Annotated in this window: 57 protein-coding genes (1 of these 57 only partly in view); 31 read left to right on the forward strand and 26 right to left on the reverse strand. The window is 70.6% G+C overall.

Annotated features, from left to right (window positions below):
- Nucleotides 1-256 precede the first annotated feature (256 nt).
- The 5 genes from PZ894_RS10850 to PZ894_RS10870 all read left to right on the forward strand — a co-directional run bounded on the left by PZ894_RS10850 (nucleotide 257) and on the right by PZ894_RS10870 (nucleotide 8,629).
- A complete protein-coding gene (locus PZ894_RS10850; RefSeq protein WP_275744665.1) occupies nucleotides 257-1,813 on the forward strand; it encodes a TIGR02677 family protein in 1,557 nt (518 codons plus the stop codon).
- A gap of 5 nt (nucleotides 1,814-1,818) precedes the next feature.
- Nucleotides 1,819-3,024, forward strand: coding sequence for a TIGR02678 family protein (locus PZ894_RS10855; RefSeq protein ID WP_275744667.1), 1,206 nt, complete (start codon nucleotides 1,819-1,821; stop codon nucleotides 3,022-3,024).
- Entirely contained in the window at nucleotides 3,021-7,097 is a 4,077-nt protein-coding gene (locus tag PZ894_RS10860) for a TIGR02680 family protein (protein WP_275744669.1), read from the forward strand. Before PZ894_RS10855 ends, PZ894_RS10860 begins: the two co-directional genes overlap by 4 nt.
- Nucleotides 7,094-8,314: a TIGR02679 family protein gene (locus tag PZ894_RS10865; RefSeq protein WP_275744671.1), complete on the forward strand. Its 1,221-nt coding sequence runs from the start codon at nucleotides 7,094-7,096 to the stop codon at nucleotides 8,312-8,314. Before PZ894_RS10860 ends, PZ894_RS10865 begins: the two co-directional genes overlap by 4 nt.
- 150 nt (nucleotides 8,315-8,464) lie before the next feature.
- On the forward strand, nucleotides 8,465-8,629 hold the full coding sequence (locus PZ894_RS10870) for a hypothetical protein (protein WP_275744673.1): 165 nt from the start codon (nucleotides 8,465-8,467) through the stop codon (nucleotides 8,627-8,629).
- A 395-nt stretch (nucleotides 8,630-9,024) separates the two neighbouring features.
- Here the strand turns inward: PZ894_RS10870 and PZ894_RS10875 are convergent, their stop codons facing one another.
- The 7 genes from PZ894_RS10875 to PZ894_RS23495 form a co-directional block, all read right to left on the reverse strand.
- On the reverse strand, nucleotides 9,025-9,912 hold the full coding sequence (locus PZ894_RS10875) for a GNAT family N-acetyltransferase (RefSeq protein ID WP_275744675.1): 888 nt from the start codon (nucleotides 9,910-9,912) through the stop codon (nucleotides 9,025-9,027).
- Between the two features lie 46 nt (nucleotides 9,913-9,958).
- Nucleotides 9,959-10,876 (reverse strand): NADP-dependent oxidoreductase, encoded by a 918-nt coding sequence (locus PZ894_RS10880; RefSeq protein ID WP_275744677.1) that lies wholly within the window; start codon nucleotides 10,874-10,876, stop codon nucleotides 9,959-9,961.
- Nucleotides 10,877-10,952: 76 nt separating this feature from the next.
- Nucleotides 10,953-12,302, reverse strand: a complete 1,350-nt coding sequence (locus PZ894_RS10885; protein WP_275744679.1) for an MFS transporter — start codon at nucleotides 12,300-12,302, stop codon at nucleotides 10,953-10,955.
- A 149-nt stretch (nucleotides 12,303-12,451) separates the two neighbouring features.
- A complete protein-coding gene (locus PZ894_RS10890) occupies nucleotides 12,452-12,775 on the reverse strand; it encodes a uracil-DNA glycosylase family protein (RefSeq protein ID WP_275744680.1) in 324 nt (107 codons plus the stop codon).
- A gap of 116 nt (nucleotides 12,776-12,891) precedes the next feature.
- Entirely contained in the window at nucleotides 12,892-13,686 is a 795-nt protein-coding gene (gene istB / locus PZ894_RS10895) for an IS21-like element helper ATPase IstB (RefSeq protein WP_275744682.1), read from the reverse strand.
- Nucleotides 13,686-14,942, reverse strand: a complete 1,257-nt coding sequence (gene istA / locus PZ894_RS10900) for an IS21 family transposase (protein WP_275744684.1) — start codon at nucleotides 14,940-14,942, stop codon at nucleotides 13,686-13,688. Before istA ends, istB begins: the two co-directional genes overlap by 1 nt.
- A gap of 39 nt (nucleotides 14,943-14,981) precedes the next feature.
- Nucleotides 14,982-15,164, reverse strand: a complete 183-nt coding sequence (locus PZ894_RS23495) for a uracil-DNA glycosylase family protein (protein ID WP_345799149.1) — start codon at nucleotides 15,162-15,164, stop codon at nucleotides 14,982-14,984.
- A 264-nt stretch (nucleotides 15,165-15,428) separates the two neighbouring features.
- Here PZ894_RS23495 and PZ894_RS10905 point away from each other — a divergent pair, with 264 nt between their 5' ends.
- The 8 genes from PZ894_RS10905 to PZ894_RS10940 all read left to right on the forward strand — a co-directional run bounded on the left by PZ894_RS10905 (nucleotide 15,429) and on the right by PZ894_RS10940 (nucleotide 21,817).
- The gene (locus tag PZ894_RS10905; protein WP_275744685.1) at nucleotides 15,429-16,025 is read left to right on the forward strand and encodes a molybdopterin-dependent oxidoreductase; all 597 of its coding nucleotides are present in this window, start codon (nucleotides 15,429-15,431) and stop codon (nucleotides 16,023-16,025) included.
- A 1-nt stretch (nucleotide 16,026) separates the two neighbouring features.
- Nucleotides 16,027-16,851 (forward strand): FAD-binding oxidoreductase, encoded by an 825-nt coding sequence (locus PZ894_RS10910; protein WP_275744809.1) that lies wholly within the window; start codon nucleotides 16,027-16,029, stop codon nucleotides 16,849-16,851.
- A gap of 1,207 nt (nucleotides 16,852-18,058) precedes the next feature.
- Nucleotides 18,059-18,334: a DUF6510 family protein gene (locus PZ894_RS10915; protein WP_275744686.1), complete on the forward strand. Its 276-nt coding sequence runs from the start codon at nucleotides 18,059-18,061 to the stop codon at nucleotides 18,332-18,334.
- A 195-nt stretch (nucleotides 18,335-18,529) separates the two neighbouring features.
- Entirely contained in the window at nucleotides 18,530-19,297 is a 768-nt protein-coding gene (locus tag PZ894_RS10920) for an SDR family oxidoreductase (protein ID WP_275744688.1), read from the forward strand.
- Between the two features lie 52 nt (nucleotides 19,298-19,349).
- Entirely contained in the window at nucleotides 19,350-19,847 is a 498-nt protein-coding gene (msrB, locus tag PZ894_RS10925; protein ID WP_275744690.1) for a peptide-methionine (R)-S-oxide reductase MsrB, read from the forward strand.
- Nucleotides 19,844-20,383, forward strand: coding sequence for a peptide-methionine (S)-S-oxide reductase MsrA (gene msrA, locus PZ894_RS10930; RefSeq protein WP_275744692.1), 540 nt, complete (start codon nucleotides 19,844-19,846; stop codon nucleotides 20,381-20,383). Before msrB ends, msrA begins: the two co-directional genes overlap by 4 nt.
- 307 nt (nucleotides 20,384-20,690) lie before the next feature.
- Nucleotides 20,691-20,966: a hypothetical protein gene (locus PZ894_RS10935; RefSeq protein ID WP_275744694.1), complete on the forward strand. Its 276-nt coding sequence runs from the start codon at nucleotides 20,691-20,693 to the stop codon at nucleotides 20,964-20,966.
- A 116-nt stretch (nucleotides 20,967-21,082) separates the two neighbouring features.
- Nucleotides 21,083-21,817, forward strand: a complete 735-nt coding sequence (locus PZ894_RS10940) for a sigma-70 family RNA polymerase sigma factor (protein WP_275744695.1) — start codon at nucleotides 21,083-21,085, stop codon at nucleotides 21,815-21,817.
- Here the strand turns inward: PZ894_RS10940 and PZ894_RS10945 are convergent.
- The 3 genes from PZ894_RS10945 to PZ894_RS10955 all read right to left on the reverse strand — a co-directional run bounded on the left by PZ894_RS10945 (nucleotide 21,781) and on the right by PZ894_RS10955 (nucleotide 24,573).
- Nucleotides 21,781-23,733, reverse strand: coding sequence for a Na+/H+ antiporter NhaA (locus tag PZ894_RS10945; RefSeq protein WP_275744697.1), 1,953 nt, complete (start codon nucleotides 23,731-23,733; stop codon nucleotides 21,781-21,783). The two genes, PZ894_RS10940 and PZ894_RS10945, sit on opposite strands and share 37 nt — an antisense overlap.
- On the reverse strand, nucleotides 23,720-24,097 hold the full coding sequence (locus PZ894_RS10950) for a GNAT family N-acetyltransferase (protein WP_275744699.1): 378 nt from the start codon (nucleotides 24,095-24,097) through the stop codon (nucleotides 23,720-23,722). The genes PZ894_RS10945 and PZ894_RS10950 overlap by 14 nt, the downstream gene beginning before the upstream one ends.
- A gap of 188 nt (nucleotides 24,098-24,285) precedes the next feature.
- Nucleotides 24,286-24,573, reverse strand: a complete 288-nt coding sequence (locus PZ894_RS10955; RefSeq protein WP_275744700.1) for a hypothetical protein — start codon at nucleotides 24,571-24,573, stop codon at nucleotides 24,286-24,288.
- Nucleotides 24,574-24,625: 52 nt separating this feature from the next.
- Here PZ894_RS10955 and PZ894_RS10960 point away from each other — a divergent pair, with 52 nt between their 5' ends.
- Both PZ894_RS10960 and PZ894_RS10965 read left to right on the forward strand, forming a co-directional pair.
- A complete protein-coding gene (locus PZ894_RS10960) occupies nucleotides 24,626-24,889 on the forward strand; it encodes a hypothetical protein (RefSeq protein ID WP_275744701.1) in 264 nt (87 codons plus the stop codon).
- Nucleotides 24,890-25,098: 209 nt separating this feature from the next.
- Nucleotides 25,099-25,242, forward strand: coding sequence for a hypothetical protein (locus PZ894_RS10965; RefSeq protein WP_275744703.1), 144 nt, complete (start codon nucleotides 25,099-25,101; stop codon nucleotides 25,240-25,242).
- 55 nt (nucleotides 25,243-25,297) lie between these two features.
- On the opposite strand, the gene PZ894_RS10970 is transcribed toward PZ894_RS10965, so the two are convergent.
- The 3 genes from PZ894_RS10970 to PZ894_RS10980 all read right to left on the reverse strand — a co-directional run bounded on the left by PZ894_RS10970 (nucleotide 25,298) and on the right by PZ894_RS10980 (nucleotide 27,097).
- Complete coding sequence (locus PZ894_RS10970; RefSeq protein ID WP_275744704.1) at nucleotides 25,298-25,924, reverse strand: TetR/AcrR family transcriptional regulator; 627 nt, start codon at nucleotides 25,922-25,924, stop codon at nucleotides 25,298-25,300.
- The gene (locus PZ894_RS10975; RefSeq protein ID WP_275744706.1) at nucleotides 25,921-26,394 is read right to left on the reverse strand and encodes a hypothetical protein; all 474 of its coding nucleotides are present in this window, start codon (nucleotides 26,392-26,394) and stop codon (nucleotides 25,921-25,923) included. The genes PZ894_RS10970 and PZ894_RS10975 overlap by 4 nt, the downstream gene beginning before the upstream one ends.
- 115 nt (nucleotides 26,395-26,509) lie before the next feature.
- On the reverse strand, nucleotides 26,510-27,097 hold the full coding sequence (locus PZ894_RS10980; RefSeq protein WP_275744708.1) for a GNAT family N-acetyltransferase: 588 nt from the start codon (nucleotides 27,095-27,097) through the stop codon (nucleotides 26,510-26,512).
- A 251-nt stretch (nucleotides 27,098-27,348) separates the two neighbouring features.
- On the opposite strand from PZ894_RS10980, the gene PZ894_RS10985 reads away from it, so the two are divergent.
- The gene (locus PZ894_RS10985) at nucleotides 27,349-27,801 is read left to right on the forward strand and encodes a VOC family protein (protein WP_275744710.1); all 453 of its coding nucleotides are present in this window, start codon (nucleotides 27,349-27,351) and stop codon (nucleotides 27,799-27,801) included.
- A complete protein-coding gene (locus PZ894_RS10990; RefSeq protein ID WP_275744712.1) occupies nucleotides 27,786-28,115 on the forward strand; it encodes a hypothetical protein in 330 nt (109 codons plus the stop codon). Before PZ894_RS10985 ends, PZ894_RS10990 begins: the two co-directional genes overlap by 16 nt.
- A 59-nt stretch (nucleotides 28,116-28,174) precedes the next feature.
- Here PZ894_RS10990 and PZ894_RS10995 read toward each other — a convergent pair whose 3' ends face one another.
- A complete protein-coding gene (locus PZ894_RS10995; protein WP_275744714.1) occupies nucleotides 28,175-28,504 on the reverse strand; it encodes a DUF427 domain-containing protein in 330 nt (109 codons plus the stop codon).
- Between the two features lie 252 nt (nucleotides 28,505-28,756).
- On the opposite strand from PZ894_RS10995, the gene PZ894_RS11000 reads away from it, so the two are divergent.
- From PZ894_RS11000 to PZ894_RS11015, 4 genes are all read left to right on the forward strand, one after another.
- Nucleotides 28,757-29,362: a molybdopterin-dependent oxidoreductase gene (locus PZ894_RS11000; RefSeq protein WP_275744715.1), complete on the forward strand. Its 606-nt coding sequence runs from the start codon at nucleotides 28,757-28,759 to the stop codon at nucleotides 29,360-29,362.
- Nucleotides 29,363-29,526: 164 nt separating this feature from the next.
- Complete coding sequence (locus tag PZ894_RS11005) at nucleotides 29,527-30,243, forward strand: FAD-binding oxidoreductase (RefSeq protein ID WP_275744811.1); 717 nt, start codon at nucleotides 29,527-29,529, stop codon at nucleotides 30,241-30,243.
- Nucleotides 30,244-30,411: 168 nt separating this feature from the next.
- Complete coding sequence (locus PZ894_RS11010) at nucleotides 30,412-31,356, forward strand: hypothetical protein (RefSeq protein WP_275744716.1); 945 nt, start codon at nucleotides 30,412-30,414, stop codon at nucleotides 31,354-31,356.
- 140 nt (nucleotides 31,357-31,496) lie between these two features.
- The gene (locus PZ894_RS11015) at nucleotides 31,497-31,850 is read left to right on the forward strand and encodes a hypothetical protein (RefSeq protein ID WP_275744718.1); all 354 of its coding nucleotides are present in this window, start codon (nucleotides 31,497-31,499) and stop codon (nucleotides 31,848-31,850) included.
- On the opposite strand, the gene PZ894_RS11020 is transcribed toward PZ894_RS11015, so the two are convergent.
- Nucleotides 31,847-32,296, reverse strand: coding sequence for a hypothetical protein (locus tag PZ894_RS11020; RefSeq protein ID WP_275744721.1), 450 nt, complete (start codon nucleotides 32,294-32,296; stop codon nucleotides 31,847-31,849). The genes PZ894_RS11015 and PZ894_RS11020 overlap by 4 nt on opposite strands.
- 278 nt (nucleotides 32,297-32,574) lie before the next feature.
- Between PZ894_RS11020 and PZ894_RS11025 the strand changes: the two genes are divergently transcribed.
- Nucleotides 32,575-34,176: an amidase gene (locus PZ894_RS11025; protein WP_275744723.1), complete on the forward strand. Its 1,602-nt coding sequence runs from the start codon at nucleotides 32,575-32,577 to the stop codon at nucleotides 34,174-34,176.
- A gap of 93 nt (nucleotides 34,177-34,269) precedes the next feature.
- Entirely contained in the window at nucleotides 34,270-36,387 is a 2,118-nt protein-coding gene (locus PZ894_RS11030; protein ID WP_275744813.1) for an FAD-dependent oxidoreductase, read from the forward strand.
- A 13-nt stretch (nucleotides 36,388-36,400) separates the two neighbouring features.
- Here PZ894_RS11030 and dmpG read toward each other — a convergent pair whose 3' ends face one another.
- From dmpG to PZ894_RS11080, 10 genes are all read right to left on the reverse strand, one after another.
- Nucleotides 36,401-37,411 carry a 4-hydroxy-2-oxovalerate aldolase gene (gene dmpG / locus PZ894_RS11035; protein WP_275744725.1) on the reverse strand — a complete coding sequence of 337 codons (1,011 nt, stop codon included), beginning with the start codon at nucleotides 37,409-37,411 and terminating at the stop codon, nucleotides 36,401-36,403.
- On the reverse strand, nucleotides 37,408-38,379 hold the full coding sequence (locus PZ894_RS11040; RefSeq protein WP_275744727.1) for an acetaldehyde dehydrogenase (acetylating): 972 nt from the start codon (nucleotides 38,377-38,379) through the stop codon (nucleotides 37,408-37,410). Before PZ894_RS11040 ends, dmpG begins: the two co-directional genes overlap by 4 nt.
- Nucleotides 38,376-39,182: a fumarylacetoacetate hydrolase family protein gene (locus tag PZ894_RS11045; protein ID WP_275744728.1), complete on the reverse strand. Its 807-nt coding sequence runs from the start codon at nucleotides 39,180-39,182 to the stop codon at nucleotides 38,376-38,378. The genes PZ894_RS11040 and PZ894_RS11045 overlap by 4 nt, the downstream gene beginning before the upstream one ends.
- Before the next feature lie 71 nt (nucleotides 39,183-39,253).
- Nucleotides 39,254-40,843, reverse strand: coding sequence for an AMP-binding protein (locus tag PZ894_RS11050; protein WP_275744730.1), 1,590 nt, complete (start codon nucleotides 40,841-40,843; stop codon nucleotides 39,254-39,256).
- Entirely contained in the window at nucleotides 40,840-41,250 is a 411-nt protein-coding gene (locus tag PZ894_RS11055) for a nuclear transport factor 2 family protein (RefSeq protein WP_275744732.1), read from the reverse strand. Before PZ894_RS11055 ends, PZ894_RS11050 begins: the two co-directional genes overlap by 4 nt.
- Nucleotides 41,247-41,753 (reverse strand): nuclear transport factor 2 family protein, encoded by a 507-nt coding sequence (locus tag PZ894_RS11060; protein ID WP_275744734.1) that lies wholly within the window; start codon nucleotides 41,751-41,753, stop codon nucleotides 41,247-41,249. The genes PZ894_RS11055 and PZ894_RS11060 overlap by 4 nt, the downstream gene beginning before the upstream one ends.
- Nucleotides 41,750-42,622 (reverse strand): TIGR03619 family F420-dependent LLM class oxidoreductase, encoded by an 873-nt coding sequence (locus tag PZ894_RS11065; RefSeq protein ID WP_275744736.1) that lies wholly within the window; start codon nucleotides 42,620-42,622, stop codon nucleotides 41,750-41,752. Before PZ894_RS11065 ends, PZ894_RS11060 begins: the two co-directional genes overlap by 4 nt.
- Nucleotides 42,623-42,627: 5 nt before the next feature.
- Nucleotides 42,628-43,425, reverse strand: coding sequence for an SDR family NAD(P)-dependent oxidoreductase (locus PZ894_RS11070; RefSeq protein WP_275744738.1), 798 nt, complete (start codon nucleotides 43,423-43,425; stop codon nucleotides 42,628-42,630).
- Nucleotides 43,422-43,742: a hypothetical protein gene (locus PZ894_RS11075; RefSeq protein ID WP_275744739.1), complete on the reverse strand. Its 321-nt coding sequence runs from the start codon at nucleotides 43,740-43,742 to the stop codon at nucleotides 43,422-43,424. Before PZ894_RS11075 ends, PZ894_RS11070 begins: the two co-directional genes overlap by 4 nt.
- Entirely contained in the window at nucleotides 43,742-44,899 is a 1,158-nt protein-coding gene (locus PZ894_RS11080) for a Rieske 2Fe-2S domain-containing protein (protein WP_275744740.1), read from the reverse strand. The genes PZ894_RS11075 and PZ894_RS11080 overlap by 1 nt, the downstream gene beginning before the upstream one ends.
- 169 nt (nucleotides 44,900-45,068) lie before the next feature.
- Between PZ894_RS11080 and hsaA the strand changes: the two genes are divergently transcribed.
- Together hsaA and PZ894_RS11090 are read left to right on the forward strand one after the other, a co-directional pair.
- Nucleotides 45,069-46,247 carry a 3-hydroxy-9,10-secoandrosta-1,3,5(10)-triene-9,17-dione monooxygenase oxygenase subunit gene (gene hsaA, locus PZ894_RS11085; RefSeq protein WP_275744741.1) on the forward strand — a complete coding sequence of 393 codons (1,179 nt, stop codon included), beginning with the start codon at nucleotides 45,069-45,071 and terminating at the stop codon, nucleotides 46,245-46,247.
- A gap of 120 nt (nucleotides 46,248-46,367) precedes the next feature.
- A complete protein-coding gene (locus tag PZ894_RS11090; protein WP_275744742.1) occupies nucleotides 46,368-47,174 on the forward strand; it encodes an IclR family transcriptional regulator in 807 nt (268 codons plus the stop codon).
- A gap of 143 nt (nucleotides 47,175-47,317) precedes the next feature.
- On the opposite strand, the gene PZ894_RS11095 is transcribed toward PZ894_RS11090, so the two are convergent.
- Nucleotides 47,318-47,866 (reverse strand): flavin reductase family protein, encoded by a 549-nt coding sequence (locus PZ894_RS11095; RefSeq protein WP_275744744.1) that lies wholly within the window; start codon nucleotides 47,864-47,866, stop codon nucleotides 47,318-47,320.
- A 121-nt stretch (nucleotides 47,867-47,987) separates the two neighbouring features.
- On the opposite strand from PZ894_RS11095, the gene PZ894_RS11100 reads away from it, so the two are divergent.
- The 6 genes from PZ894_RS11100 to PZ894_RS11125 all read left to right on the forward strand — a co-directional run.
- Nucleotides 47,988-48,881, forward strand: coding sequence for an alpha/beta fold hydrolase (locus tag PZ894_RS11100; protein ID WP_275744746.1), 894 nt, complete (start codon nucleotides 47,988-47,990; stop codon nucleotides 48,879-48,881).
- Between the two features lie 2 nt (nucleotides 48,882-48,883).
- A complete protein-coding gene (locus tag PZ894_RS11105) occupies nucleotides 48,884-50,548 on the forward strand; it encodes an FAD-binding protein (RefSeq protein ID WP_275744748.1) in 1,665 nt (554 codons plus the stop codon).
- A 2-nt stretch (nucleotides 50,549-50,550) separates the two neighbouring features.
- Complete coding sequence (locus PZ894_RS11110) at nucleotides 50,551-51,573, forward strand: ferredoxin--NADP reductase (protein WP_275744750.1); 1,023 nt, start codon at nucleotides 50,551-50,553, stop codon at nucleotides 51,571-51,573.
- Nucleotides 51,574-51,661: 88 nt separating this feature from the next.
- Nucleotides 51,662-52,846 (forward strand): acyl-CoA dehydrogenase family protein, encoded by a 1,185-nt coding sequence (locus tag PZ894_RS11115; protein ID WP_275744751.1) that lies wholly within the window; start codon nucleotides 51,662-51,664, stop codon nucleotides 52,844-52,846.
- 11 nt (nucleotides 52,847-52,857) lie between these two features.
- On the forward strand, nucleotides 52,858-53,784 hold the full coding sequence (locus tag PZ894_RS11120; protein ID WP_275744753.1) for a VOC family protein: 927 nt from the start codon (nucleotides 52,858-52,860) through the stop codon (nucleotides 53,782-53,784).
- 2 nt (nucleotides 53,785-53,786) lie between these two features.
- Nucleotides 53,787-55,158, forward strand: the 5' portion of a protein-coding gene (locus tag PZ894_RS11125; RefSeq protein ID WP_275744755.1) for an FAD-dependent oxidoreductase. It continues 83 nt past the right edge of the window; 1,372 of the gene's 1,455 nt are visible here — the first part of the coding sequence; the start codon lies at nucleotides 53,787-53,789; its stop codon lies beyond the right edge, outside the window.

Below are 55,158 nucleotides of genomic sequence, written 5' to 3' on the forward strand. Positions count from 1 at the left end.
ACATCTATTGGGTTCGGCCCTCCACGATGCCCTGAGACATCACACTGGTCGGGCTGACAGGATTTGAACCCACCGTCCAGAAACTGGCCAGAAACCGGGTCGAGCGCCCCACGACACTCCGTGATTCTCCGCGTGAATCCGACCGCGGGCAACGCAGATCTGAGGCGAGTTGATTCGGGTTCAAATCCCGACGCTCACCCGACACGATCGCGAGGAGTCAGAGTTTTCGTCGGCGGTCGCAGCTACCGTGTCGGCCGTGGCCGACGGGATGCTGGACCCGCGCGAGCGTCAGACGCTCGGAGCGCTGAGGTATGCGGTCAACGAGGAGGCGGCCAGCTACCTCGCGATCATGCGGCTCTTCACTACCGGGATGAGCGGCTTCCTGTCCGATCAGTCGGCGGATGAGGTGGCCGAACGTCTTGCGGCTCAGGGATTCGAGCTCGATCGCGACATCGTCGATCAGCGTCTGTCCTACCTCGTCGAGCACGGCAACCTGGCCCGCAGCCCTCGCGAGTCGGATGCGCGGAGCGTCCGCGAGTACCTCGCCAATCGTGCTCGCTACCAGCTGACCCAGCGTGGCGAGCTCGTCCACCGCCAGGTCGAGGAGCTGCTGGCGCATTCCGATTCCGCGCGGGAGGTCTCGAGCGAGATGCTGCCCGGCATCCTCAGCGGGATCGAGGACCTGGCTCGGATCTCCGCTCACGGTCTGGAGACCGCTGACCCCCGGGAGCTGGCAGGTCGGGCCACCACCTTGTTCGCCCAGTTCGAAGTCCTGGTCTCCTCGACGCGACAGTTCTACTCCTACCTGACTCAGGTCCTGACGCGCTTCGACCTCGGGCGCGAGGAGTTCGAGATGTTCAAGAGCGCGCTCCTGGACTACCTCCAGCGCTTCATCGACGAGATCTCCCGGCACATGCCGCAGGTGGCCGACCGGCTTCGCGAGCTCGAGCCGAGTGTGCCGTCGCTGTGTGCGCGGGCGAACGCCGGCGAGCGACTGGTCGGGTTGGACGGCGCGAGCGCCAGGCGGGCGACGGGACTGGAGCCCGGCGACTGGGAGAGCCTGCACCTGTGGTTCGTGGGCGGGGCCGGCCGACGGTCCGATGCCGACAACGTCCGTCGGCTGGCGACCGACGCGATGCGATCGCTTCTCATGAACCTGCGCCGCATCGCGGCGGGGGCCGACCGCCAGCAGAGCAGGTACGGCGACCTCGTGCGACTTGCCGGTTGGTTCGATGCGGCCGACGACGCACAGGCCCACGACCTGTGGGCTGCTGCGTTTGGCCTCTACTCGGCCCGCCACCTCTCCTTCGCCGCCGATCCGGACGGCGACCCGGTGGCAGCCACTCAGAGCTGGTGGGGTGCTTCGGTCGCTGAGGTGCCCATTGGCCTGCGCATCCACGGAGAGCGCAAAGCGGGTGGGCGCACCGGCGCTCGAGCCGACTACTCGGCGGCCAAGCAGGCCCGGCTTGCGGCGCGAGCACGGGAACAGCAGGGGCGTGCCGAAGCGCTGCGTGAGCTCGCCAGTCACGCGGGCGAGCTGCGTGCCGTCCGGCTCAGTGACGACGCCCGTAAGGCGTTCCTGGACCTGCACGCGCAGGCGATGAGCGGGCACGGTCGAGCGCCGACGGCCGACTCGCCTGCCCGGGCCACTACCCGCGTCGACGGTGGTGTGCTCATGATCTCTCTCCGCGCGGCGCCAGGCGTGTCCACGACGATGACCAGTCCAGCAGGACGCCTGACGCTGCGCGATCTGTCCGTCGAGATCACGGTTGCGGCCGATGTCGGGCAAGCAGAGCGGAGGGCGGAAGGATGACAGTCATGCCCGAGCGCCCCGGACCGGCGCCCGATCTGCTCGCGGAGGCCGATCTGCGCGACGCCGCTCGCGCGTTGCTGCGGATGCCGCTGCTCACCGCAGACAGGAACCCTGACGAGCTCGCCCTCGTCCGTCGGCACCGCGACGAGCTGGCACGCGTGCTCGCCGACGGGCTGGGCTACCGCCTGGTGGTGGAGCCTGGCCTGGCGCGGCTGTTCAAGACCGGGCTTGGTCGGGACGCGCGTCGCCCCCTGCGGCGGCGCAACGACGTCCCGTTCACGCCACGGCGATACGCGCTGCTCGCCCTGATCCTCGCGGCGCTCACCCAGGCGCGACGGCAGCTGATGGTCGACGAGCTGGTGGCAGCGGTCCGGTCGGCAGCGGTCGACGCCGGGGTCGACGTGGACCTCGACGCGATCACGGACCGGCGGGCGCTGCACTCAGCCCTCGTCGCCCTGATCGACCTCGGCGTGCTCAGCGAGCGTGATGGCGACCTGGAGCACTGGGTCGAACGCCGTACGGAGTCCCTGCTCGACGTACACCGTGACCGGTTGGCGGTCCTGCTGTCGGCTCCCGTTGCGGGCTGCGAGGGGCCGGACGACCTGCTGGCCGTCGTAGCAGTGCCGTCCGCCGCGGGCGGGGCTCGGGTCGGCGTGCGCCGCAGGCTGGCCGAGCAGCCGGTCCTCTCGACCGAGGACCTCACCGACGAGCAGCGCGAGTGGTGGCGCCGCAATCGGGAACGCGAGCGGGAGTGGTTCCGCCGCTGGCTCGGGCTCGACCTTGAGTTGCGCGCCGAGGGGGCGATCGCCATCGATCCGGGTGGTGAGCTCACCGACCGCCCGTTCCCCTCGTCGGGCTCGGCTCGGCACTTCGCGTTGTTGCTTGTCGGCGAGCTCGTCGAGGAGCTGCGGACCGTGCGTGGTGGTGAGTTGCACGGCGTGGCTTGGGAGCACGTCGCGCAGTCCACCGCGCGACGGGCCGCCGATCGGGTCTTCAGCACGTGGCGGCGCGGTCTCCGCAAGGAGCACCGCGACCACCCCGACGTTGTCTTCGAGGAGGCGGTCGACGTGCTCGTGGAGGCTGGGCTGGTCCGCAAGGACCCCGATGGGCTGCTCGTGCACGCCGCCGCTGCCCGCTACGCACCCCGGCCCGAGCTCTTGGCAGCCGGCCCGTCGGGGGAGCGGTCCCTGTTCGAGGAGGACGAGGCATGAGCATCGACCTGGCGTCCCGCCGAGCCGACGCACCGAGCGAGCGGTCCCACCGGTTCCGGCTGCACCGGGCAGGCATCCTCAACGTCTGGCAGTACGACGAGCAGGAGTTCACCTTCGCCGACGGCCGCCTGCTCCTGCGCGGCGCCAACGGGGCAGGAAAGTCCAAGACACTGGAGATGCTGCTCCCGTTCGCTCTCGACGGCGACAAGGCGCGGATCACCGCGTCCGCACGCCACCACACCAGTCTGCTGTGGTTGATGACCGACGGCTACGAGGGCCAGGCTCGCGTGGGCTACATCTGGCTGGAGTTCCTCCGCGTGCTCCCCGACGGCTCGGAGCAGGCCTTCACCTGCGGGGTCGGCATCCGCGCCTCCGCGTCGGCGCGGACCGCCACTGCCTGGCACTTCGCCACCGATCGTCGGGTGGGGCACGACCTTTCGCTCGAGGACGATGCAGGCCCGCTGTCTCGCCCAAGGCTGGAGGAGACGCTCGGGCCGGACCACGTCTTCGAGAAGGCGGCGGCCTACAAGGAGCACGTCGGCCGCGAGCTGTTCGGACTCGACGTCGCGCAGTACGACGAGGTGCTGCGGCTGCTCTACTGGCTCCGCCAGCCGCAGGTCGGCGAGGACATCGAGCCGGCCAAGTTGGCCGATCAACTATCGCAGGCGCTCCCACAGGTCGACGAGCAGGCGGTTCGCTCCGCCGGCGACACCTTCGACGAGCTGAGGACCTTCGGCGAGCAGATCGAGAGACGCGCTGCCGCCGCCGACACGCTGGAGGCGCTGGCCGGAGCCGTCGCGGCGTATGCCCGCGCTGTTGCCGCCCACCGGGCTCGGGAGCTGTCCACAGCCCTGCGCGCCGAGCGCCGGCTCCGCACCGACGTACGCCGGGCCGAGACCCGGGTGGGTGAAGCGGCCCAGGCGCTCGAGAGCGCCGGAGTCGCCCTGCAGCAGGCACGCGACGGACTCGTCGGCGACGAGGCGCGGCTGCGTGCCTTGGAGGCGGGCCCTGCGGCGCGCGACCAGCGCCGGCTCTCCGAGCTCGCCGACGCGCTCGAGCGCGACCAAGAGTCCTTTTCCCGCGCGCGTGAGCGGGTCGAGCGCCACGCCAGGACGCAGAAGGCGAAGGAGGAGACGCTGGCGCGACGGGCAGGCGAGATCGGGGATGACGTGACGGCCCATGCCGCCGCGATGCGTGCGAGCGTCGCGCTGGAGCGGGAGGTCGTGGCGACGAGCTTTGTCGTCGTCCCGCCGGTCCTCGACGAGGCTGCGCTCGAGGACGCCGCCGGCGCCACCCGCGTCGCCGCCGCGGTCGACGAGGCCACGACGACGCTGGAGGATGCGCGGGCAGCCGCCCGTGGTCGCGCCGCCGCCGTGACCGCGGTCCGTGAGGCCGCCCGCGATGTCGACGCGGCGCGGACGCGTCAGCACGAGGACGATCGGCAGGCCGAGCAGGCCGAGCGTCGCTGGGAGGAGTCCCGGGCCCGGAGGATTGCCGCGCAACAGGTCGCAGAGGCCGAGGAGGCAGCGCTGCTCACCGCCCTGGGCGACTGGGCGCGCGCCCCGGAGGCGCCGGCGGTCGACCTGCCCGACGACCTGACAGCGGAGGCTCTCGACGTGCTTCCGGCGCTGGCGCGCGCCGCCGTCCGACCCGGCCTGGAGCGGTTGCGCGAGGAGGAGCAGCGCGCTGCCACCAGGCGCGACAACGCGGTCGTCGACATCGAGACGCTCTCGCGGGAGCGGGCTCGAGTCGAGGCCGAGACGGAACCGGCCCCGCCGCCCCCGGCGCTGGGTCGCACGCCGCGTCCCGACGGTCGTGCGCTCTGGCAGCTGGTCGACTTCGCGGACCAGTTGTCCGAGGCAGAGCGCGCTGGTCTCGAGGCAGCGCTGCAGGGCGCCGGACTGCTCGACGGCTGGGTCCGGCCCGGTGGCCGTCTCCTCGATGCCGATCAGCGCGACGTCGTGCTCTCGACGCCGATGGCAGCCGATGAGGCCGGGACGCTCGCAGAGGTGCTCCGGCTCGACCTGCCCGCTGACAGTGGGGTCGACCCCAACGACGTACGCCGCGTGCTCACCGCGATCCGGATCGACGGCTCTGCTGACGCGACGGCCGGCGTCGCCCTCGACGGCTCCTGGCGGCTCGGTCCAGCGCATGGCCGTGCGGCCAAGGCGCGCGCACAGTACGTCGGCGCGACCGCCCGCGCGCTCGAGCGCGAACGCCGGTTGGCCGCCCTCGACCAGCAGCTCGACGAGGCGCGCGCCGCCCACGACGGCGCGGTCGCCGACATTGACCGAGCCAGGTCCGACATCGACGCACTCGAGCGCTGGGAGCGCGCGCTGCCGTCCGCGAGCGCACTGCGAGACGCCTGGACGGGGCTGCAGTTGGTCCGCGAGGCCGAGAGCCGCGACGACGCCGCCAATCAGGCGGCCCAGCGGCTCGCCCAGGAAGCGCGCACCGCGACCGCGCGAGCCGTCACGGAGCTCGATCGGCTGGCCACGGGCCACGGCCTGCCGACCGAGCCCGATGCGCTGGCGGCGGTCGAGCAGCGCATCCGCCAGCTCCTCGACGGCCTCGGCAGGTTGGCCGACGCGGTGCCCCGACTCGTCCGGGACCTGATGCGCTGGGCCGACGACCACGACGAGGTCCGCCAGGGAACTGAGGCGCTCGCGCAAGAGGAGCAGGAGGCGATCGCGGCCGAGCGGCGCGCCGAGGAGACCCGGATCGAGCTCCAGGCGCTCCGCGAGTCCGTCGGTTCCTCCGTGCGGGAGCTCGAGGAGAAGGTGGCGGCGGTCAAGGCATCGCGTTCAGCCCACCATCAGCGCGCCAAGGCCGCGGAGCAGGAGCAACTGGAGGCCAACACCCGCCACGCCACAACTCAGGCGGAGCTGCGCGCCGGCCAGGGCCAGTTGGGCGAGCAGATGGAGCGTCGGGGCGACGTGGTGGCGTCATTCACCGCTCTCGCGGTGCCGCCCGGGCTGCTGGCAGCGGCGACCGACGACGCCGAGCTCCACGACGCGGTCGCGTCCCTTGCGGCACTCGGTCCGGACGATCCCATCCCCACGCCGCTGGTGCGCGCGGTCGAGAGGCTCGCAGCCCTCACCACGAACGACCCGGTCGCGGCACGCAACGAGGTCTACAAGGTCCACCGTGAGGCCTCCACCGGCCCCGCAGCGGACCACCAGCCGGCTATCGCGCCGTACGAAGAGTGGGACCTGCTCGCCGTCATCGGCCGGGACGACGCGGGAGAGGCCGCGATCGGGGAGCTCGCGCGACGCGTCCGCGCATCGGTCGAGCGAGACCGTGGACTCCTGACCGAAAGGGAGAAAAAACAGTTCGAGCAACACGTGCTCGGCGAGTTGGGCGATGCGATCCGGCGCTGCCGACGTGACGCCACCGAGCTCGTGGCCGCAATGAACGGGCTTCTCGGCGACGTTACGACCTCGCAGGGCATCAGGGTGCGTCTGGACTGGAAGCTGCGAGACGATGTGCCTTCGGAAGCGCGGGCGGCGGTCGACCTCCTCGCGCAACCGGTCGGAGCCCTCATCCCGGAAGAGCGGGAGAAGCTGCGCGACGTCCTCCACCGCCTGATCGAGGCGTCGCGCGCCGAGCGCCCGGAATTGGCCTACAGCGAGCACCTCGCTGCTGCCCTCGACTACCGCACGTGGTCGGCGTTCACGATCCGCTACTCCCGGCCCGAGAAGCCCGGGCAGTGGGACCGTCTCCATCGTCGATCGGCACTCTCCCAGGGCGAGCAGAAGGTCTTGTGCTATCTCCCGCTGTTTGCGGCGGCAGCCGCGCACTTCACCTCGCTGGCCGGCGCCGCCCCGCATGCGCCGCGGCTGGTCCTTCTCGACGACGCCTTCCCGAAGATCGACGTCCGGACGCATCCGCTGCTCTTCGGCCTCCTCGTCCAGCTCGACCTGGACTTCGTGATGACCAGCGAGCGGCTCTGGGGTGATCACTCGACGGTGCCGTCGCTCGCGATCTACGAGGCGCTGCGCGATCCCACCCAGCGCGGCATCGCCCAGTACGAGTACCGCTGGGATGGACGCCTGCTGCAAGGCATCGGATGAGCCTCCTGCCGGCGTGGATCGCCGACCCTGCGCTGCGACCTACATGGACACGCGTCGCCGCCCGTCTCGGCCAGGCTGGTCTCGTACCGCAGGGTTCCGTCCGGATCCGCGTCGCGAGCCGAGAGGAACGACAGGCGGTCGGCGACCTGCTCGGTCGCACGCTGACGGGGGAGACCGTCAAGATCGACCTGGCGACGCTCGACCACCGACTCCGTGAGCGGTCGGGTGTCGGCGGGCTCGACGCGGTGCTGCGAGGGCTCGGCATCGATCTCGAGGACCGCCCGGCGGTCCGCGCTGCGAAGACCGAGTCCCGGCAGCGACCGCTCTCCGTCGCTGCTGCCGCGATCAACGCTGCGTGGGTGCCGGACTGGATCGACGGGCTCCGGCGAACGGGCCTGCTGACCAACCGGGAGAACGCCGAGTCGATCGCACGAGCCGCAGCTCTGGTCTTGGAGGACCTCACCGGCAGCGAGACCAGGTCGCAGTCTCGGGTCGAGCTCGGAGCCAGGCTGTTGGGTGATGCCCACGCCCTCGATCGGGATCGGCTGCTCCATCACGTCGTCCTTCGTGGTCTCGCCGCTGCAGCAGTTGTCCCTGTGCCCACCAACGGGCGAAACCGGGAAGCGCTCTGGGCTCAGTTCGGGGTCGATCCCGACCTGTTGTCGCGGACCTGCCTGCTGCGGGGACTGCGGATCGACGGCGACTCTCCGATCGCCGCCCGCCTCGAGGCTGCTTCGCTTGTGGGTGATCCCGTTCATGTCACCGAGTGGGACTTTCGCCAGGCCCCGCATTTCACGCCGGCCCCGGGCACGCGCGTCCTGGTCTGCGAGAACCCCCGGGTGATCGAGGGACTGGCGGAGCGAGGAGTCGACGGGTGGGCGGCGGTGTGTATGTCGGGTGAGCCGAACCTCGTCGTCGACAAGGTTCTTTCGAACCTGGCTCGGAGCGGGGTCGAGCTTCGCTACCACGGGGACTTCGACTGGCCCGGTGTCGCGATCGCGAACCGGGCGATCGAGAGATACGGGGTCGTCCCGTGGCGGATGACGGCTGACGACTACACCCGCGCGGTGCGAGCCGACGGGTTGCGACTCGGGAAGGCGGCGGTCGAACCCGTGTGGGACTCCGAGCTCGGCGCGGCGATGCGCACTCGAGATCGGGCAGTCCACGAGGAGTCTGTGCTCGTTGAACTCGTCGATGCCCTGGGTTGTGGTCAGTAGACGCCCCTGACGCGTCCTGAAAGGAATCTTGGGCGCCGGTACCTGCTCTCGCCCAGGTCGAGCCGGTGAGCGCGCCGCGCAGCGCTCTGCGATCGAGACGAGGTTCCCGCCCGAGGGCCTCCGCGCAAAGCTCCTCGCCCGGCCGGACGCATGACGATCAAGTTCTTGGCTGACGAGAACTTCGATCACAAGACTCTGGCCGGGCTGAAGCGACGCGAGCCCGATCTCGACATCGTCCCCGTGCAAGAGGTTGGTCTACGCGAGGTCGATGACCCGCAGGTGCTGCCTCGAACTTGCCCATGCCGCGCGGAATGAACGCGATCTCGCCGTACCCGCCGATCGGGATCCGCGGCCTACTCATGGCTGGCCTGGTCGTGTATGGGAAGTGAGCGACCACGCCCCTGAAGAAGGTCCGGGGAATCGATCCGGTTTCGAGGCGTCGGATCTCAGTCTCGCTGTGGGAGCCATAGAGGTAGCGCCGGACCTGCCAGATGAACGTTGCGTAGTCGCGGTCGTCATCGGTCAGGCGTCCAAGACCTTGGGGCCCGCGCCGCGACTCGGTGGCCGATGGCTCACGGAGTCTCGCGATAGCAACTCTTGAGACGGACGACATCTGCCGCGGGACTGGCTGCGGGGGGATGCTCGCTTGCCGCGCCGTCGTCAGGTTGCCGTCGTCTCCTCCAGGTCCGGAAGTCCTGAGACCGGAACGCTTACGAGTGTCGCCGCGCAACGGCGGTCTGGGGGAAGTCCGTGATAACGAGGTCGGCGTAGTTCGGATGGTCCGCAACGAACCTATGAACGACCGGGCAGTAGTTGATGACGGTCATTCCCCGGGCTCGCACATCGTCGAGGACGCGGTGGATCAGTTCGGTCGCGACGCCTCGTCCCCGGAACTCCGGAAGCACCGAGACCGCCAGGAGCGCGACCCGGTGATCGTCCACGACGTTGTAGGGGACCCCGCCGACCACGGTGCCAGCGACGTTCGCTTCGTACGTCCCGGCCGTCTCGTCGTTGAGTACCTCGACGGCCAGCGGTGAGCTGGCTGAGCCGTCAGATCTGTCGGCCGTCGCAACCGCAAGGACGGAGCGGCCCAGATCTGCGCTGCGCTCCTGGTCTCCGGACGCCTCAAACCGCTTGAGGGCACAGCGTGCGATCGACGAGATCGGGTGCTCGCGGGCGTAGTCCGGCCGGGGTGCCTGAGGTCGCTGGTGCCCGGCCTCACCTCCGATGCGGCCACCGTACGGCCGTCCGTGGTCGGCGAACTCGTCCCGGACGAAGATGAGCTGCCAGGGTCCGGCCGTGAAGTGGGCGCCCGTTCGCAGGATCCCGTGTCGCCCGCTGCTGGTTGCGCCCTCGCCGAGCATCGTCAGGACGTACTCGTCGGCCGGGCCGTGCAGGATCCTCGCGTGCAGGGCATCGGTGGCCGTGAGCTGGAGGTCAGAGTCCGCTGCCGATCCGATGTGGATCAGGTCGCAGTTGATCTCGTGGACGTATCGTTCGTGCTCGCTCGTCGCCAGGATCCGCGGGTGCCCGGCGCCCCAAGCCGCGTGCGTGGTGGTCACGCTCTCGGACCGCGCGGTGACCTTCTCTTCAGCCATGATCGACCAACTCCGTGTTCGACTCTCGATGAGGATGCCGGTGGCTCTACGGGCGCACGGCGATGACCGCCTTGCCCTCGCGGCGTTCGGTGGAGGTCAGGGTGGCGACGGCGTCATCGAGCGACGCGACCCTTCCGATGTTCGCCCGCAGACGCTCCTGCTGCACTCGCTGGACGATCTCGGTGAGCTGGACCCGGTCGGCCTCGACGACGAAGTCGATCGACAGGCCGTCTGCGGGACGGTGCTCGACCGGGCCCACGACCGAGACCAGCGTCCCGCCTGTCTTGACCAGAGCGGCCGAAGCCTTCTGGACGTTGCCACCGATGACGTCGAAGACCAGGTCGACGTTGCCCACGTCCGCGAGTTCGTCGTTCCCGAGATCGACGAACTCGTGGGCACCGAAGTCGAGCGCCTTCTCGCGGTCTGCGCCGCGGCCCGTTCCGATCACCCAGGCGCCGGCCTCACGCGCGAGTTGGGTCACCATCGTGCCGACCGCGCCTGCCGCGCCGTGAGCGAGCAACGCCTGGCCCGGCTGGAGGCGACCGTGCTGGAACAGGCCCTGCCACGCGGTGAGGCCCGAGATGGGCAGGGAGGCGCCGGTCGTGAAGTCGACGTCGCCGGGCAGCGCGGCGAGGTTGCGTGATTCGACGGCCACGTACTCAGCCAGGGTGCCGTCGCGGTGCCAGTCGGCGATGCCCAGCACCCGCTGGCCCACCGACAGCCCCGTCGTGCCATAGCCGAGTGCGGTCACGACACCGGCGACCTCATGCCCGAGGATGGACGGCGCCTTGTCGTGACCAGCGCGATCGGTCCAGGTCGAGGGCCACTCCACCTCGGTCGAGACGAAGCCGGCTGCGTGGACCTGGACGATGACGTCGTTGATCGCGGCTGTCGGCTCGGGCCGGTCTTGCAGCTCCATGCCGGCCGCCCCTGCGGACTGGTCGGTGACGACGATCGCCTTCATGTGCCTTCTCCTCTTCGCGACGGCCGGCCCTCGCAGGTCGACCTGAGTGTGTTCTCAGTGTGCGCCGAGCGAACCGTCATGCGATCTCTCGAACGTGGTGATGTGGCTGGTGTCGGACGTTGAGCCGGTCCGGCTCTCGTGGCGGGCGTGCGGCGACGAGGGTGATCAAGGTCGCCACCAGGGCCAGCAGGCCGTAGCCGGTTGCGATCTGCGGGAGGGCGACGGTGCCCGCCAGGTCGCCGGCGATGAGGGCGGAGACGGTTGCTCCGCCGTAGGAGAGCAGGTAGATCGCGCTGAACAGCGGCGCCCGCTGGGTCAGCATGCTTCGGTGGAGCAGGCCGCGAGTCGTGGAGCTGATCGCGATCCCCTGCCCGGCGCCAGCGAGCGCGGTGGCGGCGAGGAAGAGTGGCAGCTCACCCGAGGTGACGGCGGCAATCAAGCCGGTCATGCCGACCAGGAATGCGACCATGCCGAGACGTTGCGCGCGTACCGTTCCGAATCGGCCGCCGAGAGGGGCGCCGATGGCGCTGGAGGCCATGTAGGCGGCGAAGACCAGACCTGTGATGAGGGGACTGCGGGTGTGGAGGTCGCCCTCGACCAGCGCCGGCACGAACGCTTGGTAGAACGACCCCGTCGCCCAGGTGGCCAGAAGAACGGCGGCGGCAGTCGGCAGCAGGTGACGCACGTGCGGGGGCGCTGAGACCTGCGGCCGCAAGGACCGCCAGGCTCCGGGGGTCCGCGGTGCGGTCTCGCGGCTGACAGCGATCAATGCGACCGCCGCGAGGAGGGCGACGATCTCGACCAGGAAGACGAGGTCCCTCGGCCAGGGCGCGAACTCGACCAGAGCGCCCGAGGTGGCGGCACCGACGGCGAGACCGAGCATCACCGTCTGGCTCGACGCGACCGATGCCAGCCACGCCGGCTCGGCCGGCGCGGCATCGACGATGTAGGCGGTGAGGCTGCTGCTGGCGAGTCCGGCACCGATGCCCATGAGCATCCGGCCGACGATCAGGATGCCGATGTGGTGCACCTGCAGCAGCACCAGGGCGCCCGCCGCCGGGAGGAGAAGGCTGGCGATCGCAACAGGCCTCCGGCCCACGTGGTGGGAGAGCCTGCCGAAGATCAGCAGGGTGCTCAGCGTGGCGCCCGAGTAAGCGACGACGGTCATCGAGATGTCACCGTTGCTGAATCCTTCCTCGGCTCGGTAGGTGTTGAACAACGGGATCGTCGATCCCACCGTCGCGAAGACCACGACGAGCGAGATCACCGCTGGCACGAACGCCGAGCAGCACAGCGACCGCCGCGCCCGCTGCGCCGCCCTGGGGCCCGATGTCGTCGAGGTGCCCGCAGGGGCCGACGTTCGCTCGCCGGTCGCCACGTTGCCCGTGGCGCTGACCCGGCGGTTCCGGGCTGCGATCTTCGGCATCGGTTCCTTCCATCCTTCCTCCCTCTCGTCCACGTCTGGGGCGTGAGCGGTCAGCGCGAGTGCGCTTCGGTTGGTGTCGCGCGACGGCGGGTACCTTTCGCGGCCGAGCCGACGGACATTGCGATCCTCGAGGAGGCGCCATCTCGTGGTCACGCGAGCGCGGCCCGCACGCCTTCGCGCAGCTGCGGAATGACCTCGGTCTCATACCAGGGGTTCCTCGCCAGCCATCGGAAGTTCAGCGGCGAGGGATGGACCAGCGGGATGGTGCCGGGAAGGAAGTCGGTATAGCGGCGAACAGTGGCGGTCAGCGGCTCTCGAGTCCCCAGGTAGTGCCTCTGGGCGAAGCTGCCGATGAGCAGGGTCAGCTGTAGGTGCGGCATCGCGGCGATGAGTCGTGGATGCCATCGTCCGGCGAAGTCCGGCCGCGGCGGCAGATCGCCGTGGCGCCCCTTGCCGGGGTAGAAGAAGTCCATCGGCAGCAGCGCGAACCGCGACGGGTCGCGAAATGTGTCCGCGTCCACTCCTGTCGGCAACGCTCGAAAGTGAGGCCGATCCGACGCGCGAAAACGAGGCCACCGGTTCGTGCTGGTTAGTCTGCCGTGTCTTGGGTCCTGATGCTTGGCAGGGTGTCGATCCCGCGGTTGCGCAGCCGGTAGCTGGCGCCCTTCAGGGTCAGGACGTCGGCGTGGTGGACGACGCGGTCGATCATCGCCGCGGCGACGGCTTGATCGCCGAAGACCCCACCCCAGCCGCTGAACGGCAGGTTGGACGTGAGGATCAGCGAGGCGTGCTCGTAGCGGCTGCTGACCAGCTGGAAGAACAGGTTCGCGGCGTCCTGCTCGAAGGGCAGGTAGCCGACCTCGTCGACGATGATCAGCCCGTAGCGCCGCAGCCTGGCCAGTTCTTGGGGCAGCCGTCCGGCGTGGTGGGCGTCGGTGAGCCGAGTGACCCACTCGGTCGCCGTCGCGAACAGGACCCGGTGGCCGTGGTGCGCGGCCGCGATCCCCAACCCTGTCGCCAGGTGGGTCTTGCCGGTGCCGGGCGGACCGAGCAGCACGACGTTGCGGGCCTCGGTGAGGAACCCGCCCGATGCCAGGGACGCGATCTGCTGGCGGACCGCCGGCTGTGCGTCCCAGTCGAACTCCTCGAGCGTCTTGCGGGAACCGAATCCGGCTGCTCGTATCCGCAGCTGGGCGCCGGACGCGTTGCGGGCGGCGACCTCGCGGTCGAGGACCGCGGCGAGGTACTCCTCGTGGGTCCACCCGGCGTCGCGGGCGTGGTCGGCCAGGCGGCCGGCCGCTTCGGTGATCCGGGGCGCCTTCAACGCCGACGCCAGGTAGGCCAGCTGCTTCAGCGCCTCAGCCGCGTCCTTCTTCGTCGCCATCAGGCCACCTCCTCACCGTCGACCGGGCTGGTGCTCAGGCCGCCGTCGATGAGTCCGAACGCGCGGTCATAGTCGGCCAGATCCCTAGGGAGGTCCCGGCCGAGCTCATCGTCTGGATCTGCGGCTGGTCGGGGCAGCTGGAACTGCTCACGCAACACCTTCGCGGTGGCGACGTGGGCTGGGTCGGTGAGCGTCATGCCGCGTGCCCAGACCCGGTCGTGAGCGGCGACGAGGCGTCCTTCGTGACGCACCTCGACGCGGGTCAGGTCGGCGTGGACGTCGACGAACCTGCCGATGACGTTCGGGTCGACGGAGTAGTCGTTGCTGTCGACGCGGACGTAGTAGTCCCGTCCCAGCCGGACCCGATTGACCCATCCCACCGCCGGTGCGACCGGTGGCAGCGGCAGCATCGCCGCCCGGTCGGCGTCGAGCAGGTCGACCGGCCTGGCCTTGATCGTGCGCACCACCCTCGCGTTCGCCTTGCCCAGCCAGTCGCCGAACTGGGCGTCGAAGTCGGCCGGCGAAGCGAACGAGCGGCCAGGCATGAAGGAGGTCTCGAAGAACCCGTTCCTGCGTTCCACGACGCCCTTGGACTCGGGGTCGTAGGGCTTGAGCCGGACCAGCGTGGTGGCCAGGGTGCCGGTGAACGCACCGACGCCCTCGGCGTGCCGCTTGCCGCGACCGATGCCGGACTCGTTGTCCCAGATCAACCTGCGCGGAACACGTCCTAGCTGCTGCAGCAGCAGCCACATCGCCAGCAGCAGATCCTGGGTGTGCCGGGTCGGGATCATCTTCGCGACCATGAAGCGCGAGTGCGCCGCGGTGATCACCATGACCGGCAGCGAGGCCGTGCTGCCGTCTTCAAGTGGGACCTTCGTCGGCGGGAACCACAAGTCACACTGCGCCGCGTCCCCGGCCAGCCAGGTCAGCCGGTCCGAGGGGTCGACCGGCCGGTGTTCAGGCCGCAACCGCCGGACGTGCTCGCGAAACCAGGTGATCGAGCCCGTCCAGCCGACCCGCTCGGCGATCACCGTCGCCGGCATGTCCGGCGTCGTTACCAGCAGCTGCCGCACCGCCGACTCGAACGGCGTGAACGACGTCGGCACCGCCGGCCGCTCGTACTTCGGCGGCCCATCGGACGCCACCGCCCGCGCGACAGTCGACCGCCCGATGCCCAAGTCCCGCGCGACCTGACGCTGCGGAACACCGTCCGCCACCAGCCGCCGGATCAGAGCCCAATCCTCCACAGAGATCACCCATCCAATCTGTCTGGGTGGCCTCGTTTTCGGCCGTCGCTATGGCCTCGTTTTCAAGCGTCGTCGACACACTCCTAGCCACGCGACGAGCCGGGTGCCGCTGGCGTCGTTCCACGGGACGCCGGACTCCTGGGCCTTCCGTCCCGGAGCCTGCCCGACAACCAGGATGCGCGCCGATGCGTCGGCGGCGTAGATCGGCGATAGCCCGCTGCGGCCGCCCAGGCGTTGTCAGGATCGACGATGATCGCCTCACGAATCCGGTCGAGCTCGGACGACGTCATGGAACTCCTCGAACCTAAGGTCCGTCTGTAGGCGGCGCGTCGAATCGGACGTTCGGTCTGGACAGTCCACCGATCGAGCGCTGACGGCACGCGTTGACAGTGCATGTTCGCCGTCCTACGTTGGACTAGCAAGTCCAATTGCTACTCGGTCTGTCCATGATCAGCAGTTGATGGCGCGCGCATCGCGAGGAAGGGAGGCGGAGCAGTGACGATCTCGCGGGGCTTCGTCGGGCACCACGACCCGAGGGCCGTCGACCTGCCGCCGGGCCAGCACCTGACCCATGGCTTCCCGGTGTTGACGGCCGGGCCCACGCAGATGATCCCGACCCACGAGTGGAGCTTCACGCTGGCCTCCGAAGATGAAGTTCTTCGCACCTGGACCTGGGACGACAGGGCCGCGCTGCCGGCGGAGGAGATCTCGGTCGACATTCACTGCGTGACCCGCTGGACCAAGCTCGGCACGCGCTGGCGCGGCGTCTCAGTCGACACTCTCCTGGCCGGGGTCGGAAGCGGGCTCGGGTACGCAACGGTGCATTCCTACGGTGGGTACACGACCAACCTGGCGGTCGAGGACCTGACTGGTGGCCGCGCATGGCTCGTCCACGAGTACGAGGGAGAACCGCTCGAGGCCGACCATGGCGGGCCGGCCCGGCTCTTGGTCCCACACCTGTACCTGTGGAAGTCCGCGAAGTGGGCGAACCGAATCACCTTGAGACGCCGCGACGAGCCCGGATTCTGGGAGACCTTCGGCTACCACAGCCATGGCGATCCCTGGCGTGAGGAGCGGCACGCAGGTGACTGACATGCGCTTGTCCGGTGCTGCAGTCGAGGACTCGCACGGAACCGCACCGACGTCTGGCAAGAGATGGCTGAAGGCCACCCTCATCGGCCTGCACTCACAGTCCCGGCACTCCCGAACCCTCGCGTTCCGGGTGCCCGGCTGGACCGGGCATGCGCCCGGCCAGCACGTCGACGTCCGGCTCACCGCGGCCGACGGGTACTCAGCCCAGCGGAGCTACTCGTTGGCCGAGCCGTCGACGACACCCGACCGGGTCGCGATCACCGTCGACCTCCTTCCACACGGTGAGGTGTCGCCCTACCTCGTCGAGACCATGGAGATCGGCGACGAGCTCGACGTTCGCGGACCGATCGGAGGATGGTTCACGTGGACCCCTGGTGATCCCGGGATCGGGCCAGGGCCCGTCCTGCTGGTGGCGGGTGGGTCAGGGGTGGTTCCCCTGATGACGATGCTGCTCGCCCGGAAGCGCGCCGAGGATCGGACGCCGACGATGTTGGTCTACTCGCTGCGTGGACCGCGGGACCTCATGTACGGGCGAGAGTTGAGTGAGATGTCGGTCGGCAGGTCCGGGTCGCGGACGGAATCAGACCCGGAGGTCCGCTTGGTGTACACGCGAGTGGTGCCCGAGACGCATCCGCGGCCGGCGTCCCATCTCCGGCGCGAGGACATCGCGCTCCCTTCTGCCTGGCCGGCGCACCTGGCTGCTCGCGTGTTCGTGTGCGGGTCCTCGTCCTTCGTTGAACACGCCACCGGACTGCTTCGCGCAGAGGGCTACCCCGACGACCGCATACGCACTGAACGATTCGGACCGACAGGAGCTGACCGATGAACACAGAACACGGACCCGAGTCTGCGCCCGGAGCCGCGTCGATGGCCGATGATGCGCGCGGCTCGGCCCACGTCCTCGACGGCAACGTCGCCGCTGGTGACTTTGCGACTGTCTTCGCGCCCGATCCCACATCGGTTCGTGTCCATTGTGGAACTTGCGGGGCGACACAGGCCTTCGGGCAGTTGTCCGCGTACGTAGGCGGCCCGGGAACGGTGCTGCGTTGCCGGACGTGCCGAGCGATGACCGCCCGCATCGCTCACACAGCCACGGGCACCTGGCTTGACCTGTCGGGCTCCAGCTCGTGGCTCTTTCCCGTCACCACGCAGACCAGCTGAGACAACGCCAGGGACCGACCAGGCGAAGCGCGGCGGAGGTCGTCGACAGGACAGTTGGCCGCCCCTTACCCATGCGTACGAACGAAGCGCTGAAGGCCGGGAGCAGCGCTCTTCTCCCTTGTTGCTGCCACGGCCCGGGCGGGCAGGTGGGATGCCGGCCCAACTGCTGAGGCCAGTCTCCGCTTCCGGACTCGTCCGGTGGCGCCGGTCGCCGAGAAGCTCTAGTACCGACACCCCGGGGCATCGAGAGGTTGGCGAAGCATCTCGGCACGGACGACGCGGACGACCACCGCCGCCTTCGCGTCCGCAAACGTCTCCCACGTCGGCGGACACTCCTCGGCGCGTCGAAGGACCTTCGACGGTTCGTTGAGGCCGTTGAGAGCCATCGCGGCAGAACGAGTCGTCATGTCCTGCAGCTCTCTTCGGCGTTCACTGCCAGGATCTGCCCGGATCCAGCGCGCCGTGCGCCGGCGAGGTCGACTGGTGCGCGGCTCATCGGGTCGTGCAAGCGCTCTTCGGGCGGCGAGATCACTGGGGGCGGCACGGGTCTCCTCCGGGCGTTCGCGCAGCAGGAGTCCATCAGTTCGTCCGGCACGGACTCCCGCTGCTCTGCCGGTATGTCACGTGGGGAACCTGCCGTCCTACCCGGCACTGTTCGACGTCTTGGGACCGGAGCACCCACGACGACGCGCGCCACGTCCGGGGCATGCCCGACGTAAGACGTCGGGTGCTCTGCGCGACTCACCTCAGCGGCCCCGAACGGCCCGGAGGCGGTGACCCGCCGCTGTGGCACGGAGCCGAGCGATCGCACCGGACCAATCGGCCGCGCTGCCCGCCACCAGCGGAAGCTGGCGCCACGAGATGGAGGACCCATGGAGCACACAGACGACCTCGCTATCCAGGGGAGGGCGGTAGCCGGTTCACCGGGCCATGTCTTCGCCATCGACGTGACCGCGGCCGAAGTGGTGTGTCCTGACTGCGGCGGGAACACGCCCCTCGCCGATGAGAAGGCCTATCTCCACGGCGAGGGGTCGCTCCTGCAGTGCAGGCACTGCTCGACCGTCCTCGGCCGATTCCGGCGATCACAGGGCGCCGTGTGGATCGACCTTCGGAGCATGCCCGCGTGGCAACTCCAGACGCCGCACTGACGCCGGAGGCGCAAGCCGGTGAGTCACCGGCAGCGCGCCAGCGAGTCGCAACACCGACGTAAGTCCACCTCGCGGCGAGGTCACTCATCTACACATCGACCTCATTCATCTCGGAGACGGGCATTCGACTCTGCTCTCCGGTGCCGACCGGCGAACCACCGCGAACAAGTACCGCACTGAGAGGAAGTAGGAACCATGGGCGCATTCGAGGGCCGCAAGCTGATCGCGATCGGGGGAAGCAGCGGCATGGGCCGCCAGAGCGCGATCGACGTGGTCGCCGCCGGCGGCACCGCCGTCATCGTCGGCCGCGACCCAGACCGCGTCGAGGAGACCGTCGACGCCATCTCGGAGAACGGGAAGGCATGGGGCATCACCGCCGACCTCGCCGACCGCGACGACGTCCGCCGCGTCCAGGACACCCTCGCCAGCGAGCACGCCGATGCCAACCTCCTGGTGAACTCCGCCGGCTTCTTCATCCCGAGGCCCTTCCTCGAGTACGGCGAGTCCGACTACGACGCCTACCTCGAGCTCGCCCGTTCGGCGTTCTTCCTCACCCAGACCGTGACTCGGGGAATGATCGCCGCCGGCGGCGGCGCCATCGTGAACATCGGGTCCATGTGGGCCCACCAGGCGATCGCGGCCACGCCGGCGACCGGCTACTCGATGGGCAAGGCAGCCCTCCACGCGCTCACCCACAACCTCGCCATGGAGCTGGCCGAGCACAAGATCCGGGTCAACGCCGTGGCTCCCGCCGTCGTGGCGACCCCGCTCTACGAAGGCTTCATCCCCAAGGATCAGCTCGACGCCGCGCTCGCGACCTTCGACAGCTTCCACCCCCTCGGCCGGGTGGGCACTCCCCAGGACGTCGCCTCTGCAGTCACCTACCTGCTGTCAGAGGACGCCGGCTGGATCACCGGAGCGATCCTCAACGTCGACGGCGGCGTCATGGCGGGCCGGAACTAGGCACGAAGGCCAGGCAGAACTTCCCCTCGACACCCCAGGAGGACGAACCACCGTGGCACCCAATTACGAACGACGCCCTGAGGCCGTGGCGCAGCTGACGCCGCGGCAGTACGCAGTGACCCAAGAGGACGAGACCGAGCCGGCCTTCCAGAACGAATACTGGAACTCGAAGGCGCCTGGCATCTACGTCGACGTCGTCTCCGGCGAGCCGCTGTTCGCCTCGACCAACAAGTACAACAGCCGCACCGGCTGGCCCAGCTTCACCAGCCCCCTGGAGCCGACGAACGTGGTCGAAGTCGTCGACGACAGCCACGGGATGGTCCGGACCGAGGTCCGCTCCACGCACGGGAACAGCCACCTCGGGCACCTTTTCCCCGACGGTCCAGCTGATCAAGGCGGCATGCGCTACTGCATCAATTCGGCTGCCCTGAGGTTCGTCGCGGCTGCCGACCTCGAAGCCGAGGGATACAGCCAGTACCTGCACCTGTTCGACAATCCTGATGGAGCGGCCGCAGGCGACAAGCCAGTGATGGAGGGCGAGAATCGATGAAGGCGTACGGACTGCACAACGAGACCGAGACTGCCGTCCTCGCTGGTGGATGCTTCTGGGGCATGGAGGATCTGCTGCGCAAGGAGGACGGGGTCCTGAAGACCCGCGTGGGGTACACCGGCGGCGCGAACGAGCACCCGACCTACCGGAATCACCCCGGGCACGCCGAAGCCGTCGAGATCGTCTTCGACCCGACCGAGATCAGCTACCGCGACCTGCTCGAGCTCTTCTTCAAGGTTCACGACCCCACCACGCTCAACAGGCAGGGCAACGACGTGGGAACCAGCTATCGGTCCGCAATCTTCTACAACAGCGACGAGCAGCGCGACGTTGCCACGGAGCTCATCCAAGAGATCGACGCCAGCGAGCGCTGGCCCGGCAAGGTCGTGACCGAGGTGACGGCGGCCGGCGCGTTCTGGGAGGCCGAGCCCGAGCACCAGGACTACCTGGTCAAGAACCCGAACGGTTACACGTGCCACTACGTCCGCCCCTACTGGCGTCTGCCGGAGCGGGACCCGGCCGCCCCGGGCGGCTGAGGACCAGGAGTTCGCGGGCCGCATGGAGCCCGAAACGCTGCCGGTGAAGCAACCGATCGGGCTCTCCCGTGATCGGACACTGCCCCAGTCCTCGGCCCCCGATACGCTCGCAGGAGCGCATTCGCTCATCAGCGAGATGATCGTGGCGGGAATGAGTTCATTGCGATTGCCGAGATCGCGCCCCGGGCCCGGGTCCCCGGCCCAGCGGCCCGACTCCGGGGTCCGGTGAGCGCGCGGATGCGCGGCGGGTGAGCAGCGGGTCGGCAGGCGGAGTACAAGACAGGAACGGACCGACGAAGGGGGACGTGTGGCGGACAGTGCAGGGAACGATACGAGCGACGAACATGAGGACCATTGGGACCGGCTCGAGGCGTTCCTGCAGACCGACCCCCAGGACGCCGGGTGTGACGCCACCATGGAAGTGCTCGACGTCTACGCCGAACTCGTCGCGGCCGGGTCCGACCCGGCCGACCGCTTCCCCGGCGTCAAGGCCCACCTCCTGGCATGTGGTCCGTGTGCGGAGGACCTCGAAGGCCTGCTCGCCGCCATCACGGGCGGATCGTCGACAACGGATGTGCCGTGACCTTGGAGGTGAAGACCCGCCAAGACCCCGCGCCACGGCCGCGCCGCGGCGGCACCCCCGTGATGGACTAGATGGTCCTAAGCAAAGTTTCCTTGTCGTAGACATGATGCGCTTGAATGGACCGATTAGTCCGGATTACGGTGAGTCGAAGCGTTGGGCTGACACCCGACCGACGTCCCCACCCCAGGGGCGGTCTCGTGAAAGAGGTTGCAGTGAACGACCCGGTGATCGCACGTGAGAACAGCCGGTGGATACGCGACCTCAGCGCCGGGGGACCCGCGAAGGAAGCCGCCTGCACCGAGCTCTATGCACTCCTGCTGCGCGTGGCGAGGTCCGAGACCCGCCGACGCGCACCGACCCTTCGCGTGGCCGGACCCGAGCTCGAGGACATCGCACACCAAGCCGCGGCCGACGCGTTGATGGCGGTCACCGAACGCCTCGACAGGTTTCGAGGCGAGGCGCGATTCACCACGTGGGCCACCAAGTTCGTGATCTTCGACGTCGCCACCAAGATGAACCGTCACCACTGGCACCGACACGAGGTCCCCTACGAGGAGGAGGACTGGTCGAAGATCGCCTCACGGTTCGATCTGGGGCCGGAGGACGAGACGCAGGTTCGCGAGTTCGCCGCAGCCGTGTCGGCAGCGGTCGAGGAGAGCCTGTCCGACCGTCAGCGCATGGTCTTCGTTGCCACCGTCCTCAACGGCATGCCGACCGACGTCTTGGCCGAAAGGCTCGGGTCGACACACAACGCGCTTTACAAGGTCCTCTTCGACGCTCGGAAGAAGCTGCGCGCGGCACTGGTGGCAGGCGGCTACCTCGCCGACGTCTCCGAGGTCCGCTCCGCCTGATCGACGATCGACGTCGGTTCGAGCGCCATCCGCACAGCGGCCAGTAGTGCCGATGGCCCGTAGTCGCCCTCGTGCCGTACGCCGTTGATGAACAGGGTCGGCGTACCCGCGACGGCGCTCAGGCGGGCCGACTCGATGTCGCCCGAGACCTTCTGAGCGGTGCGCGCGTCCTTGAAGTCGGCAATGAACTGGTCGGCATCCAGGCTCAAGGAAGTCGCCAGCTCGACCAGATCGAGATCGTCGAGTTCGGCGCGGCGAGCGAGCAGGGCGTCGTGCATGGGCCAGAACGAGCCCTGGACAGCGGCGGCTTCGCTTGCGAGGGCGGCCCGCCACGCTGCTGGGTGGACATCGACGAGTGGAAGGTGCCGCCACACATAGCGGACCTGCGTCGGCAGCTCGTGGAGGACGGTGGTCAGCGACCACTCGGCCTGCCCACAGAAGGGGCACTCGAAATCGCCGTACTCCACGATCGTGACCTCGGCATCGGAGTGTCCGCGAATGTGGTCGCGCGACTCGTCGACGTCTGATGCAAGGTCGACCAAGGCGGGGGATCCCGGGCGACGCATGGACTCGCTGAGCCGCTTGGGAAGCACCCGCGGAAGACACGCCCAACCGACCGCGAGAACGGGAGCGGTCACGACCGCGGCCAGGGCCCCGGTCACGGCGTCGTCACGGGCCGTTCCGTCGAGGGCGATGCCGGCGACCAGCATCGTCACTGTGAAGCCCATCGACGAGATGGCACCGGCAGTCAGCACGTGCTTGCCGGTCACCGGCGGCATCAGCGCACCGCGGCTCGCGACTCGGGAGACCCAGGTCAGCAGGGCGAACGCGATTGGCTTGCCGAGCAGGAGACCGGCGAGGATTCCCCACGTGATCGGGCCAGTGAAGGCGCGCTGCAGCAGGGTCGCGTCCAGAGTGATGCCGAGGTTCGCGATGACGAAGAGGGGCACGACGACGAGGCTGACGAACAGCGAGAGGCGATGTTGCAGGCGCGCATTGGGCGAGAGCGCCGCCCGGAGTTGCGCGATCGCAACACGAGCGGCAGTCGGCGACGGCTGCTCACGGAAGGAGCGCACGACGCGTGACGCGTGCTCAAGGTGCACCAGCGCCGGCGTGTAGGCCGGCGAGAGGAGCCCCACGCACAAGCCCGCGATGATCGGGTCGATGCCGCTGGACCGAGTCAGTACCCATCCCAGGACCGCCAGACTGGCCAGGAGCTGCCCTGGCCACCGAGACCTCTGGGCGCGCCAGTAGAGCATGAACACCGCGGCTGCAGAGGCCACCAGGCCCAGCTCGACCTGGTCGCTGTAGAACAGCGCAATCACGACCAGCGACCCCACGTCATCGGCAACGAGGACTGTGATGAGGAACTGCCGCAGACGAGGCGACGCCCCGCGGGCGATCCACGACAGCGCAGCCAGCGCCATCGCGGTGTCGGTGGACATCGCCACTCCCCATGCTTGAGGTGCGCCTCCCGTTGTGAGGAGGTTGACGGCAGCGAAGATGGCGGCAGGCAGCAGCAGCCCTCCCAGGCCGATAGAGACCGGAAGTACCGACCTGCGGCGGTCGCGAAGATCACCCAGGTCCCACTCCCGCCTTGCCTCCAGGCCGACCACGAGGAAGAACACGCTCATCAGCCCCTCGTTGACCGCCTCGAGCAAGCTGAGTCCATAGCTGTGCGAGCCCCCGGACACCGCGACCTCGGCATCCCAGAACGTGTCGTAGGAGCCACCGGCCAGGTTGGCCCACAACAGCGACACCAGCATTGCTCCCGCGAGAGCCGACGTCGCCACGTGTTGGTCTCCGAGGAAGCCACGGAGGAACTCGGCTCGCCCGCGCGCCCAGCTCGTCGTACCTCGACATGTCCCGTCACCAGCGCTTGCGGTCGCGGGTACCGCCGCGTCAGTCCCTGGCATCAGCTTGGGCGGCCTCGGCGCTGGCGCGGTCGGGGTAGCCAGGGAATCGCGGGTCCACGAGGTCGTCGTAGGCAGAGTTCTTGGACAGGAAGTCCGCCACGAACGGGCAGATCGCGGTGACCGTGCCGGACCGAGCTCTGATCTGCTCGAGGACGCGTGCCACCATGGCGCCGGCGACGCCCCGCCTCCGGTGAGAAGGATCGACCTCGGCATGCCGAAGCGCAAACCGGTTCGGCCTGAGGCGGGAGTAGTACAACCAGCCGGCGAGCGCCTCGCCGCGGTAGAGCTCGAACCGGCGCTGTTCGGCGTCGTCAATCAGCCTCTCGGCGGCGCGGTCTTGATCTCGATCCTCACCCGTGGACACTTCTCGACCTCCTGCATCGGCTTCCACCTGCGTGATTGTGGACTATAGAGTTCAATGGACTGCCAACATCGCCTTGCGTGAAGTGATTCCTCAAGTAACTTGGACTAGGAGGTCCATCAGGGAGGCGGTAGCGGCGAAGACCCCCGTGGGCTCAGAACGAAGAGATGGAAGAGAACATGGAGCCACGCTCAGCATCCGTCGAAGTGCGCAAGAACACCAGGGACCGCCTCTATGAAGCACTCATCGACGGCGAGGTCGTAGGCGAGCTCGCCTACGAGATGGTCGGTGGGCGAGTCTCGCTGACGCACTCCTACGTGGATGCGCGTCATCGTCATCAGGGGGTCGCGTCGTCGCTGGCCCGGTTCGCACTCGAGGACCTCCGCGACAGCCAGTCCCGGGTGGGGATCTACTGCGGCTTCGTAGCTGACTTCGTTCGCGAACACCCTGAGTACGAGGACGCGGTCGAGGCCAGCCAATCGGCATTCCTGGCGACGCGCACCGCCCTTGACACGAACCGCGGGGGCTGGCATGAGCGACCTGCACGTGAGGATCGAGCCGGACCGCATCGTGACGGCCACGCTGGTCCTCAGGAGCTGGGCGGCCGAGGATGCGGCGGAGGCGCTCGAGATCTACGGCGATCGCCAGACCGCAGTGTCGATCGGACTGCACCAGCCGGTCGCGGACGTGATCGAGATGCGGGAGCTGCTGACCCGGTGGGACCTGCAATCCTCCCAGCGTCCGGTGCCTCAGGGCTTGTGGGCCGCGGAAGGGTCGAGGACGGCAGGCTACTAGGCGGAGCAACGCTGCTGCCGTTCAGCTCCACGGCGCCGCAGCTCGTGATGGGTTGGCATCTGCGCCCTGATGCTCGCCGCCACGGGGTCGCCGGTCAGATCGGTCATGCCCTGGCGCATCACGCCTTCGTCAGCGGCGACGCCGCCGCCGTCTACCTGGCTGCACCCGCGGAGAATCGGGAGGCGCTCACCGTCGGCCGACGACTCGGGATGAGAGCGGTCGACGACCTCATGTGGACTCACGCCGGCGCCCGGCTCACGGTCCTCGAGATGGCCCGCGACGACCTGCACAAGGTACGCCCCGGCGTCTCATTGGACGGCTCCTACGATCCGGAGGGCCTGATCGACTGGTGAGTGCGCGGAGACGCCGCGGGATCCCGGCAAACGCATCTGGCAGGAGCCGGAGAGCTCAGGTGGCCGATAGACTCTCGATGTGTGCGAGCGCCATGTCGATCGAGGTCGCCATGGGGCTGACGTCACGCTCGGCCTGGGCCAGCATGTACCCGCCTTGAAGGGCGCCCATGAGCCCGGTTGCGAGCTGGTCGACGGAGACCTCGGACTTGAGGACGCCGTCGGCTTGGAGGCGGCGGAGGACGTCGGCCAGGAGACCTCGCCACTCGGCGAAGAGCTGAGAAAGTGCCTTGCGTGCCAGGTCGTCGTGGTCAGAGACCTCCGAGGCCAACGCGCCGAGCGCGCACCCGTAGGCGCCGTGGCGTAGAGCGTTGCTCTGCACCAGGGCGTCACGCCATCGGCGCAGTCCGCGAAGTGTCGACACGTTGCCCAGTGATTCCCGTTCGCGGGCCAAGACCGTCTGACCGACATGGTCGACAACTGCCCTGACCAGCGCTTCCCTGCTCTTGAAGTGGTGGTAGAACTGCGACTTGCTCGACCCCGTCGCGGCGAGGACGTCGTCAACGGTGGTAGCCGCGACGCCCTTCACATACATGAGTTCGGCTGCGGAAGCGACGATCCTGGCTCGCGTCTTCGCACCGCGCGCCGTGAGGCGTCTGCCGCTGTGCGAGTCGGTCAAGGTCATCTGTTCATGTTACCGCCCGGTCGTTCGTCGGCGGGGCAGGATCCTCGCCTCGCCGAGGGCGTGGTCAGTGGCGCGAGCGCGATGTCGAGAGCCGCTTCGAGCGGCGCGGGATCGTCTGCCACCCGGCTCAGGAGGCCGCCGCCGTGAAGCGCGGCGAGGATCAGTACGGCAAGCTCGTCGGCGGCGCGGCGGTCGTGGTGCCGGCGACCGGCGGCGGATCTGACCTCCGGCGGATTCTCGGAGGAGAGCACGCGCTCGACGGCCGCGGTGAGCAGTCCTTGCCAGGTGACCAGGAAGTCCCGTCCGGCGGCGCTGTCGGGCACCCGCCGCAGTGCGGTCGCGTAACGCGACTGGGGCCTCATCAGCTCCCGGACGACGCGGCGTCGCCACCGCGTCATGTCCTCCCGGTTCGTGACCTGCGCGAGAGCGGCGTCTTCGATCGCCAAGACATCTACGAAGTGCGTCGTCATCCATCTCTTTCCCAGCGGTCGCCTGCAACGGCGCCGCATCCTGGCACGAAAGAGGACTGATCGGTCCATCCAGCGTTCGAGCGCTGCGTCCTCTGACCTGAGCAGTACAAGCCGACTAGCGCTCCACGGGCGTCGGTGCGAGCGAGGACTTGTCCAGGTCGGCCTTGCGAAGCCGGAAGATCTGCAGCCGCAGCCCGTAGTACTTCTCGGTCTCTCCGGTCCACTCCATGCCGATGCGTCGAGCCACGTGCTCACCCGGCGCGTTGCCCGGCCTGACGACAGCGAAGACCTCCTCTTCGCCGTGAGTGAACGCATAGTGTGCCAAGGCATGCCCGGCCTCGGTCGCGTACCCCTGGCCCCACGCCTTCCGTGCTAGCTGGTAGCCGAGCTCGAGATCGTCTCCTTCGGGCGGGAGCGGGAGGATCTGGCACGAACCGACCACATGACCGGTCGTGATCTCCTCGATCGCCCACCGTCCTGCCGGGCGGCCGGGAGGCCCGGCAGGTGAGCCGATCCAGCTGTCCAGGAGGGCACGCATCCGGTCGACGTCCCTGACTGTGCCAAGCGCCGGAGACAACCAGCGCGCAACTTCGGGACTTCCGTAGATCTCGAGGGCGTCGTCGGCGTCGCCGAGGCGCCACGGACGCAGGCGCAGTCGCGGCGTGGTGATGGTACTTCCGACGATCGTCACATCCTGGGTCATCGTTGCTCCTCGAGGTCGCGACGGCAGGTCGCCGCCCTTGCCAGAAAGTACGTCGAACTGGACGAACTCGTCCAATTCGACGTGATGGACGGGTGCTGGTTCGGCGAACGAGACGAAAGACGTGCACCGCCACCGTCACCAACGGGTGTCGCGCTCGCGCGGCCTCTCTGAGGCTGTCCGTGGCCGGCATCGACTGCAGCCGGGACGGGTCTTGGGCGGCTCACTGATAGAACGGTACGGAGGATGAAGAGATGGCGGTCAACATCGCGGCAATCACGTTCACCTGCGTCGACCCGCATGAGGCGGCGTCCTGGGCGGAGGCGCTGCGCAAGAGCGTCGCGGCGACCGTGAGCCCGGGGTCGGCGGCCGTCATCGCGGCCGTGCCCCTCCTCTTCCGACGAGGAGAGCGCACCGGACACACGGGGAACCGCACCCACCCCGACCGCACCACCATGGATTTCGACGCTGAGGCTGACCGCCTGCGCGATCTCGGCGCCACCGAGGTCCGCCGAAACCGGTGGCACTCGACGGGGCCCATCAACTTCCGCGACATCGAAGGCGACGAGTTCGACCTGGTCGCCGGATGGGCCCACGCGGCTCCGCTCACTCAACTGAACACCACCAATCGACCTGGGCCCGGCATCGGTACCGGTCCCGGAACTCACGCTTCGACGACGGGAGCCATCTCATGTCCGACCTGCTGAACCAACTCGACGTCAACGACGGCGACCCGGTTGTCGCGACCCACATGGCGGACGCACTGACGGCGGCCGCGCTGGTCTTCGGCGACGGCGCGATCCAGACCTTCACCCTCGACGGCCGAACCACATACACCGAGCGCGGCCGCCCAAGCTCGGGAGAGTGGCGCGTCGTGGGCGACGGGCAGTTCGAGTCGTTCTGGCCGCCGGCGTATACGGCGACCTACGACCTGACCTGGGTCGTGAAAGGCGGCGCGATCACCGGCCTGACCTTCGTCGACCGCCAACGCGGCGACCGCTTCGAAGGCCAGTACCGATGATCATGCTGCACCGGGGTACGGCCCGTCTAGGCAGTCGCCCAAACCCGCCGGTCGGCTCGTCAGACCAGCCCCGTGTCGCGGCGCGACTCGAGAAGGACCACCTGGATCGGGTCGAACGCGACGTAGCCGCTGAAGTCGAAGCCGACGTGGTCGATCGCCGTCGACAACGGTGAGGGATATCCCCAGGCCGCGTCGGTGTGCACGCCGGCCCGGGTCGTGACGGTCCAGTATCGGGCTGCGCCCTTCCAGGGGCATGTGTACGGCGTCGCGCTGTCGTCGAACAGGCTCCACCTGACCGCGTCAGGCGGGAAGTAGAGATGGCCTTCGATCCTGACCAGTTGCTCCTCGTCGGCCTCGGCCACGACAGTTTCACCGATCCAAGCCTGCACGCGATCCTCCTGGTGTCCAGCGACGGTCCGATCGGTGACAGCCGCACCGACCTTCGCTTCCCTTGGTGGCCGCTCCCGGCGGCAGTCTTACCCCTCTGCCTCACGCGACGGTGGTTCCGCCGGCGCTGCTGTCGGCCGGAGACCGCGGTCGTCGAGTCCCGCCTTCCGGGGCAGGGGCTGGGTAAGACCCGGCGCTCGCCGACCCACTCAATGCGTGACATCGCCAGTCATACGGAGAGGACGGGTCGACTCATGGCAGTGGTCAGCAGGGGTTTTGGAGGTCGTCGCCAGGTAGACCCCCAAGTGCCACCCGGTCAGTACAGAACCGACGACTTCCCGGTTCTGACCGCCGGCCCGACCCCACTGATCGGTACCGTGAACTGGACGCTTGACGTCACCGGTGTGGACGGCGCAAGTCACTCCGTGTCTTGGCAGCAGCTGATGGCACTCCCCGTCGAGGACGTCACCGTCGACCTCCACTGTGTGACCAAGTGGAGCAAGCTCGGCACACGGTGGCGAGGAGTGCCGGTGGCCGAAGTGCTGGGAGCCGTGGGGGCTGACCTGGAAGGCGTCGAGTACGTGATGGCCCACTCGCACGGCGGCTACACCACGAACCTCCCTCTCCGCGACCTACTGCACGGACAGGCATGGGTCGCCTTCGAGTTCGACGGCTCCGCGCTCGCGGCCGCACACGGCGGGCCAGCGAGGCTGCTCGTTCCCCACCTCTACCTGTGGAAGTCCGCCAAATGGGTCAACGGGCTGGAGCTGCTCCGCGAGGACCGCCTCGGGTTCTGGGAGAACTTCGGCTACCACCCCTACGGAGACCCTTGGCGCGAGCAGCGCTACGCGGGGGACTGATGAAGGCTTTCCACATCAGCGACTGGGCGCGCAAGGAAACGGTGCCCGACGTGAGTCCGCGCTACCAACCAGGTGATGCCGTTCCCCGTGCGAGCGGGGCGGACGCCAGGCTCCGCGTTCGTGGTCCGCTTCGATGGCTGCGAGCCGAACTGCGTGGCGCCTGGATGGAGACGCGATCGGCCAGGACGCTACTCTTCTCGGTTCCCGACTGGACCGGCCATGATCCGGGACAGCACGTGGACCTGAAGCTGACTTCGGAGGACGGGTACAGCGCGCAGCGCAGCTACTCGCTGGCGTCGACGTCGTCGCCTGGATGGGTCGAGCTCACCGTGCAGGCCGTTCCCGGTGGTGAGGCGTCGCCATACCTTGTCGACACCATGCAGCCCGGTGACGAGCTGCAACTGCGTGGCCCGATCGGCGGCTGGTTCCGCTGGACCGAGGACCTCCCCGGGCCGGTGCTGCTGATTGCCGGAGGCTCCGGAATCGTGCCGCTGATGGCGATGGTGCGCCGACGAATCGAGTCGGGTGTCGCGACGCCGTTTCACCTCAGCTACGTCGCCCGCACGCCCGACCACGTGATCTACACCAACGAGCTCGCCACGTACGCGCAGCGCTGCTCCGACCTCACCATCGAGCGGCTGTACACCCGGGCGGGCCTACCGGACGGCAGGCGCACCCCAGGACGACTCGCGCTCGCCGACATCCCCGGCCCGTCGAGTGCATTCTCTGCGGACGTCGCGACCGCGCCGCGCACGAGCCGGACCCGGGTCTACGTTTGCGGCCCGACCGGGTTCGTCGAGAACGCTGCGCGGCTGCTCCAGGAGCGTGGCCATGCCGCGGACGCCATCAGGACCGAGCGTTTCGGACCGACCGGGAGCTGAGGCGCGAGGCGCGAGGACGTCGTTCGAGACAACGAATCCCTCGAGATTCGGCTCCGCCGATCGGAAAGAACCCGCGGCAAGGGTGACACGAATGAACTGCCCCGGTCGGACAGACGCCGGCTCGGGGTGAGATGCGAACGTGACAGGAGGTTCCGCACGTTGACCAGCGTGAACAAGGCCATGCGCACGACAGCGGGGTGCGACGATGTGGCCCGGTACGGCAGCTTGGCGTTCGACGGCTCGCTGCCGCTGCAGGGAGCGGTCGAGATCGGCGAGCACCTCATGAGCTGTGACGCCTGCACGAACTACATCGACCAGGTCGCCAAGACGATCGCACTGATCGGCCTGCGCCCACCCACCAATCGGCCGCCGACCTTGCGCGAACCCGACAGGCGTGACGAGAGCCGAGCTGCCGCCGGCGAACCTCCCCGAGACCTCGAGTCCGATGCGGCGCTAATCCGCACACAGGCCTGGCTGGTCTCGCTCGCTCGGGCCATCGACCCCGCTCATGCCGAGGATCTGGTACAGAGCGCCTGGGACCACTTCCTGACCGACGATCCGCCGACGACCCGTAGCCACGGCCAGCTCGCGTCCTTCCTGACCAAGCGAGCTCGCGAGCACGCCCGAGACGACGACGCCCGCGACCAGGCCTGGGCCGCAGACCTGGTGCGTCATCACCCGCACAACCCCGCAGACCTGGCCGAGACAGACCTTCCCGACCCTGGCGTCAACGAGGACTGGCGCGCTCTCGCCGATCTCGATGCCCTCGATCCGGACGGCGAACGCGCCGAGCTGTATCTCCCCGACCTCTACGGCGACGGGCCGGACAGAGAGGGATGGAGTGCTCCGCCGACAGCGTGGCCCACAGTCGCGAACATCCTCAGCCCCGAGGCGGAAGCCGAAACGGCCGAGTTGTACTCGGTACTCGACGCAGCCCTCGACGAACTGACCAGTGCCGCCGCGGATGCGGTCTACCTGGTGGACATCGAGGGGCATTCAGTTGCGACCGCGAGCAGCCGTCTGGGTCGTAGCACCAACGACATCCAGAGGAACTTGGTCGAAGCTCGCGATCATGTGCGCCGTCGAATCGACGACTACCTCGCTACGTCCTGAACGGCGTGGCGGTGCGGGACATGAAGATCAGCTCGCAGCCGCTGCCCGTGGCGCCGCGATGCGACGTAGTCGACCCAGGCACCTCATCCGGCCGTCAGAGCCGAACCGTCCAGTCGGTACAACAAGTCACAGGAGTGTCCATGGAGCTCGATCGGGCCAAGCAGCTGCTCGAATCTGAACGGCAGCGGATCCACCGCCTCCTCGCCACCGCTGCGGAGGACACGTTGGGCGATAGCGCGGCAGAGCGCGAGGTCGGCGACGGTGACATCGACGCCGCACAGCCGCTCGAGCACGAAGCCGTGGACCTTGCGATCGAGCGCAGCCTCCGCGAGCGGCTGGACGCGATCGCGCGCGCCGAGCAACGGATCGCGGACGGAACCTACGGCAAGTCTCTTGAGAGCGGGCGCGTCATCCCCGACGACCGACTCGAGATCGACCCGGCGGCCGAGCTGACCGTCGCGGAGGCCGCCAAGCGTCAGCACCATGACTACTAACGGTTCGCGTCGGTCTGCAGCAGTCGCCACGCTCCGAGCGTGAACGCTGCGGAGGCCCAGAGTGCGACTGTCGTCCGAGCCGAAGTGACGCTCATCAGGGCGCCGCAGCCGAAGATGAACGCGAGCCCGCTGAGCGTGGTCAGCCCGTCTGCCTGCGGGAGGCCCAGCGGCAAGAAGGCCTGGGCGGTGAAGCTCGCTGCGGCCGCGACGACGACGCCCAGCGAGATGGTCGCGAAGGCGACGGCGACGCATCTGGCGATGAGGAGCACTCCGCGACGAGGCGTCCACTGCAAGGTGGGCACGATGCTGCCGCTGCCGTAGTCAGCGGTGGCGGTGACCGTCGTGAGGGCGAGGATGCCGAAGAGCGCGAACATCCCGCTCGACTGGCCGGCATCCCAGGCGGTCGAACCGGGCGTGACGCTGGCGGGGTCGGTCTGCACGGCCACGGCACCGAGGCCGATGACGGCTAGGCGCGTGCTCAGTCACCGGTGGACGGGGCAGTGCGGGACAGTTGCCTCGCCGCGGTGAGCACGCAACCTTCCGCGAGGAGGAAGAGGTGGCTGACGCACCACCGGTCACCGTCCACGGCACCCCGGGGGCCGGCTGCGTACGGCGACGACGGACGTGGCACTTGCTCGTGGATACTATTTCGGTTAGCAATAGTTCGGACCGAAATGAAGAGGCGAGCCGGCGTGCCACCGCCTCCCGTGGTGGAAGGACGTCGATGACGCACGAGGAGCACACGCTCGCCGAGGCTGCGGCCGAGGTGCGGGCGGGGCGGGTGACGAGCGGCGAGCTCGTCGAGGAGGCACTCGCCCGCGCGGAGAGGTACGACGACCGGCTCGGCGTGTTCCTCGCGAGGTTCGACGAGCGGGCGCGTGAGGCGGCGGCCGCGGCCGATGCTGCGGTGGGGTCCGGCGAGCCACTTGGCCCGCTCCACGGCGTGCCGATCGGCGTCAAGGACATCCTCGCCACCGAGGAGGGGCCGTCGACCGCCCAGAGTCGCGTGATGGAGGGCATCTGGGACGTCGAGGAGGCCGCGGCGGTCCGCCGGCTGCGGCGAGCCGGTGCCATCGTGGTCGGCAAGACGAGCACGTTGGAGTTCGCCTACGGGCTGCCGGACTCGACCCTGCCGTTCCCCGTGCCCGCGAACCCCTGGGACGCGTCCCGGTGGCCCGGCGGGTCCAGCTCCGGTTCGGGAGCCGGCGTCGCGGCCGGGATGATGCTCGGCGCGCTCGGCACCGACACCGGTGGCAGCGTGCGGGTGCCGGCCGCGATGTGCGGCATCACCGGACACAAGCCGACGACCGGTCTCGTCGACGACCGGGGCCTGGTCCCGCTGGCCCACAGCGTGGACACGATCGGTCCGATGGCCCGCACCGCGCGTGACTGCGCGCTGATGCTTGAGGTGCTGACCGGGTCGCCCGCGGCCCCGCCGCTGGACCGTCTGGACGGTGTCCGCGTGGGCGTCGCCACGATGGCCGAGGTGGCCGGCGACGGCGCCGATCCGGCCGTACCCGAGCGCCTCGCCGCGGCGGTGGACCACCTCGAGCGGCTGGGCGCGTCGGTCGTGGCGGTCACGCTGCCGCTCCATGACGTGATGGTCGACGCGAGCTTCCTGACCATCGCGGCCGAGCGGCTCAGCTGGCACCGTCCGCTGCTGCCCGACAGCTGGGACCGGTACGGCGCCTCGGCCCGCGAGGGGATCACCAGGGCTGCGCACTACAGTGCCGCCGACTACGTCCAGGCCCAGCGCGTCCGTCGCCAGGGTCAGCTCGCCCTGGCGGCGCTCTTCGACACCGTCGACGTGGTGGTCTCCCCGATGTGCTCGCGCACCGCACCGCCGCTCGGGGACATCGGCGAGTGCATGCGGACCTGGAAGTCGCTCGTGCACGCGCCGTACTGGAACTCGGCCGGCAACCCGGCCGCGTCCGTGCCGATCGGCTTCGCCGCCGACGGCATGCCCCTGGGTCTGCAGATCGCGGGGCGACCGTTCGAGGACGCGCTCGTCCTGCAGGTGGCCGAGGCCTACCAGCGCGTCACCGACTGGCACACCCGCCGGCCGGACCTGTCCGCGATCGACGCGGCGGCGCCCGGCTCCGTCGCGGGTCCGCTCCGACCCCCGGCCCTCGACACCGTGGACCCGACCGACGCCGCTCTCGCGCGCGCCCTGCTCGAGCGAGCCGGCATCGTGCCGAGTGACGGGGACGTGGCGACGGTCGCCGCGAGCCTCGGCGCCGCGCACGGCGCGACCCAGCGGCTGTGGGAGGTCGCCTGCGGCGACCTGCCCGGTGCGCTCGGTCTCGGCTACCCGGGCCGCCCGTAGCCGACTGGCGCCCGCGGCCGCGCCGTCGTGTCTCGGTGGCCGGGAGACGCAACGACGCGTCCTCGCCGCGCCTCCTAGCGTCCCGACGTGCGTATGCGGCGAACTGCTCCGGACTTCACCCACCTGCTGGCTCCGGGGCGCATCGGCCCGCTCACCCTGCCGAGCCGCGTGATCATGCCGGCGATGGACATGAACGTGTGCCACGACGGGGTGATCGTCGAAGCCGACGTCGAGCACTACGTCGCTCGCGCGGCCGGGGGCGCCGGCATGGTCATCACCTCGGCGTCCGCGGTGGCGTTCCCGGTCGGTGCGACCAGCATGAAGGAGCCCGGGCTCTCCGAGGACAGGTTCATCCCGGGGCTCAGGGCCCTCGCCGACGCCGTGCACGCTGCCGGCTCGCTGCTGTGCGTGCAGGCCACCCACCACGGCAAGGTGGCGCGGATCGACACCCTCGAGGGACGGCCGCTGCTGGTGCCGTCGGCGCCGCAGGCCGCCCACGACCTCAGCGCGCTGCGGGACAACACGCCCGAGGAGCTGGCGCGGATGGGCGCCGTCACCCGGGGCAAGTCGCCGACCTACCACGAGGCGACCGACGACGACATTGCGTGGCTGATCGACCAGTTCGTCCGGGCGGCATGCCGGGTCATGGAGGCCGGCGCCGACGCCATCGAGATCCACTGCGCGCACGGCTACGTCCTCGGTGGCTTCCTGAGCCGTGCCGACAACAAGCGCACCGACGCCTGGGGCGGCTCGCTGGAGAACCGTGCCCGGCTCGCGTGCGAGGTGATCGCGGCGGTCCGACGTGCCGTGGGCGACCGGCTGGCCGTGCTGGTCCGGGTGGCCGGCGAGGAGTACGGCGAGGAGGGCGCGCTCAGCCTCGCCGAGACCGTCGAGGCCGCCCGGCTCTTCGAGGCCGCGGGCGCCGACGCGATCCACGTCACCGGCTGGGGGCGCAATCCCTTCCGCGACTTCCTCAGGGGACCGCTGCCGAACGAGGTCGGGGCCTACCGCCACAGCGCCCGGGCGGTGCGGGCCGCCGTCGGCATCCCGGTCATCGCCGTGGGCCGGGTGCTCCCCGAGGTCGGCGAGGAGATGATCGCCGGCGGGGACGCCGACTTCGTCGCGATGGGCCGACAGCTGCTGGCCGACCCGGGCCTGGTCGACAAGCTGCGGGCCGGGCGTCCGGAGTCGGTGCGGCCGTGCATCAACTGCTACGTCTGCGTCGAGCAGAACTTCTGGGACGAGACCCCCGTGTGTGCCGTCAACCCGGCGCTGGGCGACGAGCAGGCAGCGGTGTTCCTGCCCGTGCCGTCGCCGCGCCACGTGGTCGTGGTCGGCGGCGGACCGGCCGGCATGGAGGTCGCCCGCATCTCCCGCGAACGTGGCCACCGGGTGACCCTGGTCGAGGCCGGCGACCGCCTCGGCGGCTCCGCGTGGTTCTCCCAGCTGACGACGCCGCCCAACGGTCCGCTGCTGTCGTGGCAGGAGCACGAGCTCGAGCGGCTCGGCGTCGTCGTACGGCTCGGGCAGCAGGCGACGCCGGCCTCGATCATGGCGCTGCGACCGAGCACGGTCGTGCTCGCGACCGGCGCGAGTCGCGGCCTCCCGGCCGTGCCCGGTGCGGACCTCCCGCACGTGCAGACCGGCGACACCCTCCGCGCGCTGCTCACCGGCGCGGGCACCGCGCAGGGGAGCCGGCGGATGCGCTGGCTCGGCCGGGCCGGACGGCTGACCGGGCTCACCTCGCGACCGGACCTGATCCGTCGCGCCACGCGCACCGTGCTGCCCGTCGGCAAGGACGTCGTCGTGATCGGCGGTTCGCTGGTCGGGCTCGAGCTGGCGGAGTTCTTCGCCGAGCGCGGCAAGTCCGTCACCGTGCTGGAGGCCGGGGCGCAGCTCGGGCTGCCGATGGCGCTCCCGCGCCGTTGGCACGCCGTACGCCGCGCCACCGACCACGGGGTGCACGTCGAGCGGCAGGCGACGATCGAGGAGATCACCGCGACCACCGTCCGCTACACCGACCCCGAGGGTCGGTCGCGGACGGCGCCCGCCGACCTCGTGGTCGTCGCCTCCGAGGTCGCCTCGGGTGCGCCGCTGGCCGACGAGCTCACCGAGCGCGGCGTGGCGGTCGAGGTCGTCGGCGACGCCGCCGAGGTCGGCTACATCCAGGGCGCGATCCACTCGGCGTGGCGGGTCGCCCGCACCCTGTGACGTCGCTGCCGGCTCAGCCGGTGCGACCGACCAGGTCGAGGGCGATGTCGATGATCATGTCCTCCTGGCCACCGACCAGTCGGCGGCGGCCGACCTCGAGCAGGATCGTCCGCACGTCGACGCCGTAGCGATCGGCCGCCGCCTCGGCGTGCCGCAGGAAGCTCGAGTAGACCCCGGCGTACCCGAGGGTGAGCGTCTCGCGGTCGACGCGCACGGGACGGTCCTGCAGCGGTCGCACGATGTCGTCGGCGGCGTCCTGGAGCGCGAAGAGGTCGGCGCCGTGCTGCCAGCCGTTGAGGTCGGCGACGGCGACGAAGGGCTCGATCGGGCAGTTGCCGGCGCCGGCGCCCTGGCCGGCCAGCGACGCGTCCACCCGGCGCACGCCCTCCTCGACGGCGACCACCGAGTTGGCGACCGAGAGGGAGAGGTTCTCGTGGGCGTGGATGCCGAGCTCGGTGGCGGGGTCGAGCACGTCGCGGTAGGCGCGGATCCGCTCCCGGACGCCGTCCATGGTCAGCCGCCCGCCGGAGTCGGTCACGTAGACGCAGTGCGCGCCGTAGGACTCCATCAGCCTCGCCTGCCGGGCCAGCTCGGCGGCCGGCGCCATGTGGCTCATCATCAGGAAGCCCGACACGTCCATGCCGATCTCGCGGGCCGTGGCGATGTGCTGGGCCGCGACGTCGGCCTCGGTGCAGTGGGTCGCGACGCGCACCGACCGCACCCCCAGGTCGTACGCCGTGCGCAGCTCCTCGATGGTGCCGACGCCGGGCAGCAGCAGGGTCGTGAGCCGGGCCCGGTCGATGTTCGCGGCGGCGGCCTCGAGCCACTCCCAGTCGCTGTGCGATCCCGGCCCGTAGTTGAGGGTGCCGCCGGCGAGGCCGTCGCCGTGCGCGACCTCGATCGCGTCGACGCCGGCGGCGTCGAGCGCGGCCACGATCCGGCCGACGTCGGCCGGGTCGATGCGGTGCCGGATGGCGTGCATCCCGTCGCGGAGGGTCACGTCCTGCAGGAAGATCTCGGTCATGCGGTGGCCTCCACGGGCTCGGTGCGGGCCGTCCGTCCGACCGCGGCGATCCGCTCGGCGGTGCGCAGGGCGGCGGACGTCATGATGTCGAGGTTGCCGGCGTAGGCCGGCAGGTAGTGCGCGGCTCCCTCGACCTCGAGGAAGACCGACACCTGGTGGGTGACCGCCTGCGCCGGGTCGGCGAGCAGGGTGTGGACGGGCTGGTCCGCCGGCACGGCCGTGAACTGCACCTCCTGCTTGAGCCGGTAGCCCGGCACGTACGTCGCGACCTCGGCCACCATGTCCTCGACGGAGGCGCGGATCCTCGCGTGCGTGTCGGGGTCGGGGTCGCCGATCAGGCAGAAGACCGTGTCGCGCATGATCAGCGGCGGCTCGGCCGGGTTGAGGATGATGACGGCCTTGCCCCGCCCGGCCCCGCCGACGCTCCGGATCGCGTGCGAGGTGGTCTCGGTGAACTCGTCGATGTTGGCGCGGGTCCCCGGTCCGGCGGACTTCGAGGCGATCGACGCCACGATCTCGCCGTACGCCACCGGTGTGACGCGGGAGACCGCGGCGACGACGGGGATCGTCGCCTGGCCGCCGCAGGTCACCATGTTGACGTCGGGCGCGGCGAGGTGCTCGTCGAGGTTGACCGCCGGCACGACGAACGGCCCGATCGCGGCGGGGGTGAGGTCGATGAGCCGCTTGCCATAGGGGGCGAGCCGCTCGGCGTTGGCGACGTGGGCCTTGGCGCTGGTGGCGTCGAAGACGATGTCGATCTCGTCGAAGCAGTCCATCGCGACCAGGCCGTCGACGCCGTCGCTGGTGGTGGCGAAGCCGAACCGCTGCGCGCGGGCCAGGCCGTCGGACTCCGGATCGATGCCCACCATGGCGGCCATCTCGAGGGTGTCGGAGAGCCGCATCACCTTGATCATCAGGTCGGTGCCGATGTTGCCCGACCCGATGATCGCGACCTTGGTCCTGCTCACTGCGCCTCCTCGGGGACGGTGGATGGGGAGAATCGAGCGGTGACGGAGCCGAGACCACTGAGCTCGGCCGTCACGGTGGCGCCGGGGGACACGTCGCGCATCGGGCCGAGAGCCCCTGAGAGCACCACCTGGCCGGCGCGCAGGGGCTCGCCGTACTCGCGGGCGGTGCGGGCCAGCCAGGCCAGTGCGTGGAGCGGGTCGCCGAGGCAGGCGGCGCCGTCGCCGGTCGAGACCTCCTCGCCGTCGATGCGCATCGACATCGTGACCTCCGCCGGTTCGACCTCCGCGAGCGTCCGGCGCTCGGTGCCCAGCACGTAGAGGCCGCTGGAGGCGTTGTCGGCGACGGTGTCGCCGAAGGCGATGTCCCAGCCGGTGATCCGGCTGTCGACGATCTCCAGCGCCGCGACCGCGTAGGCGGTCGCCGCGCGCACCCGGGCGTTGTCGAGCGGCCCCTCGGCGAGGTCGTCGGCGAGCACGAACGCGATCTCGGCCTCGGCCTTCGGCTGCAGCAGCCGGCCCATCGGCACCTCGTCGGCGCCGGTGAGGTCCATGTCGTCGAGAAGCCACCCGAAGTCGGGCTGGTCGACCCCGAGCTGCTGCTGGACCGCGGGGGACGTGAGTCCGATCTTGCGGCCGACCACGCGCGCGCCGGCGTCGCGGCGCGCGGCGATCACGTGGGACTGGACGGCGTACGCCGCGGCGAGGTCGTCGGCGCCGATCAGGTCGCGCACCGGTGCGCACGGCGTGCGGGTCACGGCGGCCCGCCGCAGCCGCTCGGCCGCCCGTCGGATCGACTCCTCCATGGCGGGCAACGTACGGGTCGACCGGCCGACCCGGGGGCGTCCATTCCGGTCATCGGGAGTGGTCTGCGCGCTCAGCCGAGCGGGCGGTAGCGGCCGCTCGCGCCGTCGCGCACCAGCACGCTCGCCTCGAGTGCGGTGTCGACCTCGCGCTTGACCACCTTGCTGGTGGGGGTGCGGGGCAGCGCCTCGACCAGGCGCAGGTAGCGGGGCACCCACTTGGTGCCGAGGTCGGGCTGGGCGTCGAGGAACCGCGCGAACGCGTCGGCGTCGAACTCCGCGCCGGGGACGAGCTCGGCCACGGCGAGCACCGCGTCGCCCACGGCCTCGTCGGGGACCCCGAGCACGGCCACCGCCGAGAACGCCGGGAACCGGCCGAGGAGCCGCTCGACCGGCGCGATCGCGATGTTCTCCCCGTCCACCCGCAGCCAGTCGCCCGCGCGGCCGGCGAAGTAGAAGAACCCCTCGGCGTCCCGGTAGGCGAGGTCGCCGGACCACACCCACCCCTGTCGAAGCCGCTTCGCCTCGGCCTCGGGGTTGTTCCAGTAGCCCTCGAAGAGCGGGGCGCCGAGCTTGTTCACGATCTCGCCGACCGCCTGCTCGGCGTTGAGCAGCCGACCGGCGTCGTCGAACCGGGCCGGCGGGCACTCCGCCAGCGTCTCCGGGTCGACGACCACGATGCCCTCGGGTGCCACGCCCAGGGAGCCGGCCGGGGTGGCGGGGGTGCGGTTGATCCGGATCTCGCCCTCGCTGGACCCGAAGGAGTCGACCACCTGGCAGCCGAACCGACGGGAGAACGCCGCGATGTCGCGCTCGGAGGCCTCGTTGCCGAAGGCGATCCGCAGCGGGTTGTCGGCGTCGTCGGGCTGCTCGGGGGTCGCCAGCACGTAGTTGAGGGGCTTGCCGACGTAGTTGAAGAACGTCACGCCGTGACGTCGCACGTCGGGCAGCCACCCCGACGCCGAGAAGCGACGCCGCAGCACGATCGTGCCGCCGGTGCGCACCGCCGGCGCGATGCCGGCCTGGATCGCGTTGGAGTGGAACATCGGCATCACGACGTAGAAGACGTCCGCGGAGGTCAGCGACCGCCGCTCGGCCTGCTGCACCGCGATCCGGCCCATCCGCGCCTGCGTGCAGACGACCGCCTTCGGCGCCGACGTGGTGCCGCTGGTGAAGATCAGGGAGTACGCCGTGGCCGGGTCGACCATCTCGGCGCGCGCCACGTCGACCGGCGTCGCGGCGGCGAGCCGCTCGGCGTACCCGGCGTCGTCGACGTGGAGGACGCGGTCGTCGGGCACGCCGGTCTCGAGCCCGTCGACCAGCGCGCGGCGGCTGTCGTCGACGACCAGCACCTGGCACTCGGTGAAGGTGATGTCGCGCGCCAGGTCGGGGCCGCGGCGGGTGGGGTTGATGCCGACCGCGGTGGCGCCGGCGACCGCGGCCGCCAGCCACCAGAAGAGGTGCTCGGCGGTGTTCTCCAGGGCCAGGCCGACATGCCAGGGTCCGTCGACGCGCAGCTCGTCGAGCAGTCCGGCCCGCCGTCGCGCCTCGCCGACCACCTCTCGCCAGCTCCAGGTGCGCTCCTCGAACCAGACTGCCGGCGCGTCGTCCTCGGCCCGGTCGGCAACCAGCCGAGCGAAGGTCGGCTCTTCCCCGCCGCTCATGCCGGTCGCAGCACGGCGACGTCGCCGAGGGAGATCCGGATCTCGAACCACCGGCGCGCGATCCGCCACCCGGCGTCGGTGCGCACCCAGCGATCGTCGTAGTCACCCATGCACTCGAAGAACGACCCGCTCATCGGACCGGCGCCCTGGTGGTGGACGCGGCCGTAGGTCAGCGAACGCGCCTCGTGCTCGGCGACCGAGACGCGGTGGTCGCCGAGCAGGTGCTGGGTCGGCCCGACGCCGCCGAGGTGGTCCTGCATGCGGCGTACGACGGCCTCGGGGCCTCGCGCGCCGTAGGCGACGCAGTCGTCGGTGAGCAGCGAGGCGATCGTCTCCCAGTCACGGGTGTCGGTCGCCGCGGCGAACTCGGCCAGCAGCTCGACGATGGCAGTGCGGTCGTCGCTCATGCGCGCTCCCCGCGCGCGCCCGCGCGGAGCAGGGCAGGGGACTCCGGGCGCCCGTCCAGCACCCGGCTGGTGCGCACGGTGGTCCGCCAGCCCGCCGGCGTACGTCGGAGCTGCCAGTGGTGGGCGGTGGCCCGACGCACCCGGAAGCCCTCGTCGGTGTTGACGACCATCAGCGAGTGGCACACCGCCACCGCGTCGTTGCCGTCGAGGGTCACCCGTGCCGGCCCGAGGAAGTGGGCACAGCCGCCCGAGATCCAGCCCTGGTGGGCCGAGGACTCGACCATCTGCCGGATCGCCGCGGATCCGTCGAGGTAGACCTCGTCGACGTCGTAGATGCCGTCGTCGGTCCACAGCGCGGCCACGTCGTCCGCCGCGCCGCCGTCGACCAGCGGGCCGTAGCCCGTGATCAGGCGGAGGATCTCGCGCTCGTCCTCGAGCTCGCGCAGCCGCCCCTCGAGCGCCTCGAGTCGCGCCGCGACGTCCGGTCCGGTCGGGTCGCTCATCCGATCTCCTCGCCGAGGACGGCCAGCGCCTCGAGCTGCTCACAGTAGTGGTCGACGGACTCGGCGTGCACCGCGGCGCTCACCAGCGTGGCGCCGGATGCCCGCACCCGTCCCATCCGACGGATCGTGCCGTCGCGGTCCCCGATGGGGTCGACGGGGCGGCCAGGGGAGAGGACGACCTCGAACCCGGCGGGTACCTCGCTGCGCCCGAGCAGGTCGGCGAGCGCGTCGAGGCCGAGGCCGAAGGGGACCCATCCGTCACCGAGCTCGACGGCCCGGCGCAGCGATCGCGGCGTCCGACCGCCGATCCACAGCGGCACCCGCTCCTGGACGGCGTGCGGCTCCACGACGAGGTCGGAGAAGGCGAAGTGCGACCCGGCGTAGCTCGGCGTACGCCGTCCCAGCGACGCGCGCAGCGCGGCGAGCGCGTCGTCGGCGACCTCGCCGCGGCCCTCGAACGTCGCGCCGAGCAGCTCGAACTCCTCGCGGAGCGAGCCGACGCCGAGTCCCAGCACGAGCCGGCCGGCGCTGACCCGGTCGAGGGTGCCGTAGCGCTTCGCGATCTCGAGGGGATGGTGGTAGCCGAGCACCAGCACCTGCGTGGCGAGCCGGATCCGCTCGGTGCGGGCGGCGAGGTAGCCGAGGGTCGCGAGGGGGTCCCAGTACGTGGCGCCCCGCTCGGCCGCGACCGTGGTAGGCACCGCGACGTGCTCGCTGCAGGTCAGGTGGTGGAAGCCCAGCCGGTCGGCAGCCTGCGCCACCTGTGCGAGCTCGGCGATGCCGGCGCCGTCCTCCCACGCAGCGTGGGCGCCGGGGTTGGCGGTGACGATCGGGCTGACGACGCCGATCCTCAGGGAGGGCGTCTCCACGCCGGTCACTTCGACGCCGGGGGCAGCAGCCGCTGCGACGCCTCGTGGGCGCCGAGGACGAGCCGGGCCCGGTCGGTGCCGCTGCGGACCTCCACCGCCTTCGCGTTGCCCGCGGCGACCTGGACGGGTCCGTCCCCGAGGGCGGCGAGGGCCTGGCGGGCGACGTCGTCGGGCTCGGAGACGTGGAGGCCGGGGAGGTCGAAGGACAGCCCGGCGCGCTCCATCGCCGGCGTCCGGGTCACGCCGAGCACGAACTCCAGCACGTCGACGTCGTGGTCGCGCATCTCCACCCAGAGCCCCTCGGCGAAGATCCGGCAGAACGCCTTGACCGCGGCGTAGATCGAGATCTGTGCCGAGCCCAGGAAGCCCGCGAGCGAGCCCACCAGCAGCAGGCCGCCGCGACGGCGCTCCTTCATCGGCTCCCCGAAGTGCCGCACGAGCGCAAGCTGGGCGGTGATGTTGAGGTCGATGACCTGCTGGAAGCGGTCGAGGTCGCCGGTGACGAACTCGTGGCCGTAGGTGTTGGCGCCGGCGTTGAAGACCAGCAGCCCGACCTCGAGCCCGTCGGTGACCTCGGCGATGCGCTTGAGGGCGTCGACGTCGGTCAGGTCGACGGCGAGGGTGCGCACCTCGGCGCCCAGCGCTCGCGCGGCCGCCGCCGTCTCCTCGAGCGGCTCGGGCTTGCGTGCGAGCAGCACCAGGTTCAGCCCGGCGCTCGCGAGCTGGGTGGCGAACGATGCCCCGACCCCCTCGGAGCCGCCGGCGATCACCGCCCAGGGTCCGTGGCGTTCGACGTCGATCACGCGTGGGTCACCTCGTGCTCGGGATTCTCGGGGTTGGTCGGGAGCGGGTCGTCGTCCTGCACGGGGAGCTCCCCGCGCACGGCCGCGGCCCGGATGCTCTCGCGCAGTGCCTGGCAGCCGGGGAAGGCCGCGCTGTTCGGGCCCGAACCGGGGCTCGAGGCGCGGCGCTCGAGGCAGCGCTGCACGGCGTCGTCGTGCCACTGCACGCTGGTCTGCTCCCAGCTGCTCTTGCGCGCCTCGACCCCGGCCCCGCACGTCGTACAGACGACCGGCGTCATCGGACCGTCGGCCAGACGGTTGTCGGGGCGGACCGCCATCAGACCGGCTGACCGCTCGCGTCGGCGCTCTTGCGGGCGAGGTTGTCCTCGACCTCCTGGCGCCAGGCCTCGTTGGGACGGGTGGTGTCGATCTCGAACTCGAAGCGCTCGGTCATCTCGGGCGTCACGTCCGCGGCGTCGACGTAGAACTGCTCGTACCAGCGACGCAGCTGGTAGACCGGCCCGTCCTCCTCGCACAGCAGCGGGTTGTCGATCCGGGCCTTGTTCTTCCAGATCTGCACGTCCTGCTCGAAGCCGAGCCGGATGAAGTCGCCCTGCTTGCGGGCCATCGCCTCGGCCTGCTCGTCGTCGACGCCCGGCTGCTTCTTGACGATGACGCCGTACTGGAGCACGAAGGAGTTGTTGTCGATCGGGTAGTGGCAGTTGATCAGCACGCTCGGGACGTCGTGGTCCTCGTAGTGGTAGACGAGGTCGTCGATCATGAAGGACGGACCGTGGTACGACGCGACCGAGCTGTTGCCCAGCGTCACCGGCGCGCCACCGCCGTCCCGCTTCGGCCGGATGTCCTCGCGGCCCACGCCCTTCATGTACTGCGTGGCGGTGTGGCCCTCGAAGACGTTCGAGAAGTACGTCGGGAAGGAGTAGTGGACGTAGAAGAAGTGCGCCATGTCGACGACGTTGTCGACGATCTCGCGGCAGTTGGCGCCCTCGATCGTGGTGGAGTACCAGACCCAGTCGGTCCACTCCGGGTCGGCGTACCCCGCGATGCGGGGGATCGTGACGTCCTCCGGCGGCGGCTTGCCCTCCGGGTCGTTCCAGACGAAGAGCATGCCGTCCTGGATCAGCGTCGGCCAGGCCTGGGTGCGGGCGCGCAGCGGGACGCGCCGGGCGTACGGGATCTGCTTGCAGCGGCCGTCGCCGCCCCAGCGCCAGTCGTGGAATGGGCACGCGATCTCGTTGCCCTTGACGGTGCCCTGCGAGAGGTCGCCGCCCATGTGGCGGCAGTAGGCGTCGAGCACGCTGACCTTGCCGTCCTCGCCCGCGAAGACCACGAGCTTCTGGCCGAAGGCGTTGACCTGGTGCGGCTTGCCGTCACAGAAGTCCCGCTCGAGGCCGAGGCAGTGCCAGCCCCGCGCGAACCTCGTGGGGGCGGCCTCCGCCTCGATCTGGCGGACCTCGTCCTTGGCGACGCTCATCTGCTCCTCCGTTCCTGCATCCGGCGGGCGGTCTCGACGGGCCTCCGGCCGACGGTGTTCCGGGCGTTGCGGCGAGTCTCGGCCTCCGCGCCGCGCCGGGAGCGGTGCGGTCCCACTCAGCGGAAGGTCGCGGATCGTCGCGCGGATCGGGAGGCGCATCCTCGCAGGCATGACCACCCCCGCCCAGACCGACACGGTGCTCGACCGCGTGCGTCCGCTGCTGCCGACGATCGCCGGGCGGGCCGCCGAGGCCGACGAGACCCGCCGGGTGCCGGAGCCGACGATCGCCGAGCTCACCGCCGCGGGTGTCTTCCGCATGCTCCAGCCGAAGCGGTACGGCGGAGCCGAGGCGCACCCGGTCGAGTTCTTCGAGGTCGTGCGTGCACTCTCCGGTGCCTGCGGCTCGACGGGCTGGGTCGCCTCGGTGCTCGGGGTGCATCCCTGGCAGGTGGCGCTCTTCGAGGAGCAGGCCCAGGACGAGGTCTGGTCGGCGGACCCCGACGTCCTGATCTCCTCGGCGTACGCGCCGATCGGCCGGCTGGTGCGTGAGGGCGGCGCCTACCGGCTGAGCGGACGCTGGAGCTTCTCCTCGGGCTGCGACCACGCCGGCTGGGCGCTGCTCGGCGCGCTGGCGCCGCCGGAGGCCGGCGGCCACCCGGAGTTCGTCACCCTGCTCGTCCCGCGCCGCGACTACCGGGTGATCGACGTGTGGGACACCGTCGGGCTGCGCGGCACCGGAAGCAACGACGTCGAGGTCGACGACGCGCTCGTGCCGGCGCACCGGGTGCTGCGCAACGCCGAGCACAGCCGGCTCACCGGGCCGGGCCAGCAGGTCAATCCCGGGCCGCTCTACCGCATCCCGTTCGGCGCGGTCTTCAGCAGCGCCATCACCTCCCCGATCGTCGGTGCGGTCGCTGGCTGCCTGGACGACTACGTCGCCGCCATGCAGCACCGGACCCGCGGCAGCCTCGGCGGCGGCCGGTTCGCCGAGGACCAGTTCGCGCAGGTCGCGCTGGCGCGCGCGGCCAGCGAGGTGGATGCCGCCGTCCTCCAGATGGAGCGGAACCTGCGCGAGCTGGTCACCTGCGCGACGGACGGGGAGATCCCCTTCGAGCTGCGGCTGCGCACGCGGCGCGACCAGGTGCGGGCGACCGAGCGAACCCTCGAGGCGGTCGACCTGCTGTTCAAGACCGCGGGCGGTCACTCCCTGCGCCGGGGCAACACCATCGAGCGAGCCTGGCGCGACGCCCACGCAGGCTCGGTGCACGTCGCTAACGACGTCGAGCGCGCGCTGGCGTCCTACGGCCGCGGGCTCTTCGGGCTCGACGTCGAGGAGACGCTCCTGTGACGCGCGGCCGTCATCGAGCAGAATGAATTTCAGATTCCGTCTTCCCCTCGCGCTGATCGACGGATAGTGTGGCGTCCGCCGTCATCTAGAATTCGTTTCAGTTTTGCTCCGGAGGATGCCATGACCGTCGCCCGTGTCGAGACACCCGACCGCCAGGATGTCCCGGTGTCGATGGTCGAGCGGATGACCCTCATCCTCGACGCGTTCCCCGGGCCGTCCGCCCGGCTCACGCTCGAGGACGTCGCCCGGATCACCCACCTCCCGCGCTCCACCGCCCACCGCATCCTCGACCAGCTGCTGAAGGTGAGCTGGCTGGAGCACTCGAGCTTCGGCTACAGCCTCGGGCCGCGCGCGCTCCACCTCGGCGGCGTCGCCGACGACACCTCCGAACTGCGCGCGGTCGCCTCCACCCACCTGCACACCCTGATGCTGCGCACCGGGCTGACGGTGCACCTCGGGGTGCTCGACGAGGGCCGGATCCACTACCTCGACAAGATCGGCGCTCGCTTCGCGACCTCCGTCCCCTCGAGGGTCGGCGGATACGCGCCCGCGCACTGCACCGCCCTGGGTCGCGCGATGCTCGCGTGGCTGCCACCCGAGGAGGTCGACGAGCGGGTGGGGGAGGACCTGCGCGCGATGACCGGCAACACCGTGGCCGATCGCCGCGCCCTGCACCACGAGCTCACCCGCGTGCGCGGCCGGCACGGCATCGCGCTCGAGCGCAGCGAGTGCTTCGACGACATCGCCTGCGTGGCCGCCGCGATCCGCGCTCCGGAGGGCCCGATCGGGGCGATCTCGCTGGTCGGCGACTCGAGCACGCCGCTGGAGCGCGTCGCCCCGCTCGTCCTGGACGCGGCACGACAGGTCACGCTCGAGCTCTTCCCTGACTTCGACAGCCGCCGGGGCCGGGCGCTGCGGTCGGTCTGACCCGGCCGGTCCACCCGGTGACGCCTGCCCGCCCGGGTCCGCCGCTCCGGCGGTTCTCGCCGTCGTGGGCGGTCAGCCCCTCACCGCCGGCGTTGCCTGTCGATCGCAACCACGATCCGACCCGCCGTGCCCGTCCCGGCGTCTCAGCCCCAGTGGTCTCCCCAGCCCCACAGGCTCGGCGCCTGGGTGCTGTGCGCGTCCTCGATGCCGAAGCGGCCGCGGAAGAAGAGCATCGGCCGCTCGTCGGCCGGGTCGGTCTCCAGCTCGAGGACGCGACCGATCACCACGTCGTGGTCACCGGCCACGTGCACGTCCTCGACCTGCGCGTGCACCCGCAGCAGCGAGCCGCGGAGCGACGGGGTGCCCCATCGCGACTCCACCCAGTCGAGGTCGTCGAACTTGCGGCCGCGGCTGGACCCGAAGCGCTGGCACAGCTCGTCCTGGTCCTCGCCGAGCACGTTGACGGTGAACCGGCCCGAGCGGCGGATGCCCGGCCAGGCGCGGCCACGGTGGTCGGCGCAGAAGAGCACCAGCGGCGGCTCGAGCGACACCGAGGCGAAGGACTGGCAGGCGAATCCGAGCGGCCCGTCGTCGTACCCGGTCACCACCGTCACGCCGGTCGCGAAGGAGCCCATCGCGCGGCGCATGTCGGCGGGCGACGGCGGGCTCACTACCGCGGTCGTGTCGATCATGGCACGGACGGTACGGCGCGTCGGCCGCCCGGGCCGCGACGATCCCGGTCAGCGGTCCGGCGATTCCCGGTCATCGGGATGCCGGGCGGTGCCGCCGGATGCCGGTTCCTACCGTGACCGCGTGAGTGCGACGACCAGCGCCCCGAGTGGCCCCGAGCTGACCCACGACGGCACCCTGCGCGAGCTGCCCACGACCGACGGGGTGCTGCGCTACCACGAGGCCGGCGACCCGGCGGCGCCACCGCTGCTGCTCCTGCACGGCTCCGGGCCGGGTGTCACCGGCTGGCGCAACTTCGGCGAGAACCTGCCGCTCCTCGCGCAGCACTTCCGCTGCCTCGTGCTGGAGTTCCCGGGGTTCGGCGTCAGTGACGCCACCGACCAGCACCCGATGGCCGCGGCACTGCCGGCCGTGGATCGGTTCCTGGACGGTCTGCGCCTGGACCGCGTCGACGTGATCGGCAACTCGATGGGCGGCGTCGTCGCGACCCGGTTCGCGGTCGCCCAGCCCGAGCGGGTGCGTCGGATGGTCACGGTCGGCGGCATGGGGCGCGCGATCTTCAGCCCGTCGCCGGGGGAGGGCCTGAACCTGCTCATGGAGTTCACCGAGGCCCCGAGCCGCGAGCGGCTCGTGGAGTGGCTGAACTCGATGGTCCACGACCGGTCGCTGGTGACCGAGGAGCTCATCGAGCAGCGCTGGGCGCAGGCGATCGAGCCGAGCACGCTGGCGGCCGCGCGCCGGATGTACAGCCGCCCCGCCCTGGAGGGCATGAGCAGGGCGGCCGAGTCGTCCCCGGAGCCGCCGTACTGGGCGATGCTGCACCGGATCCGCGCACGCACGCTCCTCACCTGGGGTCGCGACGACCGGGTCAGCCCGCTCGACATGGCGCTGGTGCCGATGCGGACGATCCCCGACGTCGAGCTGCACGTGCTGCCCAACTGCGGGCACTGGGCGATGATCGAGCAGAAGTCCGCCTGGGAGGCGGTCGTGCTCGCCTTCCTGACGAGGGAGGACTGACCATGACCGAGACCGGCACCGGGTGGGACGACGAGGTCGACTTCCTGGTCGTGGGCTCCGGCGGCGGCGGGATGACCGCCGCTCTGGCCGCCCACGACGCCGGCCTCTCCACGCTGATCGTGGAGAAGGCCGCGATGTATGGCGGCAGCACCGGCATCTCCGGCGGCGGCATCTGGATCCCGAACAACCCCACGCTGCGCAAGGCCGGGCACGACGACAGCCGGGAGTCGATCCGGCGCTATCTCGACGCGCTGACCGAGGGCAAGGTGGCCCCGGCCCGCCTCGACACCTACGTCGACCAGGGCCCGGCGGCCATGGAGCTGCTGGCCCGGAGTCGGTGGTGGAAGCTCGCCTGGACCAAGGGCTACGCCGACTACCACCCCGAGTACGAGGGCGGCCGCCCGCGCGGCCGGTCGGTCGAGCCCCGGCCGTTCGACACGCGCAAGCTCGGCGAGGACGAGCGCTTCCAACGTCCCAACAGCATGAAGGGCCCGCTGGGCCTGTGGATCACCGCCGCCGACTACCGCGACCTCGCCATGGTCAAGCGCACCTGGCGCGGCCGGTGGAAGTCGGTCGTGGCGGCCTGGCGGGTCTCCTCCAACGTGATCCGGCGTCGTCACATGGCCACCGGCGGCCGGGCCCTGGTGGCACGCCTGCGGATGGCCCTCAAGGACGCCGGGGTCCCGCTGTGGCTGCGCACGCCGATGACCGCCCTGGTCGTCGAGGGTGACCGGGTCGCCGGCATCGAGGTTGCGCGCGACGGCGGCACCGCCCGGATCCGCGGCCGCTACGGCGTGCTGCTGGCCTGCGGTGGCTTCGACCACGACCCCGAGCTGCGCGAGGCGCACCTGCCCGAGGGCGCCCGCGCCGACCACAGCCTGGGCGCCCGGGAGAACACCGGCGACGGCATCGTCGAGGGCCAGCGGCTGGGCGCCGCGGTCGACTTCATGGACGACGCCTGGTGGATGCCGAGCGTCGAGCACCCCAGCGGCGCGACGATCCCGCTGGTCTCCGAGCGTGCGATCCCGGGCCAGGTGATCGTGTCGACCGACGGCCGCCGATTCACCAACGAGGCCTCGCCGTACGTCAACTTCGTCCACGACCAGCTCGAGGGCAAGCACGTGGAGGCCTGGTGTGTCATGGACTCCCGGGCCCGGTCGCGCTACCCGTTCGCGCAGATCCTGCCGGGCGCGCCCTTCCCGAGGTCGTTCTACGAGGCCCGCCTGGTGCACCGGGCCGACGACCTGCGCGAGCTCGCCCGGGCGATCGGCGTCCACGAGGACAACCTGGTCGCCACGGTCGATCGCTTCAACGGGTTCGCTCGCTCGGGCGTCGACGAGGACTTCGGCCGCGGCACCTCGGCGTACGACCACTACTACGGCGACCCCAACCTGACGAACCCCAACCTCGACGTCATCGACAAGGCGCCGTTCTACGCGATCCGCATCGAGATCGGCGACCTGGGCACCAAGGGTGGACTGGTGTGCGACGAGCACGGGCGGGTGCTGCGCCAGGACGGGTCCGTCATCGACGGCCTGTACGCGACCGGCAACGCGAGCGCGTCGGTGATGGCCAACGAGTACGCCGGGCCGGGAGCGACGATCGGCCCCTCGATCGTGTTCGGGTACGTCGCCGCGCGACATGCGGCCGCCGGGCGGGTCGACTGAGCATGGCCACGGTGCGCGTCGTCGAGGTGGTCGCGGAGACCACCGAGGCCCACACCCTCGTCCTCGAGCCGACCGACGGCGGTCGCTGGGACTACCGGCCCGGTCAGTTCCTCACGGTGCGGGTGCCCTCGCAGCGGCCCGGCGGCGCCGCCCGCTGCTACTCGCTCTGCTCCTCGCCGGTGCACGACGACCGGCTCAAGGTGACGGTCAAGCGGACCCGCGAGGGCTATGCGTCCAACTGGCTGTGCGACCACGTGGTCGCGGGTGACGAGCTGGAGGTGCTGCCCCCGGCCGGGACCTTCGTGCCCCGCGACCTGGACGCCGACTTCCTGCTCCTGGCGGGCGGCAGCGGCATCACGCCGGTGCTGTCCATCCTCAAGTCCGCCCTGCACTCCGGCTCCGGCCAGGTGGTGCTGGTCTACGCCAACCGCGACGAGTCCTCGGTGATCTTCCGGGACGCGCTGGTGGACCTGGCCGGGGCGTTCCCCGGGCGGCTCGCGATCGTGCACTGGCTGGAGTCGGTGCAGGGCCTGCCGACCGAGGCCGGCGTGCGGGCGCTGGTGGCGCCGTACGCCGACCGCGACGCCTTCGTCTGCGGCCCCGGGCCGTTCATGGACCTCGCGGGGCGGGTGCTCGCCGACCTCGGGGTGCCGCGCGAGCGGCTGCACCAGGAGGTCTTCACGTCGTTGGAGGGGGATCCCTTCGCCGCCGTACCCGTGCTGCCCGCGGACGGCGCCGTCGACGGCGAGCCGGCAGAGCTGGTGGTCGAGCTCGACGGCGGAGTCACCACCCACCCGTGGCCGGCCGGAGCGAAGCTCCTCGACGTGCTCCTCGCCGCCGGGGTGCAGGCGCCGTTCTCCTGTCGCGAGGGTGCCTGCAGTGCCTGCGCCTGCGTGCTCCAGGAGGGCACCGTCGAGCTCGAGCACAACGAGGTCCTCGACGACGCCGACCTCGCCGACGGGCTCATCCTGTCGTGCCAGGCCCGGGCCACCTCGCCGGTGGTCAAGGTGTCCTACGACGCCTGAGCCCGATCCTTCCCGGTGACCGGGAACCTCCCGGCGCCGGTGTCGCGTCCGGTGCCACGGTGGGGCCCACGCTGTTTCAGGAGGCCCTATGACCAACCCCGTCCTCGCGGCCGTCGAGGAGCGAGCCGAGGAGATCGCCGCGCACGCGGAGTCCAACGAGCGACTCGGCCGGCTCGACGACGCCGCGGCCAAGCTGCTGCGCGAGACCGGTGTGATGCGGATGCTGCAACCGGCCCGGTACGGAGGCGCCGAGGCGCACCCGCGAGACTTCGCCGAGACCGTGATGCGGATCGCCTCGCTCGACGGCTCCACCGGTTGGGTCGCCGGCATCGTCGGCGTGCACCCGTGGGAGATGGCGATGTGCGACCCCCAGGTGCAGGAGGAGATCTGGGGTGAGGACCAGGACACCTGGATCGCCTCGCCGTACGCGCCGATGGGCATCCTGCGTCCGGTCGACGGCGGCTACATCTTCAACGGACGCTGGCAGTTCTCCTCCGGCACCGACCACTGCCAGTGGATCTTCCTCGGCGCCTTCATGGGCGACGCCGAGGGCAACCGGGTGATGCCGCCGCAGAACTACCACGTGATCCTGCCGCGTTCGGACTACACGATCGTGGAGGACACCTGGGACGTCGTCGGTCTGCGGGGCACCGGGTCCAAGGACATCGTCGTCGAGAATGCCTTCATCCCCGAGAACCGGGTGGTGGCGTTCGCCAAGTTCCTCGACGGCTCCCAGCCGCGCGAGGCGGGGCTGACCAACCCGACCTACCACATCCCGTTCACCACGGCCTTCCCGCTCGGAATCACCAGCGCGGTCGTCGGCATCGCGGAGGGCGCGCTCGCTGCGCACCTGGCCTACCAGAAGACACGGGTGCAGGTCACCGGCACCAAGATCACCGACGACCCGTACGTGCTGTCGGCCGTCGGCGCCGCTGCGGAGGAGATCAAGGCCTCGCGCACGGCGATGCTCGACAACGTCAGCCGCTTCTACGACGCCGCCGAGGCCGGCCGCGAGGTCACCTTCGCCGAGCGCGCCGCCTCCCGGCGTACCCAGGTCGCCGCTGCCTGGCGCGCGGTGCGCGCCATGGACGAGGTCGTGGCCCGATCGGGTGGCAACGGCCTGCGGATGGACAACCCGATCCAGCGGTTCTGGCGCGACGGCCATATGGGCCTGGCCCACGCCATCCACGTGCCCGGTCCGGTCTTCCATGTGTCGACGCTGACCGACATCGACATCACGCCCCCGCCCGGACCCCTGCTCTCGATGATCTGAGGAGACTCCACATGACCGACATCAAGGGACTCGGCTACCTCCGCGTCCAGACGACCGACGTGCCACGCTGGCGCGAGCTCACCGTCGAGGCGCTCGGTCTCGCCGAGTCGACCGGGCCGGTCGACGGCGGGCTCTACCTGCGCATGGACGAGCGCGCCGCCCGCCTCGCCGTGCTCCCGGGTGGGAGCGACCGGGTGCTCTCGGTGGGCTGGGAGGTCCGCGACCAGTTCGCGCTGGCCCGGGTCGGTCGCGCGGTCGAGGCCGCGGGGTTCGGGGTCAAGGAGCTCACCGTCGAGGAGTGCGATGACCGTCGCGTCGAGGCGGGGATCGGCTTCGAGGACCCGGCCGGCACGCCGGTGGAGGTCTTCTTCGGACCGGTGCTCGACCACGACCCCGTGCTGACTCGGTGGGCGCAGGGCTTCGTCACCGGCGCGCAGGGCATGGGCCACGTGGTGCTGCCCACGACCGCGATGGAGGAGACGGTCTCCTTCTACACCGAGGTGCTCGGCTTCCTGCCGCGCGGCGCGATCCGCGTCGGCCCGACCCCACCGCCGGGTCAGCAGCAGTCGCGGGTGCGCTTCATGGGTGTCAACCAGCGCCACCACAGCCTCGCGATCTGCCCGGCCCCGCACGGCGAGGAGCCCGGCGTGGTGCACCTGATGGTGGAGGTCGACTCGCTCGACGCCGTGGGTCGCGCGCTCGACGAGATCAACCGGCGCGGCTTCTCGGTCTCCTCGACCCTCGGTCGGCACACCAACGACAAGATGGTCTCGTTCTACGTGCGGGCCCCCGGCGGCTGGGACCTGGAGTACGGCTACGACGGCATGCTCGTCGACGAGACCTCCTATACCGCCGAGGAGATCACCGCGGACTCCTACTGGGGCCACGACTGGTCCGGGTCGGAGCCGCTCGCGGCATTCAGCCCGCCGCAACGCTGAGGATGGAGGGGTCGGCGACCCACTGCGACGTCCTCGTGGTGGGCTTCGGGTGTGCCGGCGCCACCGCGGCCATCGAGGCCGCGGAGGCCGGCGCGTCCGTGGTGGTGCTCGAGCGGGCGGGCGCGCCCGGCGGGTCCTCGGCGCTCTCGGGCGGCGAGCTCTACCTCGGCGGCGGGACGGCCGTGCAGCGAGCGTGCGGCTTCGCGGACTCGGCGGACGCGATGCACGCCTTCCTGGCGGCCGCGCTCGGCCCGCACGCCGACGAGGAGAAGCTGCGCCTCTACTGCGACGGGTCGGTCGAGCACTTCGACTGGCTGGTCGGGCACGGCGTCACCTTCAAGCCGACGCTCTACGACAAACCGACCTGGATGCCGCACACCGACGACGGCCTGATGTGGCTGGGGGAGAACAGCTGGCCGTTCACCACCATGGCCGACCCGGCTCCGCGCGGGCACCGGGGGCCGGCGCCGTACTACGCGGGCAAGGTCCTGATGGACGCCCTGGTCGCCGCGGCGTCCGCCGCCGGCGCGGTCACCCACACCGACACCCGGGCCACCGGCCTGGTCGTCGAGGACGGCGTGGTCGTGGGCGTCTCGGCCCGGCGCTTCGGCGCGGACGTCGACTACCGCGCCGCCCGCGGCGTGGTGCTCACGACCGGCGGCTTCGTCGACAACGAGGCGATGCTCGCCGAGCACGCGCCGTCCCTCCTCGGCCACGGCAAGGTCAGCGACGGGCTCGACGACGGCAGCGGGATCGCGATGGCGCTCCGGGTCGGCGCGGCCACCCGACGCATGCACGCCCACGAGACGGCACTCACCTACCTGCCGGCCCTCGCCGTGCGGGGACTGGTGGTCGACGGGCTGGGGCAGCGCTTCGTCAACGAGGACAGCTATCCCGGCATCGTCAGCCACGCCGCCGTCGCGCACCGGCCCGCGCCGTACTGGGTGATCGTCGACCAGGAGGGCTTCGACGAGGTGTCGGAGCGGGAGCGCTGGGGAGTCCGGCCGACATGCGCCGCCGAGGACCTCGACGAGCTCGGCGCCGAGCTGCGGATGCCCGAGGGCGCGCTCGCCGCGACCGTCGCGGCGTACAACCGCGACGCCGAGCGCGGCGAGGACAGCTGGTTCCACAAGGACCGACGCTGGCTGCGTCCGCTGCGGGCGCCGTACGCCGCCATCGACGTCGCCGCCGGCTTCCACCCCGGCGACCGGGAGAGCGGGGCGAACGGCAACGGCGTCGCCGGCTTCACGCTCGGGGGCCTGCACACCACTCCGGACGGCGGGGTGCTGGCCTGGTCGGGCGCGCCGGTGCCCGGCCTCTACGCCGCCGGTCGGTCCACCTCGGGGATCCACGGCGACGGCTACATCAGCGGGA

The sequence above is a fragment of the Nocardioides sp. YIM 152315 genome (genome assembly GCF_029210375.1).
Taxonomy (GTDB): Bacteria; Actinomycetota; Actinomycetes; order Propionibacteriales; family Nocardioidaceae; genus Nocardioides.

What these genes read in the sequence shown, in the direction of transcription:
- PZ894_RS10855 (WP_275744667.1), top strand. Translation starts at nt 1,819, where the DNA reads ATGCCCGAGCGCCCCGGACCGGCGCCCGATCTGCTCGCGGAGGCCGAT.
- PZ894_RS10860 (WP_275744669.1), top strand. Translation starts at nt 3,021, where the DNA reads ATGAGCATCGACCTGGCGTCCCGCCGAGCCGACGCACCGAGCGAGCGG.
- PZ894_RS10865 (WP_275744671.1), top strand. Translation starts at nt 7,094, where the DNA reads ATGAGCCTCCTGCCGGCGTGGATCGCCGACCCTGCGCTGCGACCTACA.
- PZ894_RS10870 (WP_275744673.1), top strand. Translation starts at nt 8,465, where the DNA reads ATGACGATCAAGTTCTTGGCTGACGAGAACTTCGATCACAAGACTCTG.
- PZ894_RS10875 (WP_275744675.1), bottom strand. Translation starts at nt 9,912, where the DNA reads ATGGCTGAAGAGAAGGTCACCGCGCGGTCCGAGAGCGTGACCACCACG.
- PZ894_RS10880 (WP_275744677.1), bottom strand. Translation starts at nt 10,876, where the DNA reads ATGAAGGCGATCGTCGTCACCGACCAGTCCGCAGGGGCGGCCGGCATG.
- PZ894_RS10885 (WP_275744679.1), bottom strand. Translation starts at nt 12,302, where the DNA reads ATGCCGAAGATCGCAGCCCGGAACCGCCGGGTCAGCGCCACGGGCAAC.
- PZ894_RS10890 (WP_275744680.1), bottom strand. Translation starts at nt 12,775, where the DNA reads ATGGACTTCTTCTACCCCGGCAAGGGGCGCCACGGCGATCTGCCGCCG.
- istB (WP_275744682.1), bottom strand. Translation starts at nt 13,686, where the DNA reads ATGGCGACGAAGAAGGACGCGGCTGAGGCGCTGAAGCAGCTGGCCTAC.
- PZ894_RS10910 (WP_275744809.1), top strand. Translation starts at nt 16,027, where the DNA reads ATGCGCTTGTCCGGTGCTGCAGTCGAGGACTCGCACGGAACCGCACCG.
- PZ894_RS10915 (WP_275744686.1), top strand. Translation starts at nt 18,059, where the DNA reads ATGGAGCACACAGACGACCTCGCTATCCAGGGGAGGGCGGTAGCCGGT.
- PZ894_RS10920 (WP_275744688.1), top strand. Translation starts at nt 18,530, where the DNA reads ATGGGCGCATTCGAGGGCCGCAAGCTGATCGCGATCGGGGGAAGCAGC.
- msrA (WP_275744692.1), top strand. Translation starts at nt 19,844, where the DNA reads ATGAAGGCGTACGGACTGCACAACGAGACCGAGACTGCCGTCCTCGCT.
- PZ894_RS10940 (WP_275744695.1), top strand. Translation starts at nt 21,083, where the DNA reads ATGGACCGATTAGTCCGGATTACGGTGAGTCGAAGCGTTGGGCTGACA.
- PZ894_RS10945 (WP_275744697.1), bottom strand. Translation starts at nt 23,733, where the DNA reads ATGCCAGGGACTGACGCGGCGGTACCCGCGACCGCAAGCGCTGGTGAC.
- PZ894_RS10960 (WP_275744701.1), top strand. Translation starts at nt 24,626, where the DNA reads ATGAGCGACCTGCACGTGAGGATCGAGCCGGACCGCATCGTGACGGCC.
- PZ894_RS10965 (WP_275744703.1), top strand. Translation starts at nt 25,099, where the DNA reads ATGAGAGCGGTCGACGACCTCATGTGGACTCACGCCGGCGCCCGGCTC.
- PZ894_RS10970 (WP_275744704.1), bottom strand. Translation starts at nt 25,924, where the DNA reads ATGACCTTGACCGACTCGCACAGCGGCAGACGCCTCACGGCGCGCGGT.
- PZ894_RS10975 (WP_275744706.1), bottom strand. Translation starts at nt 26,394, where the DNA reads ATGACGACGCACTTCGTAGATGTCTTGGCGATCGAAGACGCCGCTCTC.
- PZ894_RS10980 (WP_275744708.1), bottom strand. Translation starts at nt 27,097, where the DNA reads ATGACCCAGGATGTGACGATCGTCGGAAGTACCATCACCACGCCGCGA.
- PZ894_RS10985 (WP_275744710.1), top strand. Translation starts at nt 27,349, where the DNA reads ATGGCGGTCAACATCGCGGCAATCACGTTCACCTGCGTCGACCCGCAT.
- PZ894_RS10990 (WP_275744712.1), top strand. Translation starts at nt 27,786, where the DNA reads ATGTCCGACCTGCTGAACCAACTCGACGTCAACGACGGCGACCCGGTT.
- PZ894_RS11000 (WP_275744715.1), top strand. Translation starts at nt 28,757, where the DNA reads ATGGCAGTGGTCAGCAGGGGTTTTGGAGGTCGTCGCCAGGTAGACCCC.
- PZ894_RS11005 (WP_275744811.1), top strand. Translation starts at nt 29,527, where the DNA reads ATGGAGACGCGATCGGCCAGGACGCTACTCTTCTCGGTTCCCGACTGG.
- PZ894_RS11015 (WP_275744718.1), top strand. Translation starts at nt 31,497, where the DNA reads ATGGAGCTCGATCGGGCCAAGCAGCTGCTCGAATCTGAACGGCAGCGG.
- PZ894_RS11025 (WP_275744723.1), top strand. Translation starts at nt 32,575, where the DNA reads ATGACGCACGAGGAGCACACGCTCGCCGAGGCTGCGGCCGAGGTGCGG.
- PZ894_RS11030 (WP_275744813.1), top strand. Translation starts at nt 34,270, where the DNA reads ATGCGGCGAACTGCTCCGGACTTCACCCACCTGCTGGCTCCGGGGCGC.
- dmpG (WP_275744725.1), bottom strand. Translation starts at nt 37,411, where the DNA reads ATGACCGAGATCTTCCTGCAGGACGTGACCCTCCGCGACGGGATGCAC.
- PZ894_RS11045 (WP_275744728.1), bottom strand. Translation starts at nt 39,182, where the DNA reads ATGGAGGAGTCGATCCGACGGGCGGCCGAGCGGCTGCGGCGGGCCGCC.
- PZ894_RS11050 (WP_275744730.1), bottom strand. Translation starts at nt 40,843, where the DNA reads ATGAGCGGCGGGGAAGAGCCGACCTTCGCTCGGCTGGTTGCCGACCGG.
- PZ894_RS11055 (WP_275744732.1), bottom strand. Translation starts at nt 41,250, where the DNA reads ATGAGCGACGACCGCACTGCCATCGTCGAGCTGCTGGCCGAGTTCGCC.
- PZ894_RS11060 (WP_275744734.1), bottom strand. Translation starts at nt 41,753, where the DNA reads ATGAGCGACCCGACCGGACCGGACGTCGCGGCGCGACTCGAGGCGCTC.
- PZ894_RS11075 (WP_275744739.1), bottom strand. Translation starts at nt 43,742, where the DNA reads ATGGCGGTCCGCCCCGACAACCGTCTGGCCGACGGTCCGATGACGCCG.
- PZ894_RS11080 (WP_275744740.1), bottom strand. Translation starts at nt 44,899, where the DNA reads ATGAGCGTCGCCAAGGACGAGGTCCGCCAGATCGAGGCGGAGGCCGCC.
- hsaA (WP_275744741.1), top strand. Translation starts at nt 45,069, where the DNA reads ATGACCACCCCCGCCCAGACCGACACGGTGCTCGACCGCGTGCGTCCG.
- PZ894_RS11090 (WP_275744742.1), top strand. Translation starts at nt 46,368, where the DNA reads ATGACCGTCGCCCGTGTCGAGACACCCGACCGCCAGGATGTCCCGGTG.
- PZ894_RS11095 (WP_275744744.1), bottom strand. Translation starts at nt 47,866, where the DNA reads ATGATCGACACGACCGCGGTAGTGAGCCCGCCGTCGCCCGCCGACATG.
- PZ894_RS11105 (WP_275744748.1), top strand. Translation starts at nt 48,884, where the DNA reads ATGACCGAGACCGGCACCGGGTGGGACGACGAGGTCGACTTCCTGGTC.
- PZ894_RS11110 (WP_275744750.1), top strand. Translation starts at nt 50,551, where the DNA reads ATGGCCACGGTGCGCGTCGTCGAGGTGGTCGCGGAGACCACCGAGGCC.
- PZ894_RS11115 (WP_275744751.1), top strand. Translation starts at nt 51,662, where the DNA reads ATGACCAACCCCGTCCTCGCGGCCGTCGAGGAGCGAGCCGAGGAGATC.
- PZ894_RS11120 (WP_275744753.1), top strand. Translation starts at nt 52,858, where the DNA reads ATGACCGACATCAAGGGACTCGGCTACCTCCGCGTCCAGACGACCGAC.